The following is a 42,744-nucleotide window of genomic DNA, read 5'->3' on the forward strand; positions in this document are numbered from 1 at the left end:
GCCGCCTCTTGGCGTTGGCGTTCTGCTTCTTCTTCCGCCGCTTTGATTGCGGCTAGCTCGGCTTGGCGCTGACGCTCTGCCTCTTCCTCTGCCTTTTTAATAGCAGCTTGGTCTGCTTGATACTGACGCTCTGCGGCTTCTTCAGCCGCTTTAATTGCAGCCTGCTCCTCTGCTTTTTTCTCTTGATACTGACGTTCAGCTTCTTCTTCTGCCATTTTTGCAGCATCAATGTCTTGTTTTTGCAGCTCTATCTCTTTGTCTGCATCTATCTTTTTTTGTTGTTCTGCTTCTTGCTGTTGAGCCTCTTTCTCGTCTTTACGACCAAAACCCAACCATGAGAAAAAGCCTTTTTTCTTGTCTTTAGCCATCAGCCACTACACTCCTCGCGGTAAAAACATGGCGCTTCATAATTAAATCGCAATAAAATTACATGCAGTCTATCATTTCATCGCGCCGCAACACATATCTGAAAGAAAAATCATGACAATTTAATCTGATTTTTTAAGTTAAAACTGTGAAAATGGCGCGTTACAATAAGACAACGCATTTTATAAAGCTCAACAAAACTGAGTAGCAATGGATATTATGGCAAAAAAACCACAAAGCGCCTCTTTAGGTCAGATACGCATTATCGGTGGCAAATGGCGCGGGCGAAAGCTCCCTGTTCGTGATAGTGAGGGCTTACGTCCCACTACAGATAGAATCAAAGAAACTTTATTTAACTGGTTAATGCCTATCATACGTGAAGCTCGTTGCCTTGACTGCTTTGCTGGTAGTGGTTCATTAGGATTTGAAGCACTATCACGCTTTGCCGATAGTGTGACGTTTATTGAATTGGATAAACAAAACGCCCAGTTACTAACAGAAAATAAAGCGCGCCTGCAATCTGATAATGCTAACATTATCAACGGTAACAGCCTTGAAATACTGGGTCAAAATGGTACACCTTTTGATGTTGTATTTATTGATCCTCCTTTTCGTAAAGGACTCTTAAGCGACACTATCCAGTTGTTAGAAAAAAACCAATGGCTGGCAGATGAAAGCTGGATATATGTTGAGTCAGAGGCGGAGTCACCACTTACTGACATCCCCACTAATTGGCAACTGCATCGTGAGAAAATTGCGGGGCAAGTGGCTTATCGTTTATTTATTCGCCATTCAATTGAGGAAAACAGCCATGCTAGTTAATGCAGGTCGAGTGCTAATGATTTGCGTTTGGGGGTTTATGATATTTAATCTAATCCAGCCTTTTCCTAAGCCATTTAAATATTTTATGGATATTGCCATGATATTTATGATTGTTATGCATGCACTGCAAACTGTCCTCCTGAAAGCAACACTCGCTAAAGGAGAAAAATTATCCGGCTGGTTACAGACCCGAATTTTTTTCTTCGGTGTCTTTGAAATGTTAGCAATGCAAAAAAAGCAAAAACAAGCGCTTGAGAATAATAAGAAAGAATAATTAGGTTATTCGTCAGGCTCAAAACTTAAGAACCGGGTTCCTTGCATACGGAGCGTTCCTTGGCGACCCTGTTCAATAGCTTGATATTGAGATTCACTGACGATCACTTTAATCACAGCCGTATTATTTAGTGGTTTAAAATAGACCTCATAACGAAAGGTTTCAGGTGAAACCACATCCCGTTCACGGGAACGCATATTGGGATAAGGGTAATCTTTTTTACTATCAACAACCACCGAATAACTGACTGGCACAGCATTATCATTGCTCTCATTTTGCTTGCGTTGGTCAAAAAAGCGTTTTGTTGCCAAGACAGCAATAATCGCCAATACGATAATAAGTAAGATAGGTTTATTCATAAAGTTAACATTGTGCTTAAAGTGTTCATCAGTATAGTTTATCTTAATCATACAGAAGGAACACCACCCTAGTTGCTTCATTCATTGAATTTATAAGGATGTGTTTATGATTAGTTGGCCATTCCTTGCAGTACTTTTTTCTGGTTGGCTGTATGTTGATGCAGCATATCGTGGCCCTGAGTGGCAACGTTGGTTATTTCGTCCCGTCACACTGATACTGTTATTGCTCTGGGGCTGGAATGCAGATTTTCTCACCACACAAGGATATTTGATCCTTGCTGCATTGGCAGTTTCATTACTCGCCGATATGATGAGAATGTTTTCAAGTGAGCGCTTACTTGCATCTGTAACCTTGCTGTTTGTAAGTTATCTTCTTTATACCATCAGTTTTGGTATGCAGTTAGATTTCAGCCTATATCTCCCTTGGCTCCCAATACCTCTGATTATTGCAGCTATCACTTTAAGTGTAATTTGGACAAAACTCAAAGAGTTACAGGCAATGATCTTTGCATTATTAATCATGAGTATGATTATGGCTTGGGTAGCCGGTGACCAATTCTTTGGCCTAGGTCGCGATTACAACTTCTCAATCATGGTCGGGGCATTTTTGCTGTTTATTTCTAACTGTATTTGGCTAATTGCTCGTTTCCGCTTTCCTTTTAAAGCGTCGAAAGCCATTGTCGCGGCCCTCTATTTCCTCGGACAATTCTTCATTATCCGCGCGGTTTATTTATAACTTTCTTCACTGCCAATTGATAAAATTCTCAAATAGCATTTTTTATCAATTGGCATCCCCTAATCTATTTGACTCTGGAGTAGACTCCAAAGTATAGACTTATCAATATTGATTAAGGTCATTGTTTGATAAGGGGGCGCATATGCACTCACACAACCATAAAGAAGCACATCAACATAATAGCGCTTGCTGTTCGAGCAGCAGCTGCTCTTCAACTGCGGTTCAAAACAGTAAAAATGTAAGTAATGACTCACATACTCACGAACACGATACTGTCGAGAAACATCCTGACGATGATGAGGAGGCTCATCAGCACCAGAGCTGCTGTTCAACCTCTCATCAAGCACATGATCATCAAGAACATGAGCATAGCCATCAGCATACGGCATGTTGTAGTTCTTCAAGTGAGCTGCAAAATGATGTTGCACCTGCACAAGCCGCAGGGCAACGTTTCAATTGGATAATTCGCGGTATGGATTGCCCTAGCTGCGCTCAAAAAATCGAAAATGCGGTAAAACAAATCACTGAGGTAAAACAGGCTAAAGTCCTATTTGCCACAGAAAAACTCGTTGTTGATGCCGATAAAGATATTAGTTCCGCTGTCCGCGCAACCGTAGAAGCGGCTGGCTATGAGCTATTAGATGTTGGTATCAATAGTGCTGCTACTATTACACCTCCGCCTAGCCTATTGAGAGAGTCGAAGCCTGTGATCATCTTAGCCATCTTAATGGCTATTAGCTGGGGGGTGGAGCGCATTAACCCTCAAATTGGTCTCATTGCTTTTACACTAACGACTTTATTTGGCCTTTATCCCATTGCGCGTAAATCATTACGTTTGATCCGTACTGGTACACCTTTTGCGATCGAGACCCTGATGACTGTCGCCGCTATCGGTGCCATCTTTATTCAGGCAACAGAAGAAGCCGCGATGGTTATCTTACTATTTATGTTAGGGGAAATGCTGGAGTCTTACTCTGCTGGTCGAGCACGACGCGGTGTCAGTGCTCTTATGGCACTTGTACCAGAAGAAGCTTTATTAATTAAAAATGGTCAGAAAACCACAGTTCCTGTCTCACAGCTACGCCCAGGTGATATCATTGAAATTGCACCCGGTGGTCGCTTACCAACTGACGCGGAATTGATCTCCGGCTTCGCCAGCTTTGATGAAAGCTCACTCACGGGTGAATCTGTTCCCGTCGAACGTAATGTTGGCGAAAAAGTAGCGGCAGGCTGCTTATCTGTCGATCGCACAGTACAGATGAAAGTGGTTTCAGAGCAAGGGCAAAACGCGATTGACCGTATTTTGCAATTGATTGAGGAAGCTGAAGAACGTCGAGCACCAATTGAACGTTTTATCGACCGCTTTAGTCGTATCTATACTCCACTGATCATGCTATTTTCAGCATTAGTCGTGGTGATCCCTCCCGTATTCTTTGGCGCACCATGGGAAACGTGGATCTACAGAGGCTTAACCTTGCTGCTGATTGGTTGTCCATGTGCTTTAGTGATTTCTACACCTGCGGCAATCACCTCTGCGTTAGCAGCCGCCACACGTCGTGGTGCATTAATTAAAGGCGGTGCAGCGCTCGAACAGTTAGGTTCAGTCACCACTATTGCACTAGATAAAACAGGAACGTTGACGGAAGGTAAACCTCATGTTACTGATTTGGTTCCTGTCGACGGTATAACTGAAAATGAACTAGTACAAATCACTGCATCTGTTGAGGCAGGCTCTCATCATCCTTTAGCAAAAGCCGTTATAAATAAGGCAGAAGCCTTATCAATTAACGTCGTTGAAGCCGAAAATCGTAAGGCTCTCGCAGGGAAAGGGGTTGAAGGTTATCTTAATGGTAAACATGTGTTAGTGAGCGCCCCAAGCCGTTTGGATAGCCCACTTGATGGGATTTGGCAAAATCGAGTTGAATTACTAGAGGCGGAAGGCAAAACAGTCGTTATCACACTGGAAAATAACCGAGTCATCGGCTTAATCGCGCTGCAAGATACATTACGAAGCGATGCGATAGATGCCATGAGTATGTTAAGGGCTTTGAATGTTAATGCGGTGATGCTAACAGGCGACAATCCTCGCGCAGCCGCAGCTATAGCTGGTCAACTAGGTATGGAATACCGTGCAGGTTTACTGCCTGAAGATAAAGTCACTGCTGTGATGGAATTAAACCGTAACCATAGCACTATGATGGTCGGCGATGGTATTAACGATGCCCCAGCCATGAAAGCATCAAGTATTGGTGTAGCAATGGGTAGTGGAACGGATGTTGCTTTGGAAACTGCCGATGCTGCCTTGACTCATAACCGTTTAACTGGATTACCTGAAGTGATTGCTTTATCACAGTCCACTCGTAAGATTATTCGTGAAAATATCACAATAGCCTTAGGGTTAAAGGCAATCTTCCTAGTTACCAGCCTACTGGGAATAACAGGGCTTTGGGTCGCTGTTCTTGCTGACTCAGGAGCAACAGCTTTAGTGACAGCAAATGCGGTACGTTTACTAAAAGTAAAACTACCACAAATTAAAAAATAATATTTATTGTATTATTAAAGAAGCGCCATAACGGCGCTTCTTTGTTATAAATAGAACGTTTAATCATTATTATCTAGTAAACTATCATTTCTTACATTTTAATTTTCATTAAATAGTAATAAAGACTTTAAATACAACAAGTAATGAGATGTCGCTTATAAAAAATAAATTATTTTTTCACGTTAAATTAGGAGTAACTTTTTTCTATTTTATCTCTATATTCGCTAATATCTTCGTAACATAAGGACATTGATGAAGGCGAGTATGATACAAAAAGCCCCTACAACACCACATGATGCCGCTTTTAAAGGTTTTTTAACCCAAATAGATAATGCTCGCGATTTTTTCGACATTCATTTGCCAGAACATATTCGGTCTTTATGTGACTTTAATACATTAGCACTTACTAACTCTTCTTTTATCGATAAAAAACTGCGCTCTCGATTATCTGATGTTCTTTATACTGTACAAACAGAAGTTGGTGATGGCTATCTTTACCTCCTTATTGAACATCAATCAACACCTGATAAATTAATGAGTTGGCGCTTAATGCATTATTCATTTTTGGCAATGAATCAACACCTTCAGCAAGGCCATAAAAGTTTACCACTCGTAGTACCTATTTTATTTTACCATGGAGATAGCTCCCCCTATCCCTATTTGAAAACATGGACTCACTGTTTTTCTTGGCCCGAACTCGCTGATGAACTGTACTTTAATCCATTTCCATTAGTGGATATCACTGTTATTGATGACAATGAGTTAGTTAATCATCGAAAGATTGCAGTAATGGAACTTGCATTGAAGCATAAAAATCTACGTGACGAATATCAGCAAGTGACTAGTCTGCTCGCCCAAGCATTAAATAGGCACTATAATAGTGAGCAAGATACCAGCATTATTATTAATTATCTGCTCACTACGTTAGATTCATCTCAGTATTTTGAACAAATAATTCAACAGTTAATTGAACAAATCGAAAACCATCAAGGTGTTGCTATGAATATCGCTCAACGTTTAAAAGATAAAGCCAAACTAGAAGGTAAGATTGAAGGTAAGATAGAAGGTAAGATAGAAGGCAAGATAGAAGGCATGCAAAAAGCCAGGCATGAAAATGCACTTTCACTCCTAAAAAATGGTGCAAGCTTCGAACTTGTGATGAAGAGCCTAAATTTTAGCTATGAGGAGTTACAACTTATCATTCAAGAGGATAAGGGTACTTACCAGTAATAATGCCATATTCGTGCGATAGCCTTTAAGCTCACCGCACGCAAGCAGCCTATTTAACTAAAAAAGGCTTACAGGCCTTCCGTTTTTTTACGTAACAAATAACGGTATGGGGTTTGTTCCGTTTCAACTGCCAGCAATTCATGCTCCATAAAACGGCAAAAACCGGGGATATCACGTGTAGTTGCAGGATCATCTGCAATGATGAGTAAAGTATCGCCAGCATTCATTCCTCGAACAGTTTTACGAACTAGCATAACTGGCTCAGGGCAACGCAAACCAAGTGTATCAAGAGTTTTAGTGGCATTTAAAAATAAATCAGACATAACTACGCTTCTAAAAAATAAAAGATGCTCTAATTATATAATAAAATTATCCTCTCTGACGTAACAGTTTTGCTTTTGTTGCGCAACAAGCGTATTATGCGCACTTCCCAATGTCGGGAAAGTTTTTTTATGGGTTCCCTCACCCCATTGCTACTTAAAAAGGTACAATATGTTTTCATTCACAGCACAGCAAAAAGCCAGTGCATTAATTTGGCTGTCTTTATTTCATATTTTAATTATTACCTCTAGTAACTACCTTGTACAGTTGCCGATTAATATTTTCGGTTTTCACACCACATGGGGAGCGTTTACCTTTCCATTTATTTTCTTAGCAACTGATCTTACTGTACGTATTTATGGTGCACCACTTGCACGTCGGATCATCACTGCGGTCATGTTGCCTGCTCTACTCATTTCCTATGTTATATCAGCTCTATTTTTTCAAGGTGAATGGCAAGGAGTAGCAGCATTAAATACATTTAACTTATTTGTGGCTCGAATTGCCGCTGCTAGCTTTATGGCTTATGTTCTTGGGCAAATAATGGACGTCAGTGTGTTCAACCGATTACGTCAAAATAAACGTTGGTACGTTGCCCCCGCCTGCGCCATGTTCTTCGGTAATTTAATTGATACCATTGCCTTTTTCTTTATTGCATTTTATCAAAGCAGTGATCCTTTTATGGCTGCGAATTGGGTAGAGATTGCCTTAGTTGACTATACCTTTAAGCTATTTATTTGTATGCTATTTTTCTTACCTGCTTATGGTGTTTTACTCAATTTTATTTTGAAGACATTTTTTGCCAAAACTGCCGAGCAAAAACTCGCCAATCAACATTAGTGCAACTGCGAAGGGGAAATAGTACTCCCTTTCGCTCACCTCTGAAAAATTACCGATCTAACTCTCATTTTATTGGTTTTATTCATCAATAATCTCACAGCCGTGATAGTCTGGTTGCACAATCGAAACGAACCGCGCCAATTCCGTTTTAATTCAACCAAAAAAGAACACAAACGAACAGAAATAACCATCACTCTCTATCTTTTGGAGTTTATAAGATGAAAAAACTGATTAACCGTGTTGAAGATATTATAAGTGAAGTCAATCAAGGGCTTATTGCTGCTCATCCTGAATTACGTTTGAATGTTGACCCAACCTACCTCGTTCATAGTAATACACCTATCAAAGACAAAGTTGGACTACTTTCCGGTGGGGGTAGCGGTCATGAGCCGATGCATAGCGGATATATTGGTCAAGGAATGTTAGATGGGGCATGCCCAGGAGAGATGTTTACATCCCCGACACCAGACCAAATGATGGAATGTGCAATGGCCATCGATAGCGGCGAAGGTGTATTAATGATCATAAAAAACTACACTGGTGACGTCCTAAATTTTGAAACGGCCGCTGAACTCTTACACGATGCAGGGATCAAAATCTCTACCGTATTAGTTGATGATGATGTCGCAGTAAAAGATAGTTTATACACAGCAGGACGCCGAGGTGTCGCTAATACCGTTTTGATGGAAAAAATACTCGGCGCGGCAGCGACCAAAGGATATTCTCTTGAGCAATTAGTGGAACTAGGCCACAAGATCAATAATCATGGTTATAGTTTAGGTGTTGCCTTACAAGCCTGTACCGTACCCGCGGCAGGAAAACGCTCATTTGAACTTCCGGATAACGAAATGGAATTTGGCGTGGGGATCCACGGAGAGCCCGGCATTGAACGGCGCAAATTTACTAATTTAGACGATACTGTCGATCAAATGTTTGAAACTTTGCTCGAAAACGGTCACTACGAACGCATAATCCGCCAATGGGATCGTGAAAATGGCTGCTGGCAAGAGCATAAACACACTAAACACCCTCTGAAAAAAGGCGATCGCGTAATTGCATTAGTTAATAACCTTGGCGCCACACCATTATCTGAGTTGTACGCTGTGTACCACCGACTACAAACTTGTTGTCACGATTTTGGTTTGACTATTGAACGTAGCCTTGTCGGCTCCTATTGCACCGCACTTGATATGCAAGGCATCTCAATTACGCTACTAAAAGTGGATGATGAAGACTTAATGTTATGGGATGAACCAGTCAATACCCCGGCTTTACGTTGGAAGTGTTGATAACACAAAACTTCTACTCCCCATAACCAATAAATTAAGCAGTAAAAATGGAGCCAAAACATCATGAACTTAACACAACAGCAAATTTATCATTGGTTGATACAGTGTTCACAAACTTTTGCTGATGAACAAGATCGGCTTACCGAGCTAGACACCGCTATTGGTGATGGCGACCATGGACTCAACATGCATCGTGGTTTTCAGAAAGTAGCCGAAAAATTACCTTCTGTTGAAGACAAAGATATTGCTACCTTACTGAAAACCACCGGAATGACACTCTTATCTAGTGTCGGTGGCGCAAGTGGTCCACTCTTCGGCACATTTTTTATTAAAGCTTCGCAAAGTGCTGCGGGTAAAGAAAATTTAAGCATTGCTGATTTAGCTGAGCTGTTCAAAGCAGGAACGGAAGGTGTTGTATCACGAAGCAAAGCCGAACCTAATGATAAAACCATGTGCGATGTTTGGTGGCCTGTTTGTGAATCACTTGAAAAAGCGACTTCACAAACCTTAAATGAAGCAATAAGTGCGGCTGTAGAAGCAGCAAAACAAGGTGTGGCATCAACAATCCCTATGCAAGCACGAAAAGGCCGAGCCAGTTATTTAGGTGAACGCAGTATAGGCCATGCAGATCCTGGTGGAACATCAGTGTTGCTACTGCTGGAAACTTTACAGAAATCACTTTAACTCTCCATCACGCTGGTATAGTTTACTCACCACCAGCGTGATGTTTTATCGATTTAATTCATAACAAATATCATCATACACAAAACCATTAATCTCATAGTTTGCAGTAATCACTTTTTGTTTAGAAAATCCGTTTTTAACCAACACTTTTTCAGAAGCAATATTACCTTCGGTCACTACTGCTATAAATGTGCGAATTTGTGCATAATCAGGGGATGATAACAGCATTTTCAGAGCCGACGTCGCAATGCCCTTACCTGAAAAAGTAGGGTCAATCAAATAACCAATTTCACCAACTCGCTGTTGATTTACTAATGATAAACAAAAGCCAATCAATCCCATAGGCCGGTGAGTTTCAATATCTTCAATCACTAAACATAGCCAATGTTCAGAATGTAAATTCCATTCGATTAATCGACTTTCAAACGCGGCAAGAATTTCTTTTTCTGTTTTTGGGTTAGAAATAAAACGTAAAACATCGAGGTTCGTATACAGTTGAAAAAAGAAGTCCTTATCTTCTCGCGTCAATTTTCTAAGTCTAAAGGAGGGATCCGTGTCTAACATGTCAAACCTATCATTATACATTGAATCATAAGGTTACTACGACATGATAGAATATGGCAGTACTATTACAAAAAAGGGAGAAAGGTGGGCTCCTTTCTCCCTAACGGGTTAACTAAACAGCTCATTATTTTTATTATAATGCTTTGGCTAACAGGCTTATCGGGTGTTCACATTTTTTACTGGTCGACATCTCTATCTGCCATTTACAGGTTTCGCAATCTGTAATCACCATATCAACCCCACTGTCTTCAATTTGGCGAAATAACCCTGCGCCAATCCCTTGAGAAAATTCATAGTTTTCTTTTTTAAAGCCGTATGTTCCTGCAATACCACAACATTGAGAATCGAGTACGATCAATTCAACGCCAGGTACACGCTTAATCAACTCCAATGTGTATGATGTCCAACCCATTTTTTCCATATGACAAGGCGTATGATAAGCCACTTTCAGAGGTGTATGCTTGAGTTTAAGCTCTCTGCCTTGCTCTAATAAGCGATAGATATAACGTGTTGCTAATTCAATGTTATCGCGCATTTGTGAGGTATCGACATCTAAAACATGTGTATACTCATCACGGAGTGTAAAAGTACACGTCGATGACGTTGCAACAACCGGAATATGTTTCTCAAGGATGGTTTCTTGTAGCGATTCTAAATTAACATTTGCTTGCCGCTTAGCTTGTTTCATAAAGCCATTCGCAATTAACGCCACACCACAACATTTTTCGCGTTTTAATAGTTGAACGCCAATTCCCATTCCATTAAACACTTTAATTAAGTCTTTACCGAGCTGTGGATGGTTATAATTGACATAGCAACCATGGAAAAAGGCAACTTGCTCTGCAAATTTTTGTTGTTCCGCCGCTTGTTTTGCATACCAACGTCTAAATGTTCCAAAGGAATATTTAGGCAACTCCCGACGATGGTCAATTTTTAAAGCTTTATCGAGAATTTGACGAACTGGTTTTAGCCCCGTGATGGTATTTACCACTGGAGCAAAAGGTGTCGATAGTGATCCCATTAAATCGGTATGACTGAGTATTGCATCACGTAATTTCGGCTTTTGTTGGCTGTATGTATTACGAGCACGAGCAATAATATCGCCTATTTTAACATCCGATGGGCATGCAACTTCACAACGTTTACAGTTAGTGCAATATTTCAATGCCTCATCATATAACATTGGGTCTTTTAAACGTAAACGCTCACCATCAGGACCCGCTTGTTTTGGCCCAGGATATAACGGATTAACTTTCGCTACAGGGCAATAGGTCGTACAAACAGTACATTTAATACAACTTTCAAAGCTTGCATCCTGAATACTCATTGCGCCACCTCCGCCTGCATGGCTCTTTGTCGTTCAAAATAGCCCACAATTTCATTTGCTGCATGTAAGCCACTTATCAATGAAACTCCCGCACCACAACCTTCAGTTAAAGGGTCAAAACCGCCTAAAACCGCGCCTGCCACATAGAGATTTTCGAAAGTTTGCCCCTCTTTTTGTGCCCGTAGATGCTCATCTGTTTGAACACCAAACGTCATATATGGCTGTGAAGCAAAAAATGCTTTATTGGTCCACTGTGCACGCTGAGGAATATGGCATAAATCAAGGTTCATTAATGGCTCATAAATACGATCGAACTCAGCAACAAGCCCATTATTAAAAAAACTGCCGGTGGCTAAGACAAACTGAGAAGCCTTGAGTGAAATATCACCATGATTACGTGTATTCACTGATTCTATGCGTGACCCAATACAATTCACTGAAGTCACCTTATCACCCGGCATGATGATCCCACCTTGACGGCGAAATTGACGTAACAGCATCTCATGCAATCGGATCCCCAGTAATGAAGGGGGTAATGTAGGCAACAAGTAGATGGGTTTACCAAGCTGCTTTTGTAGCTCAAGCAAAGGCTCTTCACTATCTAATCCGATACACGCTGGCATAAAAATAGTATCAGAATCAACGACTAGTGGTGCTATTTCAGCCACTATTTGCGCCATGTTTTCAGGCCTATCTAACCAACGTGCCACATTGATAGCTCTAAATTCGCTGGGGTTTTCTCTAAGTCTATCAAGGAGCGGCAAATGAACATAATAAGCACTCGCACTGACTCCCTCTCTTTGCAACTCATCAGACACCATTTGCGGCTGAAAATCTAAAAAACCTTCAATACCAACAACCGCTATTTTTCCCATATCCATTTTTTTATGGAGGTTAACTGTAGGCACAAACTCAGGACTCAACCATGTTAGGCGCTTATGACCCAATGGCGTTATGCGATAATGATTTTCATCGCTAGAACCTTTAAGTTTCACACCACTTTGCTGTAATAGTGTCTCTGCAAGATGAGTGAGTTTAATCACCGAAAGTTTACCAAGCCGGCTATACGGGTGTTCTGGCGCCTGCTCACTCAGTTTATCTAGGGCATCTAATGGTTTTTCTACGCTTTGGCCATCGGGTAAATGCGTTAATAAATCCAAAGAGCCAGATGAAAAGTGCAACGCATTTTGCCCTGCGCTCACAATAGCACAAGATAAACCTGATTGAGTTAAGCGAATACCACAGATAAGCCCAGCGAGCCCCCCGCCCATCACGACTGCATCATATTTCATGGTCAGCCTCCTCGTTAGAAACCTTATCTAAGGTACTTTCATTCATGCCACATAAGCCATGGTAAACCCAACTAGTAAATTCACTTTCTCGCAATGCATCCCCCCAAGCGATAGGTCTTACGCCTTTCCAACGCTCATTCAAAAAATGTCCTAGCTGCTGTTCGGTTTCATGTGGTGTTGTCACATTAAAACAGTTTAATAACCCAGCGGCTCGGCAAGCACATAACTCACCTTGGCATGTTCCCATGCCAACGCGAGTCCGACGCCGTAAATCAAGTAAGTTATTAACTGTTAATGAGTTAACAGCATAACGTACTTCACCTGCGGTAACCGCTTCACATTCACAAACAAGGCTCTTATCTAGTCTATCGGTAGTTAATATCGCGGTAGCACGGTCACCATGACGATAGACTGCAGAACCACGAATGGGGGCAGGAATTGAAATAACGTTACGCAGTGCCTCTTCAGCACTATGTTGCGACCCTGGTAAAGGGGCATCTGCTGTAGTGCATTTGGCGGTATGCCCTAATTTTTCACACACTTTATCTGTTGCCCATTCTGCCATGAGGCGATAAGTCATTAATTTACCACCAGTAATTGTGATAAAGTTTTCAAGGCCATCGCGTTTCGCATGGTCCAACAACACAATACCGCGACTCACATTACGTCCAGAAGGATCATCATCGCTGGCAACTAGTGGCCTAACCCCCGCATAAGCGCGCAATATGCGTGTTTTCGCTAATGCGGGTGAGAGCATTGAACCTTCGCGGATCAAAATATCGACCTCTTCCGGTGTCACATACATATTATCAATTTGATCATATTCGATGTGTGTCGATGTTGTGCCGATCAGTGAAATCGTATCTCCAGGTACCAAAATATCCGCATCAGCAGGCTTGCGGCAGCGGTTAATAACCATGTTATTTAATCGGTGGCCTAAGATCAGAAGCGCACCTTTTGCAGGGAACATTTTGATTTTCAGATCTGCGTATTCCGCAATTTTTTGTCCCCAAATCCCCCCAGCATTAACCACAATTTCAGCATAAATATCATATTGTTGTTTAGCTTGATGATCGTAAACTGTTACACCGCGTACTTTATCACCTTCTCGAATTAGTCCGATGACTTCATGATAAGTGAGCACTTTCGCACCATGTTCGCGAGCATCCAGCATATTAGCTGCGGTTAAACGAAAAGGATCAACAGTACCATCAGGCACTCTCACAGCACCGATCAATTGGGGATTGACTGACGGCTCAAGGCGGATCGCTTCTGCGGGGTCGAGAGCATGAGCATCAATACCTACCGCTTGGCAAGCTTGAATAAATTGCTGTTGGTATTCGAGAGAATCTTCAGGCAACGTAATAAATAAACCGTCAGTTTTCTCAATACAATGATGTGCAATACGTTTTAGTATCTTGTTTTCTTCAATACACTCTCTTGCTGATTCCCCGTCCGTGACAGCATAGCGAGCACCACTATGTAGCAAGCCGTGGTTGCGTCCTGTTGCGCCTGTTGCAATATCATGCCTTTCGAGTAAAACTGCTTTCAATCCTCGGCGGGCGCAATCACGAGCAACACCTGCACCTGTTGCGCCACCACCGATAATGATGACATCCGTTTCAGTCACAGATGAGCCATTCATGTCGCATTCCTCACATTAATCAACATTACTTTTAGTATGGTCTATTTTTATAATCTATAACTAAATATAGACAAGAAACGTGCTTGATGTTTGATAAGGAACAAAAACGAAAGCAATCAAACCAAAATTAGCGATAAAAAGACAAAATTCGTGATGTTAATCACAATAATTTCATCTGTTATGGTTTCTTTTCCTCCTTAAATGACTTTAACTATGCCTCCCATAAATAAAACAGATATTTGTGCAGTAGATTACAGATAGAATGTTTTTTTATGACTATCATAAGAGCACTTATGAAAGAAATTGCTCGAAATTAAATTCGAATACTTTCGTTTTTATCACTCTATCAAGAATAAACACTCACAGTCTTTTATATAGAAAATATAAGAGATAAGAGTAAATAACGATTAATAAGCCATCGGAGGCTATATGTTAAGCATTTTTAAGCCAGCACCTCATATATCGAGGTTGCCAGCAGAAAAGATAGATCCAGTCTATCGCCGACTACGCTGGCAAATCTTTATCGGGATCTTTTTGGGTTATGCTGCCTATTATTTGGTAAGAAAAAATTTTGCCCTTGCTATTCCTGCCTTAACCGAACAAGGTTTCACAAAAGGTGAGCTAGGTTTTGCCTTATCGGGAATTTCATTTGCCTATGGTATTTCTAAATTTATCATGGGGTCATTTTCTGACCGTGCAAACCCTCGTTACTTTTTGCCAGCAGGTTTGATACTAGCCGCTTCCGTAATGCTGATTATGGGCTTTGTACCATGGGCAACTTCTGGTGTTTGGATCATGTTTGGGCTGCTATTTATATGTGGCTGGTTCCAAGGTATGGGATGGCCACCTTGCGGTCGTACTATGGTGCACTGGTGGTCACAAAAAGAACGAGGTGGTATCGTTTCAGTTTGGAACTGTGCGCATAATGTTGGAGGCGGCATTCCAGCGTTGCTATTTATGTTAGGTATGGCATGGTTTAATGACTGGAAAGCGGCATTCTATATGCCAGCTTTCGCTGCCATCATCGTTGCACTAATAGCATTCGCACTCATGCGTGATACCCCACAATCTTGCGGTCTTCCCCCAATCGAAGAATACAAAAATGACTACCCTACAGATTATAAAGCATCTGATGAGCAAGAACTAACAGCAAAAGAAATTTTCATGAAGTATGTTTTCCCAAACAAACTGTTATGGATGATTGCTATTGCGAACGTATTTGTATACTTACTACGCTATGGAATTTTGGATTGGTCACCAAGCTATCTACAAGAAGCTAAGCATTTCAACATAAAAGAATTTTCTTGGGCTTACTTCTTATATGAATATGCAGGAATTCCAGGAACATTACTGTGTGGTTGGATGTCTGATAAAGTCTTCCGCGGTAACCGCGGAGCAACAGGCGTCTTCTTCATGCTCTTAGTTACAATTGCTACGATTGTATTCTGGTTGAACCCAGCCGGTAATCCAAACGTTGATATGGCTTGTATGATAATTATCGGTTTCTTAATCTACGGCCCTGTTATGTTGATTGGCCTGCATGCTCTTGAACTGGCACCAAAAAAAGCAGCGGGGACTGCGGCTGGCTTTACTGGATTGTTTGGTTACCTTGGAGGCTCTGCTCTAGCAAGCATTATTATCGGATATACTGTTGATACCTTCGGTTGGAACGGTGGCTTTGCCGTCATGATCGGTGGCTCTGCACTCGCTGTAGTTTTACTCTTTATTGTGATGATTAGCGAATCTAAACACAAACGTGAATTAGCGAAAATGAACTAACACTTCATTAAAGATTCACGTTAACGCACTAAGCTCTGGGCTATATCAAAAAACGATATAGCCCTTTTTTTACCAAAAAAGTGACAAGGAGATACAATCATGCACTTCCCATTAAAAACATTGGTGGCAAGTATGGTTTTAGTGATGTCAGCTTCAGCGGTGGCACAAGCCGCCGAGAAAGTCGTGATCGCACACCGTGGTGCCAGTGGTTATCTACCAGAACATACATTACCAGCAAAAGCGATGGCTTATGCGCAAGGCGCTGACTTTCTTGAACAAGATTTAGTCATGACTAAAGACAATGAGTTAGTGGTACTTCATGACCATTACCTTGATCGCGTGACAGACGTCGCTGAGCGTTTTCCTAATCGAGCACGTCAAGACGGCCGCTATTATGCTATCGACTTTACTCTTGATGAAATCAAATCATTAAAGTTCACTGAAGGGTTTAATATTGTCGATGGCAAGAAGGTTCAGAGCTATCCTAACCGCTTCCCCATGGGCAAATCTGATTTTCGGATCCATACCTTCCAAGAAGAAATCGAATTTGTTCAAGGTCTGAATAAATCGACAGGGAAAAATATTGGTATCTACCCTGAAATTAAAGCCCCTTGGTTCCACCAGCAAGAAGGCAAAGATATTACGAAAAAAACACTCGAAGTCTTAAAACAGTATGGTTATACCGATAAAAACTCGAATGTTTACCTGCAATGCTTTGATGCAAATGAACTCAAGCGTATTAAGAACACCTTAATGCCTGAAATGGGGATGAATTTAAAACTTATCCAGCTGATTGCCTACACTGACTGGAACGAAACACAAGAACAGAAACCAGATGGAACTTGGGTTAACTATAGTTATGATTGGATGTTTAAACCCGGCTCAATGAAGGAAGTCGCTAAATATGCAGATGGTATTGGTCCTGACTACCATATGTTGGTTAGTGAAGATTCAACACCTAACAATATTAAGCTAACGGGTATGGTAAAAGATGCCCATGCCAATAATATGGCGGTACACCCTTATACTATCCGGGTCGATAAATTGCCAAAATACGCTAAGGATGGACAACAACTCTTTGATATTATCTACAATCAAGCTGACGTAGATGGTGCATTCACTGATTTCCCTGACTTAGGTGTACAGTTTCTCCAAAAACAGAAACAGCATCCATAATCACTAAAAAGCAGATTGCAGCCCTTTGGCTGCAATCTACACTGTTAAGCAATTGTGACAGGGAAAGCAATCACATCACTGATCTTTTCAGCCTTTAACGCTATCATAATCAAACGATCGACGCCAAGAGCCACACCAGAGCACTCAGGTAAGCCATGGGTTAGCGCAGCAAGCAAATGCTCATCAATTGGATGAACAGGCAACCCCAAGGCTGCACGTCGACGGTTATCTTGCTCAAAACGCTGGCGTTGCTCTTTCGCGTCGGTTAATTCACGAAAGCCATTCGCCAATTCCATACCTTTAAAATAAACTTCAAAACGTTCCGCAACACGATGATCTTCAGTACTAATTTCTGCTAAAGATGCTTGAGTTGCAGGAAAATGATACACCACAACTGGTTTTTCTTTACCGATATGAGGCTCTACGCCCATCGTAAATAACAGTTGCAACAGTGTATCTTTATCTTCTTCGTGCTCAGCGACATTACTCAAATCCAACCGAGCAGCGACTTCTTTTAACTCGCTTTTTTCTGCCGAGAGAGGGTCGATATCTAAATGACGTAAAAAGGCTTGTTGATAAGAAAGTAATTCAGCACTTTCACAATCCAGCACCTGTTGAAGCAAGTCATCCACTTCATTAATTAAACGGTACATATCATAATGTGGACGATACCATTCAAGCATCGTGAACTCAGGGTTGTGGTGTCTCCCTGCTTCCTCATTACGAAAACTACGACAGAGTTGGTAGATTGGTCCACTGCCCGCTGCCAATAAACGTTTCATGTGGTATTCGGGGCTGGTCATCAAATAGAGATCGATCCCTTGTGCTGCACCGGGCCCCACAAAGCGGGTATTAAAAGGTACAAGGTGAATATCTGTGATGGTCGCCTGACTCATGGCAGGAGTTTCAACCTCAAGCACACAGCGCTCTGTAAAAAAACGTCTAATTTCAGCGATGATTTTTGCTCGCTGTAGTAGGTTAGCGATGGGTGCGCTTGGCTGCCAGTCCGCTACTTCACTCATTAATATAACTCCAAAATAAACACAGTCGTGCAGTTTACTCACCTCTTGCCTGACAAACAATCCATTCGCACTAATCAAATGTAATTGATGTATAAGCTGCCGTAATAATCGCTGTAGACAAACAAAAATATAGCAAGGTGAGCGAAATAATGCGTGATTATCCTCGGCTTCAATCGATTAAGCAAAAAAACGTTTTTATACCATTAATCCTTAAGTCAACTTGAGAAAGCAATCATGATTATTTCTAATATGATGTTAACCTGATGTTATAAATGACATTCATTATTAATAAACAAATAGGTTATTATTTCGTGAAAGGAAACGTCAGAAATAACAGCACAAACATACTGTATTTAATTTTTGTGTAAATCTTTAGGACAAAAAATACAAGCTAACAACATTTTTGTTATTATTCTCTTTAAGCCAGTCGATTCCCAATCGTACAAATAGATTTCCCCTCCATCCATTTTGCTAAAGATGATGGTAATCATTTGAATTTATGTTTTTTTTACTCATCACCATACTTAAAATGCCACGTATGAAAAAACAATTAATAAAAACTTGGCATAGATCACACTTTATAGGCTAAATCACCTAAAACCCCCCTCTATATCAAATTTATCATGAGGACTATTCGCTATAATTCAAAGCATGATAAGTCATTATTAGCTATTATATTATTTACTATTAAAAAAGAGAGTTTTTGCAGTATCACATTACGTGGCACTGACAAGCAGATAGCTAAGTATCAAAAGTATTTAAAAGAATTTATCAATTTACACTTGAACAATGGAGAAGCGCAGTGCAAACCTTCAATGCCGATCTAGCGATTATCGGGGCCGGGGGCGCAGGCTTACGTGCAGCGATTGCTGCCGCAGAAGCAAATCCCAACATCAAGATTGCTCTGATCTCAAAAGTTTACCCTATGCGTAGCCATACCGTGGCTGCCGAGGGGGGATCAGCCGCAGTAACTCAGGCCCATGACTCCTATGACTATCATTTTAATGATACGGTTGCTGGTGGAGACTGGCTGTGTGAGCAAGATGTCGTCGAATATTTCGTCGAACACTGCCCAACAGAAATGACTCAACTGGAACTATGGGGCTGTCCATGGAGCCGTAAACCAGATGGTTCAGTTAACGTCCGTCGTTTTGGCGGTATGAAAATTGAACGTACATGGTTTGCAGCCGATAAAACTGGCTTCCATATGCTCCATACCCTCTTCCAAACCTCATTAAAATATCCTCAAATTCAACGCTTTGACGAACATTTTGTCCTAGATATCATCGTCGATGAAGGCCAAGTTCGCGGTCTTGTCGCACTCAACATGATGGAAGGCACAAAGGTTCAAATCCGTGCCAATTCTATCGTCATGGCAACTGGCGGTGCTGGACGTGTTTACCGCTATAATACTAATGGTGGTATTGTAACTGGTGATGGTATGGGCATGGCTTTCCGACATGGCGTACCACTGCGTGATATGGAGTTTGTTCAATATCACCCAACTGGCCTACCTGGTTCTGGTATCTTAATGACAGAAGGTTGCCGCGGCGAAGGCGGTATTCTTGTCAATAAAGATGGCTATCGCTATCTACAGGATTACGGAATGGGCCCCGAAACGCCACTCGGTAAACCTGAAAACAAATATATGGAACTCGGTCCTCGTGACAAAGTTTCACAAGCGTTCTGGCATGAATGGCGTGCTGGCCGCACAATTAGTACCCATCGTGGTGATGTTGTCTATCTAGATTTACGTCATCTTGGTGCAGAAAAACTACATGAACGCCTACCTTTCATTTGCGAACTAGCAAAAGCTTATGTCGGTGTTGACCCAGTCACTGATCCAATTCCTGTTCGTCCGACCGCTCACTATACGATGGGGGGGATCGAAACAGATCAAAACTGTGAAACTCGCATCAAAGGCTTATTTGCTGTTGGCGAATGTTCTTCTGTCGGTCTCCACGGTGCAAACCGTTTAGGCTCTAACTCATTAGCTGAGCTTGTTGTATTCGGTCGCTTAGCGGGTGAGCAAGCCGCAAAACATGCAGCAGAAGCAACCCCAGCGAATGCAAATGCTATTGAAGCACGTACTCGTGATATCGAAGATAATCTGAACAAACTTCTCAACCAAAAAGGTAAAGAAAGTTGGGCGAAAATCCGTGATGAAATGGGTATGTCAATGGAAGAAGGCTGCGGTATTTACCGTACCCCTGAATTAATGCAAAAAACCATTGATAAGATTGCAGAGTTGAAAGAGCGCTTTAAACACGTTGAAATTACCGACCATAGCAGCGTTTTCAATACCGATCTGTTGTATACCATTGAGCTTGGATTTGGCTTAGATGTTGCCGAATGTATGGCACACTCCGCACTCAATCGAAAAGAGTCTCGTGGTGCACACCAACGTCTCGACGAAGGCTGCACTGAACGTGATGATGTGAATTTCTTAAAACACACATTGGCATTCTATAACCCAGAAGGCGCACCTCGTCTTGAATACAGTGATGTGAAGATTACTAAATCTCAGCCAGCAAAACGTGTTTATGGTGCAGAAGCTGAAGCTCAAGAGAAGGCAAACAAGGAGCAAGCTAATGGATGATATGAAACACTTAAAAATGGAGATCATGCGCTACAATCCTGAAACGGATAATGAGCCCCATTTAGTGGCATATGATGTCCCTTATGATGAGCAAACCTCATTGCTGGATGCTTTAGGTTATATCAAAGATAACCTTGCGCCTGATCTGTCTTATCGCTGGTCTTGCCGTATGGCGATTTGTGGTTCTTGCGGCATGATGGTTGATAATGTTCCCAAACTAGCGTGCAAAACTTTCCTACGTGACTACCCTGAAGGGTTGAAGGTAGAACCGCTAGGCAACTTCCCGATCGAGCGTGATCTGGTGGTTGATATGACTCACTTTATTGAGCGCTTAGAAGCTATCAAGCCTTATATCATTGGTAACGATCGTAAGCCTTCAGAAGGTCCGAATAAGCAGACTCCGGCACAGATGGCAAAATACCATCAGTTCTCTGGATGCATTAACTGTGGCTTGTGCTATGCCGCTTGCCCACAATTCGGCCTGAATCCTGAATTTGTTGGTCCTGCTGCAATTACCTTGGCTGAGCGCTACAACTTAGATAACCGTGACCACGGAGCAAAAGAACGCATGCCATTATTGAACGGTGATAATGGTGTCTGGAGCTGTACATTTGTAGGCTACTGCTCTGAAGTCTGTCCTAAGCATGTTGACCCAGCAGCTGCAATCCAGCAAGCGAAAGCAGCCAGCGCGCAAGACTTTATTATCGCCATGCTGAAGCCACGATAAGGAGAATTGAAGTCATGACTACAAAACGTAAACCCTATGTAAGGGAAATGAAGGGCGACTGGTGGCAAAAGTTAGGTTTCTACCGCTTTTACATCGTACGTGAAAGTACCTCCGTTCTTCAGCTATGGTTTAGCCTTTTAGTGTTATTCGGCGTATTCGCATTAAAAGGTGGTCCAGAATCTTGGGCAAGCTTTGTTGGATTTTTAAGTAATCCAATCGTCATTATTATCAACATTATTACACTGGCTGCGACGCTCCTTCATACCACAACATGGTTTAATCTAGCTCCAAAAGCCGTCAGTATTATCGTTGGTGATAAGAAAATGTCACAAGAGCCAATTGTTAAAGGTTTTTGGGCATTAACGATCTTAGTTACGGCAGCGATTTTAGCGATCGCACTGCTATTTTAATCAACGGAGGATCTGATGAATCTAACGCCTAAACGTTCCGATGAACCGGTTTTCTGGGGATTATTTGGTGCCGGTGGTATGTGGAGTGCCATTGTTGGACCTGCTATCATCATTCTCTTGGGAATATTAATCCCATTAGGTGTTGCACCTGAAATGCTAAGCTATGAGCGTATTGTCGCATTCTGCCAAAGTTTTATCGGGCGTATTTTCTTACTGCTCATGATAATTCTACCAGTATGGTGTGCTATGCACCGTATTCACCACACACTGCACGACTTTAAAGTGCATGTCCCAGCATCAAAATGGGTATTTTATGGTGGTGCGGCGATTATTAGCGTGATCGCTATTATTGGTGTCATTGCTCTATAACAGCTTTACTGATCCCTCATATGCCTCACCGCTATGAGGGATTTTTCATTATACTGCCTCTCATCTCCCTTTCTATTTCCACGTTATTAAGCCGCTCTCTGGCTACTGTAATGACCGTTTCTTTATCAAAACTAGCGATTTCAATAAATCTGTTATGGCATGAATGATTACCCTACATGGTGCTATCCAAACTAGATTTGGCGATACCTGTATTATCCACTATTGCGTAAATCAATATGTTCGACGCAACGGCTTAACCCAACACTAGGGTGTCCTATTGGCACTCAACATCTTGGGCTATTATTTTTCTCACCAATTCTCGGGAAATGGCCCAATAAATAAGAGCATCATCCTATTCTTTTGCTCCCTGTTACAGAGTCTCATTGATAACAGATGTAACAGCCTTCTCAACCTACTGAGAGATTTAATTAATAAGGTGCCGCATTCCTGTTAAGTTAATTGCTACATCTATTATCGGCAAGATTACCAGACAATATTCACCTTATTCACCGTTTATGATTATCCCCATTTTTATGCTTACTTTTTTATGTTTGACTTGTTGTCTTGAATCAGCGAAAAATCAATAAAGAAGAAAAATAACATATCTGAGATATCACGTTAGTGTATTTCCCTCAATGATAAAACTGCTTTGATTATTACTGGTTGTGTTTTTTATCATGTAATTAATGGGTCAATTTTAATTATTAAAAAATAGAGAGGGGATCCCAATTTTAGACATTGAGATCCCCTCTATTTTATCAATAGATTTTTAATCATTTAGCAAAATGATTTAATTATCTAAAAAGTCTTTTCTCATTGGTACGAATATATCTAAAATTTCACCATTAGATAAACATTCACAGCGATGTTTCTCATTTGAAGGAATATAAACAACATCGCCTTCTCCAACTTCTTTAGTCACATGCCCCACTTGATATCTAAATTTCCCTTTGAGTATATAACTCATTTGTTCATGTGGATGAGCGTGTAAGTCACCTGATGTACCGGCTGTGAAAGATAATCTTGCTATCATCATATTTTCACTGCCAGGGAACAACTTACGTCGCGTACCTGAGGCAATGTTTTTTGCCTCTATTTCCTTATCGAAAATAAACATTATGACCTTAACTTTAAATAATATAGCTGTTTAATTTGATTTTTCTAACGATTCATTATCAGGCGTAATCGGCTTAATATTTCTTAACATCACTAAATAAACCAATGCCCCTATTGCACAAGCAATACCAGATACAATTAATGCCCAAATAAACGAACCGGTTGCTGCAATAATATATCCAGTCACAATAGGTCCTAAAATACCGCCACAGTTAGAAACAGCGCTTTGCATTCCACCTAAGACCGACGTCATATTTCGTGGTGCAACATCTCCTGGTAAAGACCATATTGCTGAGGCTGCAAATGCGAGTGCCGCATAAGATAAGCACAGTAAAAACATCATTAAAGTAACAGATTCAACTAACCCCGAGAATGCGATACTGGTTGCAATCAGCATGCCGCCCACAATCGGTAATTTACGAGCAAGGTTGATATTATTATATTTAATATACAGATAATCTGTCGTCCAACCACCCAGCCATTGACCTGCGATCCCACATAGTGGTGGTAACATGGCAGCAAATCCCATTTCTTCTAAACTCATGCCTCGTTCCATCATTAAATAAGCAGGGAACCAAGTAATAAAGAAATAAATGGCGTAGTCCAACATAAAGAAGCCGATACACATAGCTTGTACATTGCGATAACGGATCAACTGATACCACTTCATCGGCTGGATATTATCAATACCATCTTTTTTAATTTGCCCATCACGAATATAAGCAAGTTCTTCAGCACTAATTTTTGGGTGTTGTTCAGGATCGTGATATACCTTTAACCATGCAAAAACCCAGAGAACCCCTAATGCGCCGCAAATAATAAATGCTGATTCCCAGCCCCATTTTGCAATGATCCACACCACTAATGGCATTGCGAACGCTGTTCCAAACTTAGAGCCACTATCAAATAATGCCGTTATTCTGCCGCGTTCACGATCTGGAAACCATTTTGCCGCAATACCACTATTACATGGATATGCCCCCGCTTCCCCCATTCCCATTAGAATTCGCGTGGAAATAAAACTCAGTGGTGTTTTGGCTAATGCTGTGGCAGCCGTTGCTAATGACCACCACAACACAGACCCTGCCAACGTTTTTCTTTGACCATATTTATCCGCAATAAAACCCGCTGGTATTTGGCATAATGCATAACTCAAGAAAAACGCCGACATTATCCATCCCATCATCTCTGGCGAAATTTGCAGTTCTTCTGAGATAGTCGGTGCTGCTGCAGACATAACAGTTCTATCTAAGTAATTAATAACAATCGCAAGCGTCATTAATATCGCTATCGAAAACCTTATTTTTGTACCTTTGTTCTTATTTTTCATCGTAACCATACCTTTTAATAAGGAGAGGAAACCAGATAGTGTTGTCACTATCTGGCTTATGTATATGAAGTTACTTAAACAAACGTTCTGGATTAACTGTGAATTTCGCTAATTTATCGATGTCTAGCTCAATACCAAGCCCCGGTAATTTTGGGATCGTTAAATACCCTTGCTCATCCACTTTAAATGGTGTTTTAACAATGCCATCAATATATTGGCTACCACCGATAAACTCGACAAAATCCACTTGTGGGAAGGCTGCTGCCATTTGTAAGTCGGCCGCCAGCCCCATTGCGGTATTCCAACCGTGTCCAACATACTTAACACCAAACTCATCAGCCAGCCATGCGATTCGACGTTGCTCTGAAATGCCGCCCACTTTCGTCACGTCAGGTTGAACAATATCGAATGCCCCCTGAGAGAGCCATGGTAAGAAAGATTGACGACGGGTTAACACTTCACCACCCGCAATCGGCACTGGGCTTTCTTTACGCAGCACTTTAAAGTCCTCAAGGTCATCCGGACGTAACGCTTCTTCAAACCAACCAACTTGATATTCCGCTAACATATGCGATGTTTGGATTGCCCATTTCAAGCCATTTGGCCAATATGCATCACTTGCGCCCGCATCAACTAACAAGTGTGATTCGTAACCTGCCGCATCCCTTGCTGCCTCAACAATTGCTCTATCTAATTTGGCATCATTGTTACGTCCAAATGGGCCCCAACCAATTTTAAATGCTTTAAAGCCAAGCTTTTTATAATCAGAGATCACGTTGAACATCGTCTCTGGTTCTTCCATGAGTAAAGAGCAATACGGCTGTACTTTGGAACGATAATTACCGCCAAGTAACGTACTTACGGGGAGTCCTGTTGCTTTACCTAAAATGTCCCACAATGCAATATCAATGCCGCTAATCGTATGTGTTAACGTTCCCCCGCGCCCCATCCAAAATGTATTTTGTCTAAGTTTTTCAGACACTCTTTCTGGCTGTAATGCACTTTCACCAATACATAAAGATGCTAGTACAGGGATGGCGGCTTCAACTAAGCGACCATCAGTGAATACGCTGCCGTACCCCGTGATGCCAGCATCAGTGTGCACCGCAATAATGGCGTGGATCGAATCTTCTGGTTTGATTTCATTGGACCATCCCCCTTTTGGGCTCTCCCCAAATAAAGGCACGGCAACAATTTCAGTAATTTTTATATCTTCAAGCATGTTGTTCATGTCTTTTCCTTCTCTTGCTTAACTGAATTTGAAGCATTTAACAACATTGTAAGATTGTATACAATATTCAATTGTTGAATATGTGATCCATTCTGGGTTTATCTCCCCCTCGAAAAAATATCGCAATAGTGGGTTTTTTATTGGTTTATTGCTGGCCAATGTGATAATTTTGATGCATTAAAGGCGCAATCAACTACCAATTAATTCTTTGATTAGTAACAAATTTAATAGGCTAAACATCATGACAGTTGGAAAAGGGCAACAATCGCAGAAAATCACCTCGCAAGAAGATTACTGGAAGCCAATCAAAGCAAGGACACTCACTGATGATGTGGTAGATAAAATTGTTGAGGCGGCAACCCGTGGATTTATCCTGCCAGGGGATCGTATTGTTGAAAAAGAAATTGCAGAAAAAATGAATGTCAGCCGTGTTCCTGTTAGAGAAGCCTTAAGAGTATTAGAAAGCCAAGGGATCGTGATTAATGAGCCATTTAAAGGCATTCGAATGGCCCCTGTTTCAGAAGAGAGGCTGGATGAACTGATCGAAGTCAGAATTCTATTAGAACGACAGGCTATTAAAACCTTTATCGCCAAAAATAAGCATTTAGATCCACAATCTATCGAACAGTTAAACCAGTGTATTGTGCAAATGGCGCGAGCAGCAAAATTAGCGGATAGCTATGAATTCTCGCTTTGTGACGTGAATTTCCACCGAACATTATGCCAATTAAGCGGTAACAATACCCTAACCGCATTATGGGAAAACGTCTCTAAGCAGTTGACCATTATCATTGGGATATCAACCTTTACCAAGCCTATGGAAGAAATTATTGATGAGCACAAAGTGCTATTAGATAAAATACGCTCAGGGGATCTCAATATTCTAGAAATTGAAATCAAAGAGCATATTCGCAATCAAAATAAAGAGATTAACTTCAATCAAGCTATTGATAAAAAAAGAGAACCCAAGTAAGTAAACCTAGCACAGCTTCCTGATAAAGAGACAGTGTTAATGAGCACACAAGTGAAAACACCTAGCACCTAACCCGAAAAAGAGCATGTTGACTAATGAATAAATGTCTCAGGGAAATTATTTCTACAGGATTCGGAAATATAACGGCGAATTTGGGATCTTCAACGTACTAAAGAACACAAACCTCTAGTCTATATTTTTCGGTACATTTTCACTGATTGAAACTTTATCATCTCCCGTCAATACGGGCGCCTATTTGCCCCCGTATTGACGAGCATATTTATTTTAGCTTGAAACTTTTAAGCCAATTAAACCAATAATAATTAACCCAAGGCTAAGTAAGCGGAATATATTGGCTGATTCACCCAAGAAAATAATCCCGACAATGGCCGTACCAACAGCGCCAATACCTGTCCATATTGCATAAGCGGTTCCTGCGGGCAAATCACGCATTGCATAAGCTAATAACCCCATACTCGCAATAATCGCGACGATTGTAATAATACTTGGAGTAAGACGTGTAAAACCGTGAGTGTATTTTAGGCCAACGGCCCAAACAACTTCTAATAAACCGGCAAATAAGAGGATGATCCAAGCCATTGCTTTTCTCCCGAATGTAACCGGGGTCGTCCCCATTATTTAATTAACGTGTGCACTCATCCATATTTGGCTTACAGTATTGTCGACTAAACCCGATTGTATCGGTTTATATGCTTCTATTGTCGCTCTACTGCGCTTCAAACGGTTTAGAGTACATATTCAGGTCGTCCTGAAAACGTGAAGTGAAATACCATTATAAATCCTCGATTTCCCCAACTCAAGTAATAAAAAATAACAAATTAGCTGCAATCAACAATAGAAATTTACATATTTGTACTGTATTAAAATTTCTATCGCGAAATTATACAACCAGAGGTAGAGTAGAAAGCTTCACTTACGACAGCCATTGAGAGTAGCATGAGCTTCAAAGATATATTACTCGCCCTGTGTGTGGTTATCATTTGGGGTGTTAACTTCGTGATCATTAAGCTCGGCGTTACCGCGCTTCCACCATTATTATTAGGGGCATTGCGTTTTATATTCGTGGCATTTCCCGCTATTTTTTTCTTTAAACGCCCAAAGATCCCCTTCAAATTATTACTCTTGTATGGGTTAACGATTAGCTTTGGTCAATTTGCTTTCCTCTTTTGTGCCATTCGTGTAGGTATGCCCGCTGGGGTCACATCCGTTATTTTACAATCCCAAGCCTTTTTCACCTTACTCTTAGGTGCCGTCATCTTAAAAGAATCTCTACAAGCCACCCATTTCATAGGAATGCTAATTGCCGTCGTTGGGCTAACAATATTGGCTAAAGGTGCAACAGCCGGTGGCTTGGATGATATTCCATTATTAGGATTAACTTTTACGCTAATCGCAGGGCTTTCATGGGCATGTGGTAATATCACCAATAGGATGATTATGCACAATCAGCAAGAGGAAAAATGCAGTGCACTCTCCTTGGTCAGTTGGAGTGCTCTCATCCCTATTATCCCTTTCTTAATAAGCTCATGGCTATTTGAAGGTGAAGAGGCCATTGTACAAGGCCTATCTGATTTTAATTGGTCAGTATTTGGCACCATCATTTACCTTGCTTATCTATCTACTTTTGTGGGTTATGGTTTGTGGGGTGTTCTATTAGGTCGCTATGAAGCTTGGCGGGTTGCTCCTTTTTCTCTGTTGGTGCCCGTATTCGGCCTAAGCAGCAGTGCATTATTCCTTGATGAGCATATAAATAGCATACAATTTGCTGGGTTGATACTCATCATGTTTGGGCTGATTATTACCTTATTTGGTAAAAAGCTCATCCAACGGATCAGAAGCCATTAAGCCAAACTAGGCAGGGTATAGACTTTCAAGCTCTGCCTATGATTTCGCTCTTTATATGCACCAACTACACCAGCGTATAATAGCAATATAAAGAAAATAAATAGCATTTCTCACAAATCAATCGCTTTCCCTCTAGCTGAAATCGAAATAAAATCCAGTTAACTGCTATTATTTAGTGATATTAATAACAGTTATGAAATTTATTTTTACTCACTGTTAGGTTTCACGTTTTAGCTATCTTGCCTTTCCGTTAACTCTAGCTATATGTGTCAGTAATCTGCAAATACAAAAATGCAAACGGCTTAATAATAAAACGGATGGGATGGCTATGGGTAAACAATTAATTTGGATTGTGCTAGCGATATTAGGCGCTTTTGCTCTCGGTTATATCGCATTAAATCGAGGCGAGCAAATTAATGCGCTATGGATCGTCGTTGCAGCGGTTTGTGTCTATTTAATCGCATATCGTTATTACGGACTGTTTATTGCTAAAAAGGTACTACAAGTCGATTCAACACGAATGACACCCTCTATCCGTCATAACGATGGCTTAGATTACGTTCCGACAGATAAAAAAATTCTCTTCGGTCACCATTTTGCAGCAATTGCAGGGGCAGGACCACTGGTAGGCCCGGTATTAGCCGCTCAAATGGGGTATCTGCCAGGCATGTTATGGCTGCTAGCAGGGGTCGTATTAGCGGGTGCGGTTCAAGATTTTATGGTGCTTTTTGTGTCGACTCGTCGAGATGGCCGCTCACTGGGTGAATTGGTCAAAGAAGAGATGGGGAATACTGCGGGCATCTTAGCCCTTATCGCTTGCTTTATGATTATGGTGATTATCCTTGCAGTGCTTGCGATGATCGTCGTCAAAGCCCTTACACACAGCCCATGGGGCACCTATACAGTCGCCTTTACCATTCCTCTTGCGATATTCATGGGAATATATACCCGTTATATTCGCCCTGGTCGTATTGGTGAAGTGTCTATTATTGGTCTGGTATTCCTTGTATTTGCAATTATTTCAGGTGGATGGGTTGCCGAAAGTGAAACATGGGCACCGTATTTTGACTATACCGGTGTGCAACTGACATGGATGCTTGTTGGATATGGGTTTGTTGCCGCAGTTCTGCCTGTTTGGCTACTGCTGGCACCTCGCGATTACCTTTCTACCTTTTTAAAGATTGGTACCATCATCGGGTTAGCCATTGGTATTCTTATTTTAAACCCCAATTTAGAAATGCCAGCGCTGACCAAATATATTGATGGCACAGGCCCTGTCTGGGCAGGTGATCTGTTCCCGTTTTTATTTATTACTATTGCTTGTGGTGCTGTTTCTGGTTTCCATGCTTTAATTTCATCAGGAACAACCCCCAAAATGCTTGCGAATGAGAACCAAGCTTGCTTTATCGGCTATGGCGGCATGTTAATGGAATCGTTTGTCGCGATTATGGCATTGGTTGCCGCTTGTGTGATTGATCCCGGTGTCTATTTTGCCATGAACAGCCCTATGGCGATGTTAGCACCTGCTGGTACTGAAGATGTCGTCGCTTCGGCTGCGCAAGTTGTCAGTAGCTGGGGCTTCCAAATAACACCTGAGCAGCTAACAAATATCGCCAATGAGGTCGGTGAAAACAGCATTATTTCTCGAGCAGGTGGAGCTCCAACACTGGCGGTAGGCATGGCCTATATCTTACACGGCGCCCTCGGCGGTTTAATGAATGTGTCGTTTTGGTATCACTTCGCTATCTTGTTTGAAGCGCTGTTTATTTTAACGGCTGTCGATGCGGGAACCCGTGCGGCACGCTTTATGCTACAAGATTTATTAGGCGTGATCTCACCTTCTTTGAAACGAACCGACTCACTTCCTGCAAACCTAATTGCAACAGCATTATGTGTACTTGCATGGGGGTATTTCCTTCATCAAGGTGTTGTTGACCCACTCGGTGGTATCAATACACTCTGGCCACTTTTTGGTATCGCAAACCAAATGCTAGCAGGTATGGCCTTAATGCTCTGTGCAGTAGTCCTGTTCAAAATGAAGCGTCAACGCTACGCATGGGTTGCTTTAGTGCCTACTGCGTGGTTGCTTATTTGTACAATGACCGCAGGATGGGAAAAAACATTCAGTGAAGATGCGCGCGTTGGTTTCCTCGCTGTAGCCAATAAATTCCAAGCAATGATTGATAGTGGAAATATCCCATCGCAATATACTGAGTCACAACTAACACAGTTGATTTTTAATAACCGTTTAGATGCTGGGTTAACAATTTTCTTTATGATCGTTGTCGTGCTACTCGCGATATTCTCAATCCGTACAGCATTAAAAGCATTGAAATCTTCTGAGCCAACAGCGAATGAAGTTCCATATGAACCAATGCCAGCTAACTATCAGGAAATTGTTGCGAATACACGCCATCACTAATTCATCGTGTATGGACAAGATACGCTTAGATTCAACGAAAACGAGCCACCTCATCCTATTTGTGGCTCGAGTTTTCAAATAACGCTCAAGCGCTCTAAAGTTAGAAGCGAAGTAAGGAGATTAAGATGTTTGGTTCACTCGGCAATGCGGCTCGTTACCTTGGGCAAGCAGCCAAAATGATGATTGGTGTGCCTGATTATGACAATTACGTTGCTCATATGCGACTTAATCATCCAGATCAAACACCAATGACATATGAAGAGTTCTTTAAAGAGCGCCAAGATGCTCGCTATGGTGGAAAAGGCGGGTTTAAGTGCTGTTAAATTCAGCTTCTCTTTTTGGGTAAAAAAAACCGTAATGTCTTACAACATTACGGTTTTTTAGCTTCAAGCAAACAGGTATTATTTCACGCGTGAAACGTATTCGCCTGAACGAGTATCAACTTTGATCACTTCACCAATCTGAACGAACAGAGGAACTTTAACCACTGCACCCGTGCTTAAAGTCGCTGGCTTACCGCCAGTACCCGCTGTATCACCTTTCAGACCTGGGTCAGTATCTGTGACTTCTAACTCAACAAAGTTAGGTGGAGTCACCGCGATTGGGCGGCCATTCCACAGAGTCAAGATACAATCAGCTTGGTCGATCAGCCATTTAGCGTTATCACCAACCGCTTTTTCGTCCGCTGCAAGCTGTTCGAAAGTTTCGTTGTTCATGAAATGCCAAAACTCACCGTCGTTATAAAGGTAAGTTAAGTTCATATCCATGACATCTGCGGCTTCGACAGAATCAGTAGACTTAAATGTTTTTTCCAACAGTTTGTTAGAAATCAGTTTACGAATACGAACACGTGCAAACGCTTGACCTTTACCCGGTTTAACGAATTCACTATCAAGAATTGCACAAGGTTCGCCATCTAACATGATTTTAAGACCTGAGCGGAATTCATTGGTACTATAAGTAGCCATGGAGATCCTCTAATTTATACACTAAAAATGGCATAGCCAAAAAATGGTCGATATTGTAACTCAAAATACCTCATCCAGAGAAGTCTGGATACAACAACTTGCTGAAGCAATCACTAATCCTGATGAATTGCTTCAAATACTGGGGCTAGAAAGCCATCAAGCATCGAAAGATGGCAACGACGCACGCAAATTATTTCCATTACGTGTACCAAGGCCGTTTATTTCGCGCATGAAAAAAGGCGATCCACAAGACCCTCTGCTATTGCAAGTATTAACTGCAAAAGCAGAATTTGATACCTATCCGGGGTTTTCTACAGATCCATTAGATGAACAAAATAATGCGATCCCCAGTTTACTCCACAAATATCACAACCGAGCATTGATGTTGGTGAAAGGGGGCTGTGCAGTAAACTGCCGTTACTGCTTCCGCCGACATTTTCCTTATGAAGATAATAAGGGAAACAAAAATAATTGGTTGATAGCTGTGGATTATATAAAAAACCACACTGAACTCAATGAAATCATCTTTTCAGGGGGTGATCCCTTGATGGCAAAAGACAGTGAACTGGATTGGTTAATTGGGCAACTCGAAGCGATCCCCCACATTAAGCGGCTGAGGATCCACTCTCGTTTACCTGTAGTGATCCCCGAACGCATTACCACTAACCTGTGTCAGCGACTTGCCCACTCACGTCTTCAAGTGATCATGGTAACGCATCTCAACCATGCTAATGAGATAGATGATCACTTTAAAGCCGCGATGCAAAAATTAAAAAATGCCGGCGTGACCTTACTCAATCAAAGCGTACTGTTACGTGGGGTGAACAATGATGCAGATACATTGGCGAATTTAAGTAATGCGCTATTTGATGCGGGTATCCTGCCGTATTACTTGCATGTTTTAGATAAGGTGCAAGGGGCTGCGCATTTCTTAGTGAGCGACCAAGAAGCTAGGTTGCTAATACAACAATTGCTTGGGAAGGTTTCTGGCTATTTGGTGCCAAAATTAGCACGGGAGATTGGCGGAGAGCCGAGTAAGACGTTACTCGACCTAAACCTAAGACAGTGCTGAAATAAAACGCCCGCATCGTCTATACGATCGGGCGTCAGATATTCATTTTAGGGGCACTTATAAACTTGGCCGACCATTTTACTATCAACTGGGATAAAACTAGAGAGGATAGTTTCACTTGGGCTAGTCGCACCAAAAATCACATTTCCGCCCATTGCGCCTGCTTTATTACGCAGATCATTTGCCGCGCCGCGCATAGAGCTTGATTCACTATTGACACCGCTCAACCAGTTGCTTTGAGTTCCTGTGACTTGACCAAGGAGCTGGCAATCACTTCCAGGTTGGTTTTCAACAAAACGAACTTGTGAGCCCGCCGCAGTTAAATTAGTTGTTGTCGAACAACCTGCTAAAAGTAGTAATGCAGCAGCACCAAGCAATACTTTAATACGCATGTTTTCCCTCATTTATCATAGTGTTTTTGCAGCTGGTTTGAGAACCACTCATTCCCTTCTTTGTTCAATATACCGTTGCTATTAACGGCATCATTGAATTGATCTTCATTAGCGCTACTAAATTATAGTCACTCGAGCGCCTATTTACAGCCAAAATTCGCCAGATCTATATTGAGAGATATGGATAACGGTTCAAAGTATCAACAAAGGCATGACCATAAAATTTGCCCACCCTCGTCAGCAAACAAAGCTTACCATAAAACGCGTATACTCTAAATAATTCGAAACATCACATGAAATATAAAGAGCCTATAACGCTTTCACCTTTGGTTACTCACCAAACCACCTTTTGCCTTACTCCAAATATAACCTGCCGCACGGTCTTTGCGCAAAAATAAATGCACAATTATACAATTAGCAAACTCAAGGGCTTTTACTCAAAATAAGCGTATCGAAATCTTTCGCGTCATTTTAGATTATCGATATTCTCCACTTTAGACATTCGGTCGGCCTACCATCAATCAACTCAAACATATTTATTCATATAAAAAACCGGTATTGTCGGTTAATACCAACAATACCGGTTAGAAGGCTTAACAGTCATTATTGACTGTGTGAGCGTGATGCGGCCAATTGGCTTACATCATACCGCCCATTCCACCCATACCGCCCATGCCTGCAGCACCTAAATCAGGGCCTTCATCTTTAGGCATTTCAGTAATCATCGCTTCAGTTGTGATCATCAGACCAGCGATAGATGCAGCGAATTGCAATGCAGAACGAGTTACTTTAGTTGGATCCAAGATACCCATCTCGATCATATCACCATAAGTGTCAGTTGCTGCGTTGTAGCCTTCGTTGCCTTGAACTGCTTTAACTTTGTTAACAACAACAGAAGCTTCTTCACCTGCGTTAGTGACGATTTGACGCATTGGTGCTTCCATCGCACGCAGTGCAACGCGGATACCCACGTTTTGCTCTTCATTATCGCCTTTCAGTGAAGCCAGTTTAGCGGCAACACGTACCAGTGCAGTACCACCACCAGCAACAACACCTTCTTCAACCGCTGCGCGAGTTGCGTGCAGCGCATCGTCGACGCGAGCACGTTTTTCTTTCATTTCAACTTCAGTTGCCGCACCAACTTTAATTACAGCAACACCGCCAGCTAATTTAGCAACGCGCTCTTGCAGTTTTTCACGGTCATAATCAGAAGTTGATTCTTCGATTTGTTGACGAATTTGTGCAACACGACCTGCGATAGCAGACTCTTCACCAACACCATCAATGATAGTTGTTGTGTCTTTGTTGATAACGATACGTTTTGCTTGACCCAGATCTTCTAATGTCGCTTTTTCAAGCTCCATACCGATCTCTTCAGAGATAACAGTACCGTTAGTCAGGATAGCGATATCTTGCAGCATTGCTTTACGGCGATCACCGAAACCAGGTGCTTTAACCGCAGCAACTTTCACGATACCACGCATGGTGTTAACAACCAGTGTCGCAAGTGCTTCGCCTTCAACATCTTCAGCGATAATCAGAAGTGGTTTGCTCGCTTTAGCAACGCCTTCTAATACTGGTAGCAGTTCACGGATGTTAGATACTTTTTTATCAACTAACAGGATGAATGGGTTTTCCAGTTCAACAACACCCGTTTCTGGCTTGTTGATGAAATAAGGAGACAGGTAACCACGATCGAACTGCATACCTTCAACAACATCCAGTTCGTCTTCCAGACCAGTACCTTCTTCAACAGTGATAACGCCTTCTTTGCCGACTTTATCCATTGCTTCTGCAATTAACTTACCAACGGTTTCGTCAGAGTTTGCAGAAATTGTACCAACCTGTGCGATAGATTTAGAGTCTGAACATGGAACAGACAGTGCTTTCAGCTCTTCTACAGCTGCAACTACTGCTTTATCAATACCACGTTTCAGATCCATCGGGTTCATACCCGCTGCAACGGCTTTCAGACCTTCAGTAACAATAGCTTGCGCCAGAACTGTTGCAGTTGTTGTACCATCACCCGCTGCATCGTTAGCTTTAGAAGCAACTTCTTTCACCATCTGTGCGCCCATGTTCTCGAATTTATCTTCTAATTCGATTTCACGTGCAACAGAAACACCATCTTTAGTGATAACTGGTGAACCAAATGATTTATCAAGAACCACATTACGGCCTTTAGGGCCCAAAGTTACTTTAACTGCATCTGCTAGAATATTCACACCACGAAGCATTTTTACGCGTGCGTCATTACCAAATTTAACGTCTTTAGCTGCCATTATTTCTTTCCTTTAAATTCTTTTCGTTAGTTGAGAAGATCTAAGTGAAAATTACGCTTCAACAATCGCGAGGATGTCACTTTCTGACATGATCAGCACTTCTTCGTTGTCGATTTTTTCAGCTTTCACGCCATAACCGTCGTTAAAAATAACGATGTCGCCGACTTTCACATCCAACGCTTTGATTTCACCATTTTCAAGGATGCGACCATTACCAACGGCGAGGACCTCACCACGCGTAGATTTACCTGCTGCAGTGCCAGTCAGAACGATACCGCCTGCAGATTTTGATTCAACTTCTTTACGCTTGACGATAACACGGTCATGCAATGGACGAATTTTCATTAATAGTTCTCCTATAAATAAAGTCCACACTAGGTAAAAGGACGATACCAGTATGCCTAAATAAACCAGTACCATGTTTCAGCAGATTGGGGCTAATTGGAGTGACTTCAAGGGGGGAAGATAAAATTTTTTTGTTTTTACCTTCCCTATTTTAATGGGGGCTCTTACTTATAGCGGTTATCTTTTTCTGATTCGTTAGAATCATCGGATTTATCGAGTTTATATGATGGATCATCCTGTTTACGTTGGAATTCCCCTTCAAATGTATCCCCTTGTTGAAATGGGTTATTACGCCCTGCACTAAAACCATTTCCAGTTTGGGAAAAACGGATATGTGGAATCAAACGCATGACGAACAATTTTTGCACAGGAGGTAACAATAACAGCAAACCAATAAAGTCAGTAAAGAACCCTGGCAGGATTAATAAGAAGCCAGCAAGTACCAACGCAACGCTTTTAATCATTTCTGCTGCGGGGCTTTCACCTGCTGCCATTTTTTGCTGGATCTGCATAACATTTTTCATTCCCTGATTTTTGACCAGAGAAATTCCCAAACAAGATGTCAACACAACCAGTATGAGTGTTGCCAATACCCCAATTTCTGAAGCAACACGAACGAATATGACAGACTCAATATAAATGAGAAGGCATATCAATATTAGTGGTAACCAGCGCACAAGTTCTCCTTTATTTCAATCAGCTATCTCCTTCGTTCTTCTTATTGCTCAAGTATCGACCACTCTCTATTCGAGTCATGTTCTCAGAGAGTTTGCCACCTATTCACACCCAGAAGTTCGTTGGATATAGGTTAGTTCTCGCCTCTTGGAAAACCTTTGTGAACTGTATCTAAGAGACAAACAACAACATTCGCTTTTTCACATAGTATAGACATAATGATGGAGGTCACTATAACGCTTTTCAACTCATGGAGATTTCTAATTTTTTTGGTTTCATCTGTGAGTATGTTCACATATTTTGAAATCTGTTTCATAAATCAAACTATATAGTGATCTAGGTTCAAGGTAATCATTAAAGAACCGCATATCATCTACTCATAAATCAGTAGATCATCATGCTGATAATGGAGTAACAGGTGTTTAACACCTAGAATGTTTTGTTTTACGGTATATATTTTTTAAAAGCGCATAATAGACAGTAACTGTAATCTAATTAAGAAGGTTCTCATGTCAAACAATACTCGTATCGAAGAAGACCTGTTAGGTCAGAAAGAAGTCCCATCTGATGCCTATTACGGTGTTCATACTCTGCGTGCGATTGAAAACTTTTATATCAGCGACCGCACCATTAACGACGTGCCCGAATTTATTCGCGGCATGGTAATGGTTAAAAAAGCGGCAGCAATGGCGAACAAAGAACTTCACACTATTCCACGTAACATTGCAGATACCATTATCAAAGCATGTGATGTTGTACTGGATACCGGTAAATGCATGGACCAGTTCCCTGTTGACGTATTCCAAGGTGGTGCAGGTACATCACTAAACATGAATACCAACGAAGTCCTTGCAAACATTGGTCTTGAACTGATGGGTCATAAAAAAGGTGAATATGAATACCTAAATCCTAATGACCACTTAAATAAAAGTCAGTCAACCAACGATGCCTATCCGACAGGTTTCCGTATCGCCGTATACAACTCCGTTGTGAAACTGATTGAATCGGTTGAATACCTGAAAAAAGGTTTTGAGAAAAAAGCAGAAGAATACAAAGACATTCTGAAAATGGGCCGCACCCAATTGCAGGATGCTGTACCAATGACCGTTGGTCAAGAATTCCATGCCTTTGCAACGCTCTTAAAAGAAGAAGAGAAAAACCTAAAACGTAGTATTGAATTACTGTTAGAAGTGAACTTAGGTGCAACGGCAATCGGTACAGGTTTGAATACTGCGCCGGGCTACCAAAAATTGGCTGTTGAGAAATTAGCAGAAGTGACTGGCTTACCTTGTGTACCGGCAGAAGACCTGATTGAAGCGACATCTGACTGTGGTGCATACATCACCGTTCACGCTGGCCTAAAACGCCTTGCCGTTAAGCTATCTAAAATTTGTAATGACTTGCGCTTACTGTCTTCTGGCCCACGTGCAGGCCTCAAAGAGATCAATCTGCCTGAATTACAAGCAGGTTCTTCAATTATGCCAGCAAAAGTTAACCCAGTTATTCCTGAAGTGGTTAACCAAGCTTGTTTCAAAGTTATCGGTAACGATGTTTGTGTTACAATGGCAGCTGAAGCGGGTCAGCTACAGTTGAACGTAATGGAGCCAGCTATCGGTCAAGCGATGTTTGAATCCATTTCTCTGATGAACAATGCGTGCCGTAACTTAGTTGAAAAATGCATTAACGGTATCACAGTGAACAAAGAAATCTGTGAAGCGTTTGTTTTTAACTCTATCGGTATTGTTACTTACCTGAACCCATTCATTGGTCACCATAATGGTGATATCGTAGGTAAGATCTGTGCTGAAACAGGCAAGAGTGTCCGTGAAGTCGTTCTGGAGCGCGGCCTACTGACCGAAGAGCAGCTGGATGATATTTTCTCTGTTGAGAACCTAAAACACCCAGCTTATAAAGCGAAAAGATTTGATGACTAATCGTTTATGCTAACCATAAATAACTCTTAAAAATCAAGGCACGCCTCTCCTTCGGAAAGCGTGCCTTTTTAGTTTTATGCACACACAAAAAATTAACACTACAGTTTCATATTTTTAATTTTAAATTTGTCGAGGAGTAAACACTATGTTAGCCGTAGAATTTATCATTGTTCTGCTGGCCATATTTTTGGGGGCCCGTCTCGGTGGGATAGGTATCGGCTTTGCCGGTGGCCTAGGTGTACTGGTACTCGCTGCTATTGGCGTAAAACCAGGTACTATACCATTTGACGTTATCTCTATTATTATGGCTGTGATCGCTGCCATTTCTGCAATGCAAATTGCAGGTGGACTTGATTACTTAGTCGATCAGACAGAAAAACTACTGCGTCGTAATCCTAAATACATCACCATCCTTGCACCAATCGTGACCTATTTCCTAACCTTATTTGCTGGTACAGGGAATATCTCTTTAGCAACTTTACCCGTCATTGCAGAAGTGGCAAAAGAACAAGGCGTCAAACCTTGCCGCCCACTTTCAACTGCGGTTGTTGCGGCTCAAATTGGTATTACAGCGTCCCCAATCTCAGCGGCAGTTGTGTATATGGCCTCTGTAATGGAAAACTCCGCCATGGTCGGTGCAGGTAACACTGTTAGCTATATTACGTTACTCGCTATTTTGCTGCCATCCACTTTCCTTGCTATCATTTTGATGTCATTCATCATCTCTTGGACGTTTAACTCGAAACTGTCTGATGATCCTGTTTACCAAAAACGTTTAGCAGAAGGCTTAGTTGAACTGCGTGGTAGCCAAGTTAAAGCTATCAAACCTGGTGCAAAATCATCTGTATTTTTGTTCTTGCTAGGCGTTGTCGGTGTTGTTGTCTACGCTATTATCAACAGCCCAAGCTTAGAAATAGTCAAAACACCATTGATGAACACCACTAATGCTATCTTAATCATTATGCTGAGTGTAGCGACCCTCATCACTATTTTATGCCGAGTCAATACAGACGCGATCCTTAACTCAAGTACCTTTAAAGCCGGTATGAGCGCATGTATCTGTATTTTAGGTGTTGCATGGTTAGGTGATACATTCGTACAACATAATATTGATTGGATTAAAGCAACAGCGGGTGACCTGATCCATGAACATTCATGGATGCTAGCCGTGATCTTCTTCTTCTGTTCAGCTCTACTGTACTCACAAGCTGCAACAGCAAAAGCGTTGATGCCTATGGCACTCGCGCTTCATGTTAGCCCACTGACAGCTATCGCATCATTCTCAGCAGTATCTGGTCTGTTTATTCTACCAACATACCCAACACTGGTTGCTGCTGTACAAATGGATGATACCGGAACCACACGCATTGGCCGTTTCGTCTTTAACCATCCATTCTTTATTCCGGGCACTATTGCCGTGATCTTAGCTGTTACCTTCGGTTTCCTATTCGGCGGTATGATCCTGTAGTTATTGGATATTCTACCCATACAAAAACCCGCAATATTTTGCGGGTTTTCTTTTAAAAAACTAAATAGCGTTGCACGGATAACCCAGACCGTATCCTACTAGCAGATTTATTCATACGCCATTGCACAGATAGCAGGGCATGTTTAGATTTGAATGTGCAGTCATCAAGCCATAAACCGCTATCATTCACCTCATAAAAGCAATTAAGTCATCAAAACAGCTATCCGTGATGAATTAACCTATCGTCGCGCGATTAAAGCTTCTGCCCTATTTTTAACACCTTCGTCACATTATAAGCGGTCTGCTGTAAATTAATGGCGCCTTCATTTAATGCTTCGTCGAGCGCGCACAAGCGAGGCAATATGCTAAAGAAAGCATCAATGCCTTCTTGATGTAAAGCGTCCACACCTTTCCCTAACACACCACTTAATGCTATCACTGGAACATGGTATTTTGCCGCCACTTTGGCAACACCAATCGGTGCTTTCCCCCCTGCGGTTTGCCCGTCCATACTCCCTTCACCAACGATCACTAAATCAGCATCCATCATCTCTTTTTCTAAATCGACCGCTTGAATCACAATATCGATGCCCGGTTTTAGTTGTGCTCCCAAAAAGGCGGCTGCGGCGACAGATATTCCTCCAGCCGCACCACCTCCTGCTAAGTGACGGTAATCTATACCTGTTGTGCTTTTTATTACATTTGCCAGTTGATTCAGCCCACGTTCTAACATGGCAACCATTTCAGGTGTTGCCCCTTTTTGAGGACCAAATACTGTAGCGGCACCACGCTCACCAACAAGAGGGTTGTCCACATCACACGCCACATCAATGTCACAATCTTTTAAACGAGGGTCGAGACCTGAAATATCAATACTGGCGATCTTATTGAGTACTTCCCCCCCTTGGCCTAGCCGTTGTTGCTGCTCATCATAAAAAACAGCCCCTAAGGCTTGCAGCATACCAACGCCACCATCAACCGTTGCACTGCCACCAATACCTAAAATAATCTGCTGTACGCCTTTATCTAAGGCATTTTTAATTAATTGACCTGTGCCATAACTGCTGGTTAGCATCGGGTTACGCTCTTTTGGCGGAACTAACATCAATCCACTTGCAGCAGCCATTTCAATCGCTGCTGTCGTTCCTTGATGAAGCAAACCATAAGCTGCTGTTATAGGTTTATTGAGTGGATCAAATACCTCAACAGATACTCTTTCTCCGCTCGCAGCGGCAATCAGCGCATCAACCGTACCTTCCCCACCATCTGCTATGGGTAGACTTAAAAACGTTGCATCAGGAAATACCGCTTGGAAGCCTTGTTTCACGGCATCGGCAGCAGATTCTGCACTCATGCTCTCTTTGAATGAATCTGGAGCTATAATAATTTTCATGATGAGTACCTATGAAAAACACGATAATTATTTAATCGTATCATGTTGATAGCTCTCATACTGCAAATTGTCTGACAGTTACCCTGATCACACCTTACCTATTTTTGTCATCAACAATATTGCTCACAAAGCAAACTGCTATAAATCAATAATGATCATTGTTATGATGGGAAGATGAGAACAATATTGTGATGGAGCTAACAATGTCAGTACAGCGCGAACAAATTTTAAGCCATGCTCTAAACCAGTTAGAAAAACAAGGCCTCTCTGCCTCTATCGAGCATCTTCTCCATGAGATAGCCCCTGATTTCAACATGATCCGCCAATTTTGGCCTGATGATGAGGCCTTAGTGTACGATTGCCTGCGTTATCATGGGCAACAGATTGAAATTTGGCAACGTCAAACACGGTTAGATGAGTCGTTAAGCCCCCAACAAAAACTTTCCGCACGCTACCAACAGCTGTACCAACGTGTTAGCGAAGGGCGTTTCCCAGGATGTTTATTTGTCTCAGCCTGTAATCACTATCCTGATCCACAGCACCCTATCCATCAACTAAGCCGAATACAAAAAGATAACTCTTTTCTATATACCAAAGAGTTATTAGATGAATTAGATATTGAAGACCCCGTGCTCGTGGCAAATCAAATGGAATTAGTTTTAGAGGGCTGTTTGAATCGTTTACTGATTCAAAGAGATATTAAAGATGTCGAAATTGCTCAGCATCTCTCAGAGGATATTTTAACTATTGCGTTATGCCGTAAAAAAGGAGCGTTAAGTTAATAAAACAGTAATCGCGCGTTAAACCAACAATTTTTGCTGAAAAAGAAAACACTCAGTTAAAAACTGCGTTTTTTTAGCAAAAATTCGTTGACGCCAACCACCTAATACGGTTTAATGCGCCC

Annotated in this window: 39 protein-coding genes and 1 pseudogene; 22 read left to right on the plus strand and 18 right to left on the minus strand. The window is 41.7% G+C overall.

What is annotated here, in order from left to right:
• Positions 1–368: pseudogene (locus PR699_RS17750) on the minus strand (signal recognition particle-docking protein FtsY); the annotation flags it as partial.
• A gap of 217 nt (positions 369–585) precedes the next feature.
• On the opposite strand from PR699_RS17750, the gene rsmD reads away from it, so the two are divergent.
• Both rsmD and PR699_RS17760 read left to right on the plus strand, forming a co-directional pair.
• Complete coding sequence (gene rsmD / locus PR699_RS17755; RefSeq protein ID WP_169342330.1) at positions 586–1,188, plus strand: 16S rRNA (guanine(966)-N(2))-methyltransferase; 603 nt, start codon at positions 586–588, stop codon at positions 1,186–1,188.
• A complete protein-coding gene (locus PR699_RS17760; RefSeq protein ID WP_004925735.1) occupies positions 1,178–1,462 on the plus strand; it encodes a DUF1145 family protein in 285 nt (94 codons plus the stop codon). Before rsmD ends, PR699_RS17760 begins: the two co-directional genes overlap by 11 nt.
• Positions 1,463–1,467: 5 nt before the next feature.
• On the opposite strand, the gene PR699_RS17765 is transcribed toward PR699_RS17760, so the two are convergent.
• Entirely contained in the window at positions 1,468–1,872 is a 405-nt protein-coding gene (locus tag PR699_RS17765; RefSeq protein ID WP_014657528.1) for a DUF2500 family protein, read from the minus strand.
• A 55-nt stretch (positions 1,873–1,927) separates the two neighbouring features.
• Between PR699_RS17765 and PR699_RS17770 the strand changes: the two genes are divergently transcribed.
• The 3 genes from PR699_RS17770 to PR699_RS17780 all read left to right on the plus strand — a co-directional run bounded on the left by PR699_RS17770 (position 1,928) and on the right by PR699_RS17780 (position 6,329).
• The gene (locus tag PR699_RS17770; RefSeq protein WP_014657527.1) at positions 1,928–2,557 is read left to right on the plus strand and encodes a lysoplasmalogenase; all 630 of its coding nucleotides are present in this window, start codon (positions 1,928–1,930) and stop codon (positions 2,555–2,557) included.
• A gap of 142 nt (positions 2,558–2,699) precedes the next feature.
• Positions 2,700–5,099 (plus strand): zinc/cadmium/mercury/lead-transporting ATPase, encoded by a 2,400-nt coding sequence (locus tag PR699_RS17775; protein WP_014657526.1) that lies wholly within the window; start codon positions 2,700–2,702, stop codon positions 5,097–5,099.
• Between the two features lie 264 nt (positions 5,100–5,363).
• A complete protein-coding gene (locus PR699_RS17780) occupies positions 5,364–6,329 on the plus strand; it encodes an Rpn family recombination-promoting nuclease/putative transposase (protein ID WP_014657525.1) in 966 nt (321 codons plus the stop codon).
• A gap of 68 nt (positions 6,330–6,397) precedes the next feature.
• Here the strand turns inward: PR699_RS17780 and tusA are convergent, their stop codons facing one another.
• Complete coding sequence (gene tusA, locus PR699_RS17785; protein WP_004925753.1) at positions 6,398–6,652, minus strand: sulfurtransferase TusA; 255 nt, start codon at positions 6,650–6,652, stop codon at positions 6,398–6,400.
• A 169-nt stretch (positions 6,653–6,821) separates the two neighbouring features.
• Between tusA and PR699_RS17790 the strand changes: the two genes are divergently transcribed.
• The 3 genes from PR699_RS17790 to dhaL all read left to right on the plus strand — a co-directional run bounded on the left by PR699_RS17790 (position 6,822) and on the right by dhaL (position 9,463).
• Positions 6,822–7,490: a 7-cyano-7-deazaguanine/7-aminomethyl-7-deazaguanine transporter gene (locus tag PR699_RS17790; RefSeq protein WP_004925758.1), complete on the plus strand. Its 669-nt coding sequence runs from the start codon at positions 6,822–6,824 to the stop codon at positions 7,488–7,490.
• A gap of 218 nt (positions 7,491–7,708) precedes the next feature.
• Positions 7,709–8,779, plus strand: a complete 1,071-nt coding sequence (dhaK, locus tag PR699_RS17795; protein WP_014657523.1) for a dihydroxyacetone kinase subunit DhaK — start codon at positions 7,709–7,711, stop codon at positions 8,777–8,779.
• 63 nt (positions 8,780–8,842) lie between these two features.
• Complete coding sequence (gene dhaL, locus PR699_RS17800) at positions 8,843–9,463, plus strand: dihydroxyacetone kinase subunit DhaL (RefSeq protein ID WP_272577870.1); 621 nt, start codon at positions 8,843–8,845, stop codon at positions 9,461–9,463.
• Between the two features lie 45 nt (positions 9,464–9,508).
• On the opposite strand, the gene PR699_RS17805 is transcribed toward dhaL, so the two are convergent.
• From PR699_RS17805 to glpA, 4 genes are all read right to left on the minus strand, one after another.
• On the minus strand, positions 9,509–10,027 hold the full coding sequence (locus PR699_RS17805; protein ID WP_014657521.1) for a GNAT family N-acetyltransferase: 519 nt from the start codon (positions 10,025–10,027) through the stop codon (positions 9,509–9,511).
• A 133-nt stretch (positions 10,028–10,160) separates the two neighbouring features.
• Entirely contained in the window at positions 10,161–11,354 is a 1,194-nt protein-coding gene (gene glpC / locus PR699_RS17810) for an anaerobic glycerol-3-phosphate dehydrogenase subunit GlpC (RefSeq protein WP_272577871.1), read from the minus strand.
• Positions 11,351–12,646, minus strand: coding sequence for a glycerol-3-phosphate dehydrogenase subunit GlpB (gene glpB / locus PR699_RS17815; RefSeq protein ID WP_014657519.1), 1,296 nt, complete (start codon positions 12,644–12,646; stop codon positions 11,351–11,353). Before glpB ends, glpC begins: the two co-directional genes overlap by 4 nt.
• A complete protein-coding gene (gene glpA / locus PR699_RS17820; protein ID WP_014657518.1) occupies positions 12,636–14,291 on the minus strand; it encodes an anaerobic glycerol-3-phosphate dehydrogenase subunit A in 1,656 nt (551 codons plus the stop codon). Before glpA ends, glpB begins: the two co-directional genes overlap by 11 nt.
• Positions 14,292–14,720: 429 nt before the next feature.
• Here glpA and glpT point away from each other — a divergent pair, with 429 nt between their 5' ends.
• Together glpT and glpQ are read left to right on the plus strand one after the other, a co-directional pair.
• A complete protein-coding gene (glpT, locus tag PR699_RS17825) occupies positions 14,721–16,070 on the plus strand; it encodes a glycerol-3-phosphate transporter (RefSeq protein WP_072502746.1) in 1,350 nt (449 codons plus the stop codon).
• Between the two features lie 99 nt (positions 16,071–16,169).
• On the plus strand, positions 16,170–17,246 hold the full coding sequence (gene glpQ / locus PR699_RS17830) for a glycerophosphodiester phosphodiesterase (RefSeq protein WP_014657516.1): 1,077 nt from the start codon (positions 16,170–16,172) through the stop codon (positions 17,244–17,246).
• A 44-nt stretch (positions 17,247–17,290) separates the two neighbouring features.
• On the opposite strand, the gene epmA is transcribed toward glpQ, so the two are convergent.
• A complete protein-coding gene (epmA, locus tag PR699_RS17835; protein WP_004925785.1) occupies positions 17,291–18,268 on the minus strand; it encodes an elongation factor P--(R)-beta-lysine ligase in 978 nt (325 codons plus the stop codon).
• 802 nt (positions 18,269–19,070) lie between these two features.
• Here epmA and frdA point away from each other — a divergent pair.
• Genes frdA through frdD form a run of 4 tightly spaced genes read left to right on the plus strand, consistent with a single transcriptional unit; the run spans position 19,071 to position 22,373 of the window.
• Positions 19,071–20,867: a fumarate reductase (quinol) flavoprotein subunit gene (gene frdA, locus PR699_RS17840; RefSeq protein ID WP_004925792.1), complete on the plus strand. Its 1,797-nt coding sequence runs from the start codon at positions 19,071–19,073 to the stop codon at positions 20,865–20,867.
• Positions 20,860–21,594, plus strand: coding sequence for a succinate dehydrogenase/fumarate reductase iron-sulfur subunit (locus PR699_RS17845; RefSeq protein WP_014657515.1), 735 nt, complete (start codon positions 20,860–20,862; stop codon positions 21,592–21,594). The genes frdA and PR699_RS17845 overlap by 8 nt, the downstream gene beginning before the upstream one ends.
• Before the next feature lie 14 nt (positions 21,595–21,608).
• Positions 21,609–22,004 (plus strand): fumarate reductase subunit FrdC, encoded by a 396-nt coding sequence (frdC, locus tag PR699_RS17850; RefSeq protein ID WP_004925800.1) that lies wholly within the window; start codon positions 21,609–21,611, stop codon positions 22,002–22,004.
• A gap of 15 nt (positions 22,005–22,019) precedes the next feature.
• Positions 22,020–22,373, plus strand: coding sequence for a fumarate reductase subunit FrdD (gene frdD, locus PR699_RS17855; protein ID WP_004925804.1), 354 nt, complete (start codon positions 22,020–22,022; stop codon positions 22,371–22,373).
• Positions 22,374–23,163: 790 nt separating this feature from the next.
• On the opposite strand, the gene PR699_RS17860 is transcribed toward frdD, so the two are convergent.
• The 3 genes from PR699_RS17860 to PR699_RS17870 form a co-directional block, all read right to left on the minus strand.
• On the minus strand, positions 23,164–23,490 hold the full coding sequence (locus tag PR699_RS17860) for a cupin domain-containing protein (protein WP_014657514.1): 327 nt from the start codon (positions 23,488–23,490) through the stop codon (positions 23,164–23,166).
• 30 nt (positions 23,491–23,520) lie between these two features.
• Positions 23,521–24,819: an MFS transporter gene (locus PR699_RS17865; RefSeq protein WP_014657513.1), complete on the minus strand. Its 1,299-nt coding sequence runs from the start codon at positions 24,817–24,819 to the stop codon at positions 23,521–23,523.
• Positions 24,820–24,889: 70 nt separating this feature from the next.
• Positions 24,890–26,050, minus strand: coding sequence for a mandelate racemase/muconate lactonizing enzyme family protein (locus tag PR699_RS17870; RefSeq protein ID WP_004925816.1), 1,161 nt, complete (start codon positions 26,048–26,050; stop codon positions 24,890–24,892).
• A 241-nt stretch (positions 26,051–26,291) separates the two neighbouring features.
• On the opposite strand from PR699_RS17870, the gene PR699_RS17875 reads away from it, so the two are divergent.
• A complete protein-coding gene (locus PR699_RS17875; RefSeq protein ID WP_004925825.1) occupies positions 26,292–27,023 on the plus strand; it encodes a GntR family transcriptional regulator in 732 nt (243 codons plus the stop codon).
• 285 nt (positions 27,024–27,308) lie between these two features.
• Here PR699_RS17875 and sugE read toward each other — a convergent pair whose 3' ends face one another.
• The gene (gene sugE, locus PR699_RS17880; protein WP_014657512.1) at positions 27,309–27,623 is read right to left on the minus strand and encodes a quaternary ammonium compound efflux SMR transporter SugE; all 315 of its coding nucleotides are present in this window, start codon (positions 27,621–27,623) and stop codon (positions 27,309–27,311) included.
• A 357-nt stretch (positions 27,624–27,980) separates the two neighbouring features.
• On the opposite strand from sugE, the gene PR699_RS17885 reads away from it, so the two are divergent.
• The 3 genes from PR699_RS17885 (at position 27,981) to PR699_RS17895 (ending at position 31,634) form a co-directional block, all read left to right on the plus strand.
• Positions 27,981–28,889, plus strand: coding sequence for an EamA family transporter (locus PR699_RS17885; protein ID WP_014657511.1), 909 nt, complete (start codon positions 27,981–27,983; stop codon positions 28,887–28,889).
• A gap of 328 nt (positions 28,890–29,217) precedes the next feature.
• Positions 29,218–31,311 (plus strand): pyruvate/proton symporter CstA, encoded by a 2,094-nt coding sequence (gene cstA / locus PR699_RS17890; protein WP_014657510.1) that lies wholly within the window; start codon positions 29,218–29,220, stop codon positions 31,309–31,311.
• Positions 31,312–31,436: 125 nt separating this feature from the next.
• Positions 31,437–31,634, plus strand: a complete 198-nt coding sequence (locus tag PR699_RS17895) for a YbdD/YjiX family protein (RefSeq protein WP_004925837.1) — start codon at positions 31,437–31,439, stop codon at positions 31,632–31,634.
• Between the two features lie 78 nt (positions 31,635–31,712).
• On the opposite strand, the gene efp is transcribed toward PR699_RS17895, so the two are convergent.
• Positions 31,713–32,279: an elongation factor P gene (gene efp / locus PR699_RS17900; protein ID WP_004925840.1), complete on the minus strand. Its 567-nt coding sequence runs from the start codon at positions 32,277–32,279 to the stop codon at positions 31,713–31,715.
• A 43-nt stretch (positions 32,280–32,322) separates the two neighbouring features.
• Here efp and epmB point away from each other — a divergent pair, with 43 nt between their 5' ends.
• The gene (epmB, locus tag PR699_RS17905) at positions 32,323–33,351 is read left to right on the plus strand and encodes an EF-P beta-lysylation protein EpmB (RefSeq protein WP_004925842.1); all 1,029 of its coding nucleotides are present in this window, start codon (positions 32,323–32,325) and stop codon (positions 33,349–33,351) included.
• A 47-nt stretch (positions 33,352–33,398) separates the two neighbouring features.
• Here the strand turns inward: epmB and PR699_RS17910 are convergent, their stop codons facing one another.
• From PR699_RS17910 to PR699_RS17925, 4 genes are all read right to left on the minus strand, one after another.
• Entirely contained in the window at positions 33,399–33,743 is a 345-nt protein-coding gene (locus tag PR699_RS17910) for a DUF4156 domain-containing protein (protein WP_014657509.1), read from the minus strand.
• Positions 33,744–34,381: 638 nt separating this feature from the next.
• Positions 34,382–36,025: a chaperonin GroEL gene (gene groL / locus PR699_RS17915; protein ID WP_004925846.1), complete on the minus strand. Its 1,644-nt coding sequence runs from the start codon at positions 36,023–36,025 to the stop codon at positions 34,382–34,384.
• A 51-nt stretch (positions 36,026–36,076) separates the two neighbouring features.
• Entirely contained in the window at positions 36,077–36,370 is a 294-nt protein-coding gene (locus tag PR699_RS17920; RefSeq protein WP_008914587.1) for a co-chaperone GroES, read from the minus strand.
• A gap of 164 nt (positions 36,371–36,534) precedes the next feature.
• Positions 36,535–37,047 (minus strand): FxsA family protein, encoded by a 513-nt coding sequence (locus tag PR699_RS17925; protein WP_004925855.1) that lies wholly within the window; start codon positions 37,045–37,047, stop codon positions 36,535–36,537.
• 507 nt (positions 37,048–37,554) lie between these two features.
• Here PR699_RS17925 and aspA point away from each other — a divergent pair.
• Positions 37,555–38,979, plus strand: coding sequence for an aspartate ammonia-lyase (gene aspA, locus PR699_RS17930; protein WP_004925857.1), 1,425 nt, complete (start codon positions 37,555–37,557; stop codon positions 38,977–38,979).
• A 145-nt stretch (positions 38,980–39,124) separates the two neighbouring features.
• The gene (locus PR699_RS17935) at positions 39,125–40,447 is read left to right on the plus strand and encodes an anaerobic C4-dicarboxylate transporter (protein ID WP_004925858.1); all 1,323 of its coding nucleotides are present in this window, start codon (positions 39,125–39,127) and stop codon (positions 40,445–40,447) included.
• A 253-nt stretch (positions 40,448–40,700) separates the two neighbouring features.
• Here the strand turns inward: PR699_RS17935 and PR699_RS17940 are convergent, their stop codons facing one another.
• Positions 40,701–41,840: a glycerate kinase gene (locus tag PR699_RS17940; RefSeq protein WP_272577872.1), complete on the minus strand. Its 1,140-nt coding sequence runs from the start codon at positions 41,838–41,840 to the stop codon at positions 40,701–40,703.
• A 203-nt stretch (positions 41,841–42,043) separates the two neighbouring features.
• On the opposite strand from PR699_RS17940, the gene PR699_RS17945 reads away from it, so the two are divergent.
• Positions 42,044–42,622, plus strand: coding sequence for a transcriptional regulator (locus PR699_RS17945; protein ID WP_014657506.1), 579 nt, complete (start codon positions 42,044–42,046; stop codon positions 42,620–42,622).
• The last annotated feature ends 122 nt before the right edge of the window (positions 42,623–42,744 follow it).

It is taken from the genome of Providencia sp. PROV268 (assembly GCF_028477805.1).
In the GTDB taxonomy this organism is placed as follows: Bacteria; Pseudomonadota; Gammaproteobacteria; order Enterobacterales; family Enterobacteriaceae; genus Providencia; species Providencia stuartii.

What these genes read in the sequence shown, in the direction of transcription:
- PR699_RS17865 (WP_014657513.1), bottom strand. Translation starts at nt 24,819, where the DNA reads ATGAAAAATAAGAACAAAGGTACAAAAATAAGGTTTTCGATAGCGATA.
- dhaK (WP_014657523.1), top strand. Translation starts at nt 7,709, where the DNA reads ATGAAAAAACTGATTAACCGTGTTGAAGATATTATAAGTGAAGTCAAT.
- dhaL (WP_272577870.1), top strand. Translation starts at nt 8,843, where the DNA reads ATGAACTTAACACAACAGCAAATTTATCATTGGTTGATACAGTGTTCA.
- groL (WP_004925846.1), bottom strand. Translation starts at nt 36,025, where the DNA reads ATGGCAGCTAAAGACGTTAAATTTGGTAATGACGCACGCGTAAAAATG.
- aspA (WP_004925857.1), top strand. Translation starts at nt 37,555, where the DNA reads ATGTCAAACAATACTCGTATCGAAGAAGACCTGTTAGGTCAGAAAGAA.
- PR699_RS17780 (WP_014657525.1), top strand. Translation starts at nt 5,364, where the DNA reads ATGATACAAAAAGCCCCTACAACACCACATGATGCCGCTTTTAAAGGT.
- glpB (WP_014657519.1), bottom strand. Translation starts at nt 12,646, where the DNA reads ATGAAATATGATGCAGTCGTGATGGGCGGGGGGCTCGCTGGGCTTATC.
- frdC (WP_004925800.1), top strand. Translation starts at nt 21,609, where the DNA reads ATGACTACAAAACGTAAACCCTATGTAAGGGAAATGAAGGGCGACTGG.
- PR699_RS17790 (WP_004925758.1), top strand. Translation starts at nt 6,822, where the DNA reads ATGTTTTCATTCACAGCACAGCAAAAAGCCAGTGCATTAATTTGGCTG.
- PR699_RS17805 (WP_014657521.1), bottom strand. Translation starts at nt 10,027, where the DNA reads ATGTTAGACACGGATCCCTCCTTTAGACTTAGAAAATTGACGCGAGAA.
- PR699_RS17875 (WP_004925825.1), top strand. Translation starts at nt 26,292, where the DNA reads ATGACAGTTGGAAAAGGGCAACAATCGCAGAAAATCACCTCGCAAGAA.
- glpQ (WP_014657516.1), top strand. Translation starts at nt 16,170, where the DNA reads ATGCACTTCCCATTAAAAACATTGGTGGCAAGTATGGTTTTAGTGATG.
- PR699_RS17910 (WP_014657509.1), bottom strand. Translation starts at nt 33,743, where the DNA reads ATGCGTATTAAAGTATTGCTTGGTGCTGCTGCATTACTACTTTTAGCA.
- PR699_RS17860 (WP_014657514.1), bottom strand. Translation starts at nt 23,490, where the DNA reads ATGTTTATTTTCGATAAGGAAATAGAGGCAAAAAACATTGCCTCAGGT.
- PR699_RS17895 (WP_004925837.1), top strand. Translation starts at nt 31,437, where the DNA reads ATGTTTGGTTCACTCGGCAATGCGGCTCGTTACCTTGGGCAAGCAGCC.
- PR699_RS17770 (WP_014657527.1), top strand. Translation starts at nt 1,928, where the DNA reads ATGATTAGTTGGCCATTCCTTGCAGTACTTTTTTCTGGTTGGCTGTAT.
- glpC (WP_272577871.1), bottom strand. Translation starts at nt 11,354, where the DNA reads ATGAGTATTCAGGATGCAAGCTTTGAAAGTTGTATTAAATGTACTGTT.
- PR699_RS17935 (WP_004925858.1), top strand. Translation starts at nt 39,125, where the DNA reads ATGTTAGCCGTAGAATTTATCATTGTTCTGCTGGCCATATTTTTGGGG.
- efp (WP_004925840.1), bottom strand. Translation starts at nt 32,279, where the DNA reads ATGGCTACTTATAGTACCAATGAATTCCGCTCAGGTCTTAAAATCATG.
- epmB (WP_004925842.1), top strand. Translation starts at nt 32,323, where the DNA reads ATGGTCGATATTGTAACTCAAAATACCTCATCCAGAGAAGTCTGGATA.
- glpA (WP_014657518.1), bottom strand. Translation starts at nt 14,291, where the DNA reads ATGAATGGCTCATCTGTGACTGAAACGGATGTCATCATTATCGGTGGT.
- PR699_RS17940 (WP_272577872.1), bottom strand. Translation starts at nt 41,840, where the DNA reads ATGAAAATTATTATAGCTCCAGATTCATTCAAAGAGAGCATGAGTGCA.
- cstA (WP_014657510.1), top strand. Translation starts at nt 29,218, where the DNA reads ATGGGTAAACAATTAATTTGGATTGTGCTAGCGATATTAGGCGCTTTT.
- tusA (WP_004925753.1), bottom strand. Translation starts at nt 6,652, where the DNA reads ATGTCTGATTTATTTTTAAATGCCACTAAAACTCTTGATACACTTGGT.
- PR699_RS17775 (WP_014657526.1), top strand. Translation starts at nt 2,700, where the DNA reads ATGCACTCACACAACCATAAAGAAGCACATCAACATAATAGCGCTTGC.
- PR699_RS17845 (WP_014657515.1), top strand. Translation starts at nt 20,860, where the DNA reads ATGGATGATATGAAACACTTAAAAATGGAGATCATGCGCTACAATCCT.
- PR699_RS17945 (WP_014657506.1), top strand. Translation starts at nt 42,044, where the DNA reads ATGTCAGTACAGCGCGAACAAATTTTAAGCCATGCTCTAAACCAGTTA.
- PR699_RS17920 (WP_008914587.1), bottom strand. Translation starts at nt 36,370, where the DNA reads ATGAAAATTCGTCCATTGCATGACCGTGTTATCGTCAAGCGTAAAGAA.
- frdD (WP_004925804.1), top strand. Translation starts at nt 22,020, where the DNA reads ATGAATCTAACGCCTAAACGTTCCGATGAACCGGTTTTCTGGGGATTA.
- PR699_RS17765 (WP_014657528.1), bottom strand. Translation starts at nt 1,872, where the DNA reads ATGATTAAGATAAACTATACTGATGAACACTTTAAGCACAATGTTAAC.
- PR699_RS17885 (WP_014657511.1), top strand. Translation starts at nt 27,981, where the DNA reads ATGAGCTTCAAAGATATATTACTCGCCCTGTGTGTGGTTATCATTTGG.
- sugE (WP_014657512.1), bottom strand. Translation starts at nt 27,623, where the DNA reads ATGGCTTGGATCATCCTCTTATTTGCCGGTTTATTAGAAGTTGTTTGG.
- rsmD (WP_169342330.1), top strand. Translation starts at nt 586, where the DNA reads ATGGCAAAAAAACCACAAAGCGCCTCTTTAGGTCAGATACGCATTATC.
- PR699_RS17870 (WP_004925816.1), bottom strand. Translation starts at nt 26,050, where the DNA reads ATGAACAACATGCTTGAAGATATAAAAATTACTGAAATTGTTGCCGTG.
- PR699_RS17760 (WP_004925735.1), top strand. Translation starts at nt 1,178, where the DNA reads ATGCTAGTTAATGCAGGTCGAGTGCTAATGATTTGCGTTTGGGGGTTT.
- glpT (WP_072502746.1), top strand. Translation starts at nt 14,721, where the DNA reads ATGTTAAGCATTTTTAAGCCAGCACCTCATATATCGAGGTTGCCAGCA.
- epmA (WP_004925785.1), bottom strand. Translation starts at nt 18,268, where the DNA reads ATGAGTGAAGTAGCGGACTGGCAGCCAAGCGCACCCATCGCTAACCTA.